Origin of the sequence: Bacillus sp. H1a, from assembly GCF_000633475.1 — a bacterium.
Taxonomy (GTDB): Bacteria; Bacillota; Bacilli; order Bacillales; family Bacillaceae_G; genus Bacillus_A; species Bacillus_A paramycoides.
This window is the reverse complement of sequence record NZ_AYMH01000018.1, coordinates 115,344-162,049: the sequence shown is the minus strand read 5'-3', so window position 1 is coordinate 162,049 and position 46,706 is coordinate 115,344. Positions and strand designations below refer to the sequence as shown.

The 46,706-nt window shown below is 35.3% G+C and carries 48 protein-coding genes and 2 pseudogenes; 13 read left to right on the top strand and 37 right to left on the bottom strand.

Annotation, left to right across the window (positions count from 1 at the left end; genetic code table 11):
* Window positions 1–18: 18 nt before the first annotated feature.
* The 5 genes from U860_RS0108210 to U860_RS0108190 form a co-directional block, all read right to left on the bottom strand.
* Window positions 19–282, bottom strand: a complete 264-nt coding sequence (locus tag U860_RS0108210; RefSeq protein ID WP_012261358.1) for a DUF4176 domain-containing protein — start codon at window positions 280–282, stop codon at window positions 19–21.
* Between the two features lie 31 nt (window positions 283–313).
* The gene (locus U860_RS0108205) at window positions 314–964 is read right to left on the bottom strand and encodes a hypothetical protein (RefSeq protein WP_025148138.1); all 651 of its coding nucleotides are present in this window, start codon (window positions 962–964) and stop codon (window positions 314–316) included.
* Between the two features lie 16 nt (window positions 965–980).
* Complete coding sequence (locus U860_RS0108200) at window positions 981–1,976, bottom strand: WXG100 family type VII secretion target (RefSeq protein ID WP_025148137.1); 996 nt, start codon at window positions 1,974–1,976, stop codon at window positions 981–983.
* Entirely contained in the window at window positions 1,973–2,776 is an 804-nt protein-coding gene (locus U860_RS0108195; RefSeq protein ID WP_025148136.1) for a hypothetical protein, read from the bottom strand. The genes U860_RS0108200 and U860_RS0108195 overlap by 4 nt, the downstream gene beginning before the upstream one ends.
* 555 nt (window positions 2,777–3,331) lie before the next feature.
* The gene (locus U860_RS0108190; protein ID WP_025148135.1) at window positions 3,332–4,951 is read right to left on the bottom strand and encodes an FAD-dependent monooxygenase; all 1,620 of its coding nucleotides are present in this window, start codon (window positions 4,949–4,951) and stop codon (window positions 3,332–3,334) included.
* Between the two features lie 578 nt (window positions 4,952–5,529).
* Here U860_RS0108190 and U860_RS0108185 point away from each other — a divergent pair.
* The 5 genes from U860_RS0108185 (at window position 5,530) to U860_RS0108165 (ending at window position 10,142) form a co-directional block, all read left to right on the top strand.
* Complete coding sequence (locus tag U860_RS0108185) at window positions 5,530–5,865, top strand: metalloregulator ArsR/SmtB family transcription factor (protein ID WP_025148134.1); 336 nt, start codon at window positions 5,530–5,532, stop codon at window positions 5,863–5,865.
* A 30-nt stretch (window positions 5,866–5,895) separates the two neighbouring features.
* The gene (locus U860_RS0108180; protein WP_025148133.1) at window positions 5,896–6,894 is read left to right on the top strand and encodes an NADP-dependent oxidoreductase; all 999 of its coding nucleotides are present in this window, start codon (window positions 5,896–5,898) and stop codon (window positions 6,892–6,894) included.
* Window positions 6,895–7,085: 191 nt separating this feature from the next.
* A complete protein-coding gene (locus U860_RS0108175; protein WP_025148132.1) occupies window positions 7,086–8,552 on the top strand; it encodes a protein adenylyltransferase SelO in 1,467 nt (488 codons plus the stop codon).
* Window positions 8,553–8,838: 286 nt separating this feature from the next.
* A complete protein-coding gene (locus U860_RS0108170) occupies window positions 8,839–9,933 on the top strand; it encodes a histidine kinase (protein WP_025148131.1) in 1,095 nt (364 codons plus the stop codon).
* Window positions 9,933–10,142: a hypothetical protein gene (locus U860_RS0108165; RefSeq protein WP_025148130.1), complete on the top strand. Its 210-nt coding sequence runs from the start codon at window positions 9,933–9,935 to the stop codon at window positions 10,140–10,142. The genes U860_RS0108170 and U860_RS0108165 overlap by 1 nt, the downstream gene beginning before the upstream one ends.
* Window positions 10,143–10,188: 46 nt before the next feature.
* Here U860_RS0108165 and U860_RS36310 read toward each other — a convergent pair whose 3' ends face one another.
* The 6 genes from U860_RS36310 to U860_RS0108140 all read right to left on the bottom strand — a co-directional run bounded on the left by U860_RS36310 (window position 10,189) and on the right by U860_RS0108140 (window position 14,232).
* On the bottom strand, window positions 10,189–10,398 hold the full coding sequence (locus tag U860_RS36310; RefSeq protein WP_081806652.1) for a hypothetical protein: 210 nt from the start codon (window positions 10,396–10,398) through the stop codon (window positions 10,189–10,191).
* 200 nt (window positions 10,399–10,598) lie between these two features.
* A complete protein-coding gene (locus U860_RS0108160) occupies window positions 10,599–11,204 on the bottom strand; it encodes an FMN-binding negative transcriptional regulator (RefSeq protein WP_025148129.1) in 606 nt (201 codons plus the stop codon).
* A 189-nt stretch (window positions 11,205–11,393) separates the two neighbouring features.
* Window positions 11,394–11,930, bottom strand: a complete 537-nt coding sequence (locus U860_RS0108155; RefSeq protein ID WP_025148128.1) for a GrpB family protein — start codon at window positions 11,928–11,930, stop codon at window positions 11,394–11,396.
* 25 nt (window positions 11,931–11,955) lie between these two features.
* Window positions 11,956–12,303: a DUF4260 domain-containing protein gene (locus U860_RS0108150; protein WP_002172810.1), complete on the bottom strand. Its 348-nt coding sequence runs from the start codon at window positions 12,301–12,303 to the stop codon at window positions 11,956–11,958.
* A gap of 6 nt (window positions 12,304–12,309) precedes the next feature.
* Window positions 12,310–13,701 carry an FAD-linked oxidase C-terminal domain-containing protein gene (locus U860_RS0108145; protein ID WP_025148127.1) on the bottom strand — a complete coding sequence of 464 codons (1,392 nt, stop codon included), beginning with the start codon at window positions 13,699–13,701 and terminating at the stop codon, window positions 12,310–12,312.
* Between the two features lie 132 nt (window positions 13,702–13,833).
* A complete protein-coding gene (locus tag U860_RS0108140; protein ID WP_025148126.1) occupies window positions 13,834–14,232 on the bottom strand; it encodes a DUF2871 family protein in 399 nt (132 codons plus the stop codon).
* A gap of 255 nt (window positions 14,233–14,487) precedes the next feature.
* Between U860_RS0108140 and U860_RS0108135 the strand changes: the two genes are divergently transcribed.
* Entirely contained in the window at window positions 14,488–14,991 is a 504-nt protein-coding gene (locus U860_RS0108135; RefSeq protein WP_025148125.1) for a GNAT family N-acetyltransferase, read from the top strand.
* Between the two features lie 32 nt (window positions 14,992–15,023).
* Here the strand turns inward: U860_RS0108135 and U860_RS32970 are convergent.
* Window positions 15,024–15,230, bottom strand: a pseudogene (locus U860_RS32970) (pre-peptidase C-terminal domain-containing protein); the annotation flags it as partial.
* Between the two features lie 24 nt (window positions 15,231–15,254).
* Window positions 15,255–15,932 (bottom strand): MgtC/SapB family protein, encoded by a 678-nt coding sequence (locus U860_RS0108130; RefSeq protein WP_025148124.1) that lies wholly within the window; start codon window positions 15,930–15,932, stop codon window positions 15,255–15,257.
* Window positions 15,933–16,247: 315 nt separating this feature from the next.
* On the opposite strand from U860_RS0108130, the gene U860_RS0108125 reads away from it, so the two are divergent.
* Entirely contained in the window at window positions 16,248–16,766 is a 519-nt protein-coding gene (locus tag U860_RS0108125; RefSeq protein WP_025148123.1) for a GNAT family N-acetyltransferase, read from the top strand.
* 52 nt (window positions 16,767–16,818) lie between these two features.
* Here the strand turns inward: U860_RS0108125 and U860_RS0108120 are convergent, their stop codons facing one another.
* The 3 genes and pseudogenes from U860_RS0108120 to U860_RS0108110 form a co-directional block, all read right to left on the bottom strand.
* Window positions 16,819–17,727 (bottom strand): VOC family protein, encoded by a 909-nt coding sequence (locus U860_RS0108120; protein ID WP_025148122.1) that lies wholly within the window; start codon window positions 17,725–17,727, stop codon window positions 16,819–16,821.
* Window positions 17,728–17,803: 76 nt separating this feature from the next.
* Window positions 17,804–18,076, bottom strand: a pseudogene (locus U860_RS0108115) (transporter substrate-binding domain-containing protein); the annotation flags it as partial.
* A gap of 107 nt (window positions 18,077–18,183) precedes the next feature.
* Window positions 18,184–19,095: a VanW family protein gene (locus U860_RS0108110; protein ID WP_025148120.1), complete on the bottom strand. Its 912-nt coding sequence runs from the start codon at window positions 19,093–19,095 to the stop codon at window positions 18,184–18,186.
* A gap of 380 nt (window positions 19,096–19,475) precedes the next feature.
* Here U860_RS0108110 and U860_RS0108105 point away from each other — a divergent pair, with 380 nt between their 5' ends.
* Both U860_RS0108105 and U860_RS0108100 read left to right on the top strand, forming a co-directional pair.
* Window positions 19,476–19,808 (top strand): hypothetical protein, encoded by a 333-nt coding sequence (locus U860_RS0108105; RefSeq protein ID WP_025148119.1) that lies wholly within the window; start codon window positions 19,476–19,478, stop codon window positions 19,806–19,808.
* Between the two features lie 115 nt (window positions 19,809–19,923).
* Window positions 19,924–21,015, top strand: a complete 1,092-nt coding sequence (locus U860_RS0108100) for a DUF3900 domain-containing protein (protein WP_025148118.1) — start codon at window positions 19,924–19,926, stop codon at window positions 21,013–21,015.
* Window positions 21,016–21,152: 137 nt separating this feature from the next.
* On the opposite strand, the gene U860_RS0108095 is transcribed toward U860_RS0108100, so the two are convergent.
* The 4 genes from U860_RS0108095 to U860_RS0108080 form a co-directional block, all read right to left on the bottom strand.
* Entirely contained in the window at window positions 21,153–22,007 is an 855-nt protein-coding gene (locus U860_RS0108095) for an exonuclease (RefSeq protein ID WP_025148117.1), read from the bottom strand.
* Between the two features lie 210 nt (window positions 22,008–22,217).
* The gene (gene cspB / locus U860_RS0108090; protein ID WP_001179148.1) at window positions 22,218–22,418 is read right to left on the bottom strand and encodes a cold shock-like protein CspB; all 201 of its coding nucleotides are present in this window, start codon (window positions 22,416–22,418) and stop codon (window positions 22,218–22,220) included.
* A 219-nt stretch (window positions 22,419–22,637) separates the two neighbouring features.
* Window positions 22,638–23,537: a hypothetical protein gene (locus U860_RS0108085; protein WP_025148116.1), complete on the bottom strand. Its 900-nt coding sequence runs from the start codon at window positions 23,535–23,537 to the stop codon at window positions 22,638–22,640.
* Between the two features lie 16 nt (window positions 23,538–23,553).
* Window positions 23,554–23,997, bottom strand: a complete 444-nt coding sequence (locus tag U860_RS0108080) for a flavodoxin (RefSeq protein ID WP_025148115.1) — start codon at window positions 23,995–23,997, stop codon at window positions 23,554–23,556.
* A 316-nt stretch (window positions 23,998–24,313) separates the two neighbouring features.
* On the opposite strand from U860_RS0108080, the gene U860_RS0108075 reads away from it, so the two are divergent.
* Entirely contained in the window at window positions 24,314–25,411 is a 1,098-nt protein-coding gene (locus U860_RS0108075; RefSeq protein WP_025148114.1) for a phosphodiester glycosidase family protein, read from the top strand.
* Between the two features lie 39 nt (window positions 25,412–25,450).
* On the opposite strand, the gene U860_RS0108070 is transcribed toward U860_RS0108075, so the two are convergent.
* The 3 genes from U860_RS0108070 to U860_RS0108060 form a co-directional block, all read right to left on the bottom strand.
* Complete coding sequence (locus tag U860_RS0108070) at window positions 25,451–26,071, bottom strand: GPR1/FUN34/YaaH family transporter (RefSeq protein WP_002172841.1); 621 nt, start codon at window positions 26,069–26,071, stop codon at window positions 25,451–25,453.
* A gap of 86 nt (window positions 26,072–26,157) precedes the next feature.
* A complete protein-coding gene (locus U860_RS0108065; protein WP_025148113.1) occupies window positions 26,158–26,553 on the bottom strand; it encodes an NUDIX domain-containing protein in 396 nt (131 codons plus the stop codon).
* Complete coding sequence (locus U860_RS0108060) at window positions 26,550–26,891, bottom strand: ASCH domain-containing protein (RefSeq protein ID WP_025148112.1); 342 nt, start codon at window positions 26,889–26,891, stop codon at window positions 26,550–26,552. The genes U860_RS0108065 and U860_RS0108060 overlap by 4 nt, the downstream gene beginning before the upstream one ends.
* Before the next feature lie 271 nt (window positions 26,892–27,162).
* Between U860_RS0108060 and U860_RS0108055 the strand changes: the two genes are divergently transcribed.
* Window positions 27,163–27,912: a (S)-benzoin forming benzil reductase gene (locus U860_RS0108055; RefSeq protein WP_025148111.1), complete on the top strand. Its 750-nt coding sequence runs from the start codon at window positions 27,163–27,165 to the stop codon at window positions 27,910–27,912.
* 28 nt (window positions 27,913–27,940) lie between these two features.
* Here U860_RS0108055 and U860_RS0108050 read toward each other — a convergent pair whose 3' ends face one another.
* The 6 genes from U860_RS0108050 to U860_RS0108025 all read right to left on the bottom strand — a co-directional run bounded on the left by U860_RS0108050 (window position 27,941) and on the right by U860_RS0108025 (window position 34,442).
* Window positions 27,941–28,777: a GNAT family N-acetyltransferase gene (locus U860_RS0108050; RefSeq protein ID WP_025148110.1), complete on the bottom strand. Its 837-nt coding sequence runs from the start codon at window positions 28,775–28,777 to the stop codon at window positions 27,941–27,943.
* Between the two features lie 60 nt (window positions 28,778–28,837).
* A complete protein-coding gene (gene argH, locus U860_RS0108045; RefSeq protein WP_025148109.1) occupies window positions 28,838–30,346 on the bottom strand; it encodes an argininosuccinate lyase in 1,509 nt (502 codons plus the stop codon).
* A gap of 101 nt (window positions 30,347–30,447) precedes the next feature.
* On the bottom strand, window positions 30,448–31,560 hold the full coding sequence (locus tag U860_RS0108040) for a serine hydrolase (protein ID WP_025148108.1): 1,113 nt from the start codon (window positions 31,558–31,560) through the stop codon (window positions 30,448–30,450).
* A 96-nt stretch (window positions 31,561–31,656) separates the two neighbouring features.
* The gene (locus U860_RS0108035; RefSeq protein WP_025148107.1) at window positions 31,657–32,589 is read right to left on the bottom strand and encodes a nucleoside hydrolase; all 933 of its coding nucleotides are present in this window, start codon (window positions 32,587–32,589) and stop codon (window positions 31,657–31,659) included.
* Between the two features lie 134 nt (window positions 32,590–32,723).
* Entirely contained in the window at window positions 32,724–34,160 is a 1,437-nt protein-coding gene (gene panF, locus U860_RS0108030; protein ID WP_025148106.1) for a sodium/pantothenate symporter, read from the bottom strand.
* 3 nt (window positions 34,161–34,163) lie between these two features.
* Window positions 34,164–34,442 carry a YhdT family protein gene (locus U860_RS0108025; RefSeq protein WP_002172851.1) on the bottom strand — a complete coding sequence of 93 codons (279 nt, stop codon included), beginning with the start codon at window positions 34,440–34,442 and terminating at the stop codon, window positions 34,164–34,166.
* 272 nt (window positions 34,443–34,714) lie between these two features.
* Here U860_RS0108025 and dhaS point away from each other — a divergent pair, with 272 nt between their 5' ends.
* A complete protein-coding gene (gene dhaS, locus U860_RS0108020) occupies window positions 34,715–36,199 on the top strand; it encodes an aldehyde dehydrogenase DhaS (RefSeq protein ID WP_002172852.1) in 1,485 nt (494 codons plus the stop codon).
* 51 nt (window positions 36,200–36,250) lie between these two features.
* Here dhaS and fabG read toward each other — a convergent pair whose 3' ends face one another.
* On the bottom strand, window positions 36,251–36,991 hold the full coding sequence (fabG, locus tag U860_RS0108015) for a 3-oxoacyl-ACP reductase FabG (RefSeq protein WP_025148105.1): 741 nt from the start codon (window positions 36,989–36,991) through the stop codon (window positions 36,251–36,253).
* 133 nt (window positions 36,992–37,124) lie between these two features.
* Here fabG and U860_RS0108010 point away from each other — a divergent pair, with 133 nt between their 5' ends.
* Entirely contained in the window at window positions 37,125–37,274 is a 150-nt protein-coding gene (locus U860_RS0108010) for a YfhD family protein (RefSeq protein ID WP_025148104.1), read from the top strand.
* Between the two features lie 73 nt (window positions 37,275–37,347).
* Here U860_RS0108010 and U860_RS0108005 read toward each other — a convergent pair whose 3' ends face one another.
* The 7 genes from U860_RS0108005 to U860_RS0107975 form a co-directional block, all read right to left on the bottom strand.
* Entirely contained in the window at window positions 37,348–39,201 is a 1,854-nt protein-coding gene (locus tag U860_RS0108005) for a prenyltransferase/squalene oxidase repeat-containing protein (RefSeq protein WP_025148103.1), read from the bottom strand.
* A 103-nt stretch (window positions 39,202–39,304) separates the two neighbouring features.
* Window positions 39,305–39,730 carry a divergent PAP2 family protein gene (locus tag U860_RS0108000; protein WP_025148102.1) on the bottom strand — a complete coding sequence of 142 codons (426 nt, stop codon included), beginning with the start codon at window positions 39,728–39,730 and terminating at the stop codon, window positions 39,305–39,307.
* A gap of 81 nt (window positions 39,731–39,811) precedes the next feature.
* Window positions 39,812–40,753 carry an EamA family transporter RarD gene (gene rarD / locus U860_RS0107995; RefSeq protein WP_025148101.1) on the bottom strand — a complete coding sequence of 314 codons (942 nt, stop codon included), beginning with the start codon at window positions 40,751–40,753 and terminating at the stop codon, window positions 39,812–39,814.
* Between the two features lie 104 nt (window positions 40,754–40,857).
* Window positions 40,858–41,106 carry a DUF1294 domain-containing protein gene (locus U860_RS0107990; RefSeq protein WP_025148100.1) on the bottom strand — a complete coding sequence of 83 codons (249 nt, stop codon included), beginning with the start codon at window positions 41,104–41,106 and terminating at the stop codon, window positions 40,858–40,860.
* Window positions 41,107–41,225: 119 nt separating this feature from the next.
* Entirely contained in the window at window positions 41,226–42,602 is a 1,377-nt protein-coding gene (locus tag U860_RS0107985) for an amino acid permease (RefSeq protein WP_002172859.1), read from the bottom strand.
* A gap of 515 nt (window positions 42,603–43,117) precedes the next feature.
* Entirely contained in the window at window positions 43,118–43,258 is a 141-nt protein-coding gene (locus U860_RS0107980; protein WP_002172860.1) for a hypothetical protein, read from the bottom strand.
* Between the two features lie 57 nt (window positions 43,259–43,315).
* Window positions 43,316–46,675 (bottom strand): tubulin-like doman-containing protein, encoded by a 3,360-nt coding sequence (locus tag U860_RS0107975; RefSeq protein ID WP_025148099.1) that lies wholly within the window; start codon window positions 46,673–46,675, stop codon window positions 43,316–43,318.
* Window positions 46,676–46,706 lie beyond the last annotated feature (31 nt).

The window sequence follows — 46,706 nt, the reverse complement described above, 5'->3', positions numbered from 1 at the left end:
TTTTTACATTATTTCTTATTATATTTTAGACAATACATTTTCTTGGAAAGTGCGTTCTTCTTGATCTTCATATCCTGTTGAAACAACTTCTTGAATATCATCATGGTTAAATAAATAAGTGAAATCTGGATTCAGATAGCCTTCTGGATAAGGACATCCCATATAATCGAATTTTCTTACCTCATCCGTTTCTACTTGTTGTTTACGTCCAAAAATCATGAGTTTCTTTGTACCTTCTTTTAAAATTACAATAGAACCTATAGGAAAAAGTTGCGAATTCATTGTATGGCCCCTCCTTATTAATTGTTTTTTGCTAAGAATTTAAGGAACCTAGCTTGGTTTTCCACTTCTTTAAATCGAAATATACGCATATATACGCCCCAGATATACTAAACACAACAGCAAATAAAGAAAAGACTAAAATTAAGACCGTCGCTAAAGCATTTTGTGATAATGAACCTATACATATCTGTCCAATAATATATCCCAATCCTGAAAAATAAACAATTGGAGAAATTTTGATATTTCCATTTTCTTCATTGTTTAATCGCTTTAAAAAACTTTTCATTCCAATAGAAATCAATTTATAAATTGTAAAAATGTAAAGCACAAAAGTAACAATAAAAAACAGAGGTGTTTCAATTTTAATAAAAGTATATGCAAGCTTTTGAATCACTATAAAGCTTCCAAAAGAAAAAGTTATTCCCATAAATCCATTATATAAAATGTGTACCAACCTTGGCTCATTTGGTTTACAAAAAAATACCCATACTCCCCATATATTAGCAGTCAAAAGAAAAGGTAAAATTATATATAAGTATATGGTAAAGGTTGGAGGAAATAAAAATGGGGTTAAAATCATAAAATTAATAACTACCCACACCATAACGACACTCGATCTTACACTGCCAGGCATCAATTTCCGAATAATTTGTTCTGTGCTTTTTCCATGGTATTTTTCCATATTAATCTCCCAAAAACTAAAAAATTTTATCTAAAGTTGCTCCGATTCCAGATTTAACTCTATCTTTTATCGAATCCTGTTTACCATCATGATTCCAATCACCTTTGTTAAACTTAATTCCATCTGTTAATATACTAGCTCCTATAGAAACACCAAAGCCAATACAAGCTCCAGCAACAGTTCCAATTGGACCTCCCAAAAAAGTTCCAACAAGTGCACCTGCTTGGGCTCCCGCAAAGGCACTTACAGCAGTAGAGCCAATCCCGATTGCTGCATCACCAATAATATCACCAGCTATCTTAGTTTTTGACGCTTTATTTTCAATATTTTCTTTTGTATCATTAATTACATCCCATCCTACAGCTGCATAGCCTAAAGCATTTGTCTTTAATTTCAATGAATCTTTAAGAATTTCTTTTGGTGATAAAACATATCTTTTTACATCGTCTATTTGCTTTACTTCGGCTAAAGGTAATTTTGTACGCCTTATCACATTAAGTCCATTTTTATCCTTTAGTACGGTGCGATTTTGAAATTTTACCATTTCTTTTCCTTTTCTATCTGTGTAGGGTGTTACACGCAAGCCTTTATTATGTAAAGATGCCAATTTATAGGCAGCTGCACCTTCCGTTACGGTACCCAGTAAAGTAAATGCAGACCCTGCAGGGTTATCTTTCCAATCACCAATATCGCCACCAAACGGTGCGAACCAATTTATATCAATTGCTTCTTCTCCAAATGAAACTTCTTGTTGATCAGCCTTCTCAAAACGATCAGCAGCTTTTCTTAATGAATCACTATGTTCTTTTAAAACGGTCGTTATAGTAGCTAACATTGATCCTGCGTATTGGGATTGATTTAACACAGCATCTCTTCCAGATATCTGGAAAGGCAGATCGAATAACTGCTTATTGATACGTTGATATGTTTCAGATAGCTCATGAGCTGTTTGTTCTATATTAGAAGCCAGTTTCCTTAAATGGGCAGGAGTAACCTTAATTTCACCGCTCACCTTGTTTCACCGCCTAATGATTTAAGATAAAGCACCATCTTTTTTATCTCTTCAGTAAGAGTAAAGGTATCAAGACAAATAAAATTTGTTTGTGTTTGTTCATTATCTAATACTTTTTGGATTAGCCAATATTGGTTTTGGCTATATAAAAACTGAATACAGTCTGTAGACCATGAATCCTTTATATAATAATGAACTTGAACCGTATTTAACTCTTCACGATTATGTATAATGTTTGCTAATTCTGAGGAGGCTTCATCATCTAAGTAAAGTGTCAAGTAGTCTACTAATTGCTTGTGTGATTGAGTTAAAATGTCTTCTTTATATGCAGAAGAAGGAATTTTAAATGTATAATTTGGACGAGAGAAAGTATTTTTAGGCTGTAATGCTTGATATATAAATTGCCAAGCTACCTCTGGTGTCCCGCACTCTTTAAATGTACATTGTTTATCACCGTTAGCATCTGTTATTACATTTTGTATAACTTTTTTTTCACTAAAATAGAAAATGTTTTTTTCTAAAGCGCTGTTTTTATCTATCTGTACTTCAATAACAAATCCTGTAGTTAAACAAATGCGAAAATATTCTAAAAGTTGTTTGTTACATAATGTTTCATCTTCTTTTATTATGAGTAGCTCTTCGTTTGTCCGCTTCTCGTGCATTACATCTAATTCTTTGTCTATTTCTTCATCTGACCAATTTTCAAAGGGGTTCTCAATTCCAATCATAGTTTCACGGTCAAACATACCAGTTAATACATATACTTCTTTATTTGATAAAATAAGAGGTTCAATAGTCAAATAGTCCCACTCCCTAGCGTAATATGTAATCCCTAAGAAATATAATACAGTAAAAAAATGATTCAATCTAGTAATAGTCAACACTTAAAACTAAAAACTAAAAAAATTCTAATAACAATAAAAAAGGAAGGAAATGAATTTAAATATATTTTTATAATAATAATGTCTCTTCACTTCATATTTCGTTAATGACTCACATTCCCGTTCATAATAATCAAATTGATTATACTTCTCTAATTTTTCATACAAGCGATTATAATTTTCTTTATTTAAGGTACCGAATTTCTATCTCTATCCAGTCTTTTTCGCTTCTTTCTTTTCAAACTCATCTAACTTCTTACGAACCCATTCCGCGGTAAGTTGTATTCGATTCGGAATGGAAATAGACGTGTCTAGTGCATAAAAATAATCCTATATCGTCCTTTCCTCAATAAGCACTTCGCCTTTAAATTTGACATCATGAAATTGTAACCCTGTTTCAACTTACAATATTTTTACTTTGTAAGCTAAAAAATAGAAGCATTGTCTTATATAAAACAATACTCCCATAATTATTTAAAAATCACATAATAAATTACCCATTACCTCTTCAAGCACTACATTTGGATTTACTACCGCTTTTTCCGAACACCATCCTATAAAGCCATCTGGTCTAATTAATACCGCTCCTCCATTCTCTATCCCATATAATTTGCTAAAAATATTTTCTTGAGCAATAAAGTCCCCATTTAAACCAACTCGATACATTTTTATATTTACTCCTAAATTAGGTGAAACGTCCTGTACCGCTTGAGTCCAAAGACTATTTTCTGCCCCAGTAAGTAACACAAAGTTGTTACCGAATAAGTCTAGTATAGAAACTTTCTTTCCTTCATATGTTCCCCAAAAATGTGGTGCTCGCGTGCCAGGTCTTCCGTTCAACTCTACTATATCCATTCTATGTGGAGTGGCTGAGTCATCTATAATCGCCTTTGAACAATACTGATACCCAGCAGTAACAGCTAAACTATCCATATTATTCAAATTGCCTTCCTCTCTATTCGCAGCACGAAATAATAAACTACTCGCATAATCTGTCGTTAATTTTGCAACAGGATATCGCTCTTCATGATATGTTTCTAACAAATTTGGTTTTGCTTGCCCTTTTATAACAGACGCTAATTTCCAAACTAAATTATGCGCATCTTGCATTCCTGTATTTGAACCAAATCCTCCTGTTGGCGGCATACTATGTGCAGAATCGCCAACTAAAAAAATGCGATTATCTTGAAATTTTGTAGCTATACTTTCAGTCGCTTCCCACGGTAAAACACTTAATATTTCTGACTCAATATTCGTGCTCCCAATTGCTGTTTGAATAATTTGTTTACAACGTTCTATAGAGAAATCCTCTGGTCGCTCTCCTTTTACTGGATCATAAGCTACATGATAAATCCACTTACTTTCGTTATCGACCGGAATAAGCGCACCAAGAACTTCTGGATGTACTATCATGGTAAAGCCGAATGCGTCTCCTTTTATAAATCCACTTAAATCCGCCTTAAAATAAATGTTCATATAATAACCACCGATTGTACCTCGCCCCTCGGTACTAATCCCTAGCTGCTCACGGATTTTACTTTTCGCCCCATCTGCTGCAATTACATAGTCACAATGGATTATACTTTCTTTTTCTGTTTTTCGATCTCGAATAGTTGCTATTACACCGTTTTCATTTTGTTCAAAAGAAGCTAGTTCATGATAAAAAGATAATTCGCCGCCCAATTTTTTCGCGTACTGTAACATCATCTCTTCTAAAGTAACTTGATAACAAGCAGTTTGTTTTGATGGGCTAATCTCTTCCACTTTACGAACTAACATTTCATTATTTTCATACTGCGCCGCCCTTATTTGTTCCAACTCTTCATTATTTACTTCAGCTATCGTTTGAACCGCAATCCTCCCGTGACAGTTCTCTAATGCTTTACCAGCTAATTTAATTCTTTTTTCTAGACCTAATTCTCGAAATAATTCCATTGTGCGAAATGTGATTCCACCTGCTTTTGGATGAATCGCAGTAGTCTGATGGCGTTCAATAAGTAAGTAATCAACGTTATGTTTTGCGAGAAATAACGCAGACGCTAATCCTGATAATCCCCCTCCAACAATTAAAACTGGTACATGTTTCGATTTCATATTTTTTCCCTCCACATATATTCTTCTGAGCTCAGTGACATAAATATAATCAAAAAAACAACAAAAATATAGACTTATATTTCATTTTGAATTATCATATAGATAGATTACGCCCCAAATTACTTTTATCCTTTAATACATATACAATTATAGAAATTATATATGTATTAAAGGATAAAACAGAAGAACCTACTTTACGTCGAACTATTTTCTGACGTAGACTTCGGAAATAATAAAAACATTATAAACGGTCGTAACCCTATAGGTCATATAGGGTTACGACCGTTTAATTGCTTCAGCAATACCTTCTCCTTTATAATTTTCACCGTCTATAGAAGACGCATTACTAGATCATTTTCTATTCTTTAAAACTTCATCCATTGTGGTATGTAAACCTTCTATTCCCTTTTCTATTCTCTTTTCTATCCCCTATAATTTTCAACACATAAAATTTGATTCGTCTCGATTTTCTTTCTCAATATTGCATCGAATACATCAATCATGTAGCATTACCGTATCGATGTAATGGTTCATCATCTTAAACCTTTCGACTCATTATTGGAGGTAAAGTGATTTAAATGAATAAACAAGAACAATTAAATGTTATTAAAGAAGATTTTATTGATTGTCAAAAAGTATTAGTGGCAATTGGTGATGAAACACGTCAAGCTATTTTGTTAGTTCTAATGGAAACGGAATGTCAAACAGGATTACGTGTAGGAGAAATCACTAAACAAACACACCTTTCTCGACCAGCAGTATCACATCACCTTAAGATTTTACGAGAAGCCGGTATTATTTTAATGCGAAAAGAAGGTACAAAAAACTTTTATTATATTGATATACGTACAAAATTAGGTTTATTAAAAAATCTTGTATTAGATATTGAGAAGCTATTGCAAAACTTTTATTGAAAAAAGATACGGTATTCGGAGGTATAAGAAATGAAAGCAATGATAATTGATAAATATGAGAAAGTCCCAATGCGTATGACAGAGCTACCTACTCCTGAAATAAATGAGTATGAGGTGCTCGCGGAAATTCATGCAGCTAGTATTAACCCAATTGATTTTAAAATACGCGATGGAAAAGTGAAGATGTTACTTAAATATAAAATGCCTCTAACCCTCGGTAATGACTTTTCCGGTGTCATCGTGAAGGTTGGAGCAAAAGTGAATCGCTTTAAAGTTGGTGATGAAATATATGCACGTCCAAGAAAAGATAAGATCGGTACTTTTGCGGAATATATAGCCATCCATGAGGATGATATAGCCTTAAAACCTAAAAATTTAAGTTTTGAAGAAGCGGCGTCGATTCCACTCGTTGGCTTAACATCATATCAAGCATTACATGACATCATGCACTTACAAAAAGGGCAAAAGATTTTGATTCATGCTGGATCCGGTGGTGTTGGTACTTTCGCAATTCAGTTAGCAAAAATAATGGGTGCCACTGTTGCAACGACTGCTAGTGAAGCTGGTGCGAATTTAGTAAAGTCTCTTGGCGCAGATAAAATTATTAATTACAAAACAGAGCAATTTGAAGATATATTAAAAAATTATGATGCGGTATTTGATACACTCGGCGGTACAACACTTGAAAAGTCATTCGATATTATAAAAAACGGAGGAAACATTGTTTCCGTTTCAGGAATGCCGAATGCTCGATTCGGTAAAGAATTTGGTTCAGGATTTTTCAAAACACTCTTATTTTCATTAGCAAGCAAAAAACTTACTACACTTGAAAAAAAGCATAATGCTCAATATTCATTTTTATTTATGAAGCCAAGTGGGGATCAATTACGTATTATTGCAAACTATATTGAATCTGGAAAAATCAAACCTGTAATCGATCGAGTTTTTCCTTTTGAAGATGCTCAAAAAGCAATGGAATATTCAGAGTCTGGAAGAGCAAAAGGAAAAATAATTGTAAAAATCAAATAATAACAAAAACTCCATTTTAATCAATCTTTTTGAAAAATGGAGTTTTTGTATTTGCTGTTAAATAGACACAATGCACTGAAGTCCTTACAATAGATTTCAAGGGGAAATATCATATTATACTTTTCGTTAACTTTACAAAGAATACATAAGTACAAATACATAATTAAAAAATAAAAAAAGGAGGAGATAAGATGACTAAAAATAATGAAGCTGGTTGGAATTTAGAAACTAGTTATGCTACATTACCACAATCATTTTATACAGAAATACCCCCAACTCCTGTAAGCTCACCGGAGTTAATTAAACTAAACAATTCATTAGCAATATCTCTTGGTTTTAATCCTGAGGAACTAAAAAAGGAAGCTGAAATTGCCATTCTCGCTGGTAATGCAATTCCAGAAGGAGCTCATCCACTAGCTCAAGCGTATGCTGGACACCAATTTGGCCATTTCAACATGTTAGGAGATGGTCGTGCTCTTTTAATCGGCGAACAAATTACTCCTTCAGGCGAACGTTTTGATATTCAGTTGAAAGGTTCTGGCCCTACTCCATATTCACGCCGTGGTGATGGCCGTGCTGCGTTCGGTCCTATGCTACGTGAGTATATTATTAGTGAAGCGATGTACGCACTTGATATTCCAACTACTCGCAGTTTAGCAGTAGTCTCAACTGGCGAACCAATCTATCGTGAAACAAAGTTACCTGGGGCGATTTTAACTAGGGTTGCAAGCAGTCATATACGCGTTGGAACATTCCAATACGCAGCAGCTCGCGGCTCAATCGAAGATCTCAAAGCTTTAGCTGATTATACGATAAAAAGACATTATCCAGAAGTTGAATCTCATGAAAATCCATACGTTTCATTATTACAAGAAGTTATTAAAAAACAAGCAAGCCTTATCGCAAAATGGCAGCTCGTCGGCTTCATTCACGGCGTAATGAACACTGACAATATAACGATTAGCGGTGAAACGATTGATTATGGTCCTTGTGCATTTATGGACAGTTATGACCAAGGAACAGTCTTTAGCTCTATTGACACACAAGGCCGCTATGCATATGGAAATCAACCATATATGGCTGCCTGGGATCTCGCTCGTTTAGCTGAATCTTTAATACCGATATTACACGAAGATGAAGAAGAAGCACTAAAAATTGCACAAGATGAAATTTCAAAATTTGGCGTGCAGTACGAAAACAATTGGTTCCTCGGCATGAAGAAGAAATTAGGACTATTTAGCAACGAGGAACAAGATCAACCACTTATTGAGAAACTTTTAAAAGCGATGGAAAAACATAAAGCAGATTATACAAATACATTCCGTGCATTAACTGACAACACATTAGAAAATGCACCTTTATTTGAAAGTCCTGAATTTAAAGAGTGGCACAAGCTATGGCAATCTCGATTAGAAAGACAAAAAGAATCAAAAGATGATGCCTACAAGCGGATGAAAAATACCAACCCAGTAATCATCCCTCGAAACCACCGAGTAGAAGAAGCACTAGAAGCAGCCGTTAAAGATGGAGACTATAGCGTAATGGAAAAACTCCTTCAAGCTTTATCAAATCCTTATGAATATTCTCCAGAACAAGCGGATTACTGCACGCCTCCAGCGCCGACAAATCGTCCTTATAGGACTTTTTGTGGGACGTGATTGTTTAATATGTAAAAAGGTGTGTTCATACAAGTTGTGTGAACACACCTTTTTTATACATTTCCCTCTCTAACGAAAACAATGAAATGCCATTCCACTAGTAGCTATTCCCCGTAAAAGTGTGTTACATATATGTCACCCTCTTTAGACCAACGAAATCCCCCTATTTAAATCAATTTAGTATATACAATTTAAAACAAATATTGAGAAATAAAAATTCCATTTCTATATATTATTATTTTTGATAGTATTATTTATAAGAATATTCAAAAAGCGAGGGGATTTCATGAACGTTCAACTACAAGGTAATGAACAAGTTACAAAACTATTTAATGACTGGTATTTAGCTATATTACAACATCAAACTATCCATGCAAAAAAACTAAAAAAAGAGATTGAGGATATAATCTCTAGTTCAGAAGAAGATACAAACCTGCAATTATATTATTCACTTTTTAACTTTAGATATACTGTTTTAACAGATGGATTAAATATCAATAAAGATTCTTTTAATAAAATTGATTCTTTCCCACTTCCAGAGAAGGGCCTACTTTCTTATTATTATCATTTTTTCAAAGCCATTCACAATACGATTATTGGAGACTATAATACAGCAAAACACCTCTTCGAGAAAGCTAAGAAGCTGTTAATCCACATATCTGACGAATTAGAGAAGGCTGAATTTAACTACCGTTTAGCTTCCTATTATTATCAAACATATCAACCACTAGTAGCAATTCAAACTGTAAATGAAGCTAAAGAGATTTTTTCAAAACATATAAACCATGAAATTAATGTAGCTTTATGTGATAACATTTTTGGTTTATCTTGTATAGATTTAAAACAATTTGAACAAGCAGAAATTAGACTCGATTCAGCATTAAATATTCTACAGAAATATTCAGAAGAGACTTTATCATTGAGAGTGAGACACAATTTAGCTTGGTTATATGCAAGTCAAAATCTTTCAGAGTTAGCAATGCGACATATTTCAGAGGTTACAACAAAAAAACCAAATCATTTTAAAGCACTTTTTATTGAAGCGCGTGAATACTACAAACTAGGAGAATATGCCCAAGCTAAAGGATTTATAGAAAAAGGATTAAGTATCTCTAATAAATTAGAAAACAAAGAATTTCAACATCGTTTCATGATTTTACAAGCATTAAATAATAAAACTCCTATTAATGATTTAGAAATGATAATTTTGGAAGGAATTTCTTACTTTAAAATAGAAAACCTTTGGGAGTGTATACAAGAATACACCGATGTTCTAGCAAATATATTTTATGAAAATGAAGACCATATAAAAGCTAGTAAATATTTTCACATGGCCAATCAAGCAAGAAAAAAACATGAAGAAAAAGGAGCTTTGCTATAATGAAAAAAATCAAATTGAGCATCATAGGCTTAGCTGTTATGGGCATCTCAACTCTTGGGTTAGGTTATACTTCCGAAATACCAATAACACAGCAAGGATATGTTGCATTGAATATTGGGGACACCCCCGCACCACAACGGCCTGATTTTTTCAAATCCGTTGACGTAAGTAAAGACTACAACTCAACAACAACTGAAAAATCACTTTAAAAAACGAAAGACCTTCAATTAAGAAGGTCTTTTTAAATACGTTCATTTAGTTAATATAATCGAATATTTTTTCATAGCCAAATGGTAGTACAAATGAAACTAAACAGCCTATCACAATTGAAGCACCGGATAAAAGAATAAATTTCCGAAAAGATATATCATTCCTCTTGTACCCGGTAAAACAAGCTTTTATTATAACAAAAACAGTCATCATTATGATAATAGCTGAAAAAGCGGCGACTAAAAAGACTTCCAGTTTGTACCCCCTTATAGAATATTCTAAACATAACTTTACCATTTATATGAATAATAAAACAGATAGATATTTTATAATATAAGGTTTTCCATATACCTCCGACAGGGTTCGAACCGGCGCTCTTAGGCATTTTTTATTTCAAATAAAATATATTTCTACAAAATAAAATCATCCCTTTATTTCATATGAAATCCACTTTCTTACTCTATTTCTTTCATCAAATCAGAAATCCCCCTACCCCCCTCATCACCAACCTTCTCAAGTTCTTCTATAACTAGTCCTCGTCTCTCTAGAGAATGATTTTGACTTAACTTCGCTTTTCCTTCTATTTTATTAATCTTTATCTTAAAACCAACTATCCCCCTACTTAATCCTTCCACATAATTCGGATCTACCTCATTCAGCGAGTAGGTGCTCTTTGGATTTTCATATTTATGTACTAAATCTTGAAGAGAATCTATTAATTCTTGTTCATCTTCAACAGTTTCTAATTCACCATATACATGCACCGCAACATAGTTCCATGTTGGTACTGCTTTATTTGTTTCATACCATGACGGAGAAATGTAGCTATGCGGCCCTTGAAATACAGCTAGCACTTGTTGATTCCCACTATCTTTCCACTGCTCATTTTGGCGTGCAAAATGCCCGTATAAAGTAAGTGTTTCCCTATTTAACAATAACGGCAAATGTGTTGCGTATGGTGTTCCGTTATGCTGAGAAAATAAAGTTGCAAAGCTATTTTGTTCAATAATTTCGTACTTCGTCTCTTCATCTTGTATAGCGAAATGCTTAGGTATGTACATAAACTCCCTCTTTTCTTATCTTCTTATTTCCCATTATATTTATGAGATTTATTATTCAACAGGGGCAGATTGTAATTGTTTTATAAGGTCAGTGCTTATAGAGCAAAACCTCTGTTTCAAAAATAATAGGTGGCATAATATGATTTCTGCCACCTTAGTCAACTTTTTTATTGATACAAACTCCTTTATTTAACTATCCTTCTTAGCTTTTTCTAATACACCTTTAATAAATTCCGTCTTACCTAAACTATAACTCGCTCGATCTTTCATAGTTGCTGCTAATTCTCTCTTTAACTGTCCATATTCGATAATAGCATTAGAATTTTCACGAAGATAATCCCGAAACGCTACATGTCTTCTTAACTCTTCACTATCCTTATCGCATACATATAAATGATGTTCCATCCAAATGGCATTCTTTCCATCCCTCGGAACATATTGATCCTTTCTCCCAAAAGCTTCTCTCCCCTTAAAACTCCACTCTTTTTGATGAAAATACCCTATCTTTTCAAGTTTCTTTATTATTTTAGGAAAAACATCATAATTTTCTATTACAACATCGATATCTAATATCGGTTTAGAAGCAAGACCTTTAACAGATGTACTCCCAACGTGCTCTATAGAAAAAATGAGTTCTCCCATTACGTTATTAAGAAACGTCTGTAATTTACAAAATTCACTTTCCCATTGTGTATTATATTTCTCAACAGTAATAAATCGTTTCAATTGCCCCATCCTTCTCAAATCACTTTTATAACCTCTGAATATGAGTGTCCTTAAAATCCGTCTCATACTTCAATCCATACCCAAGCATTCGATCCATCCCAATATGTGCTGTCCATATTAAACCGACCATTAAAATTGAATCCATCTTAAAATAGACCCCTATTAAAACAAGTAATATGGATATGATATATGTGTGAAATAGATTATACATTTGTGCACCGACACGATTGTTTATAGCGTACGCTATCATTGCTAAATCAGGCGCCAAAAGTAATACGATAAATAATAACCAACTAAATCCACATAATGCATATATATAAATAGCAGCTAATAAAACGACCAATCCTTCAAGATGTATAATTCGTTTCTCCAAATTTCATCATTCCTTATCTTTTAGCTTAAAAACTTTATTTGGATTCAAAATATTTTGCGGATCAAGAGCTTTCTTTATTTTCTCCATTACCAATAATGCCGCACCATGTTCTTCTTCTTGATACTTTAGTTTTCCTATTCCAACGCCATGCTCTCCCGTACACGTTCCACCACGTTTAAGAGCATACAGTACGATACTTTCGTTTATTTCGTCCGCCTTTTTCACTTCATCTTTATCGTTTGGATCAACCATTAAGAGCACGTGAAAATTCCCGTCTCCTACATGGCCAAGAATACCACCAACAAGACTAACTTTATCTAATGTCTCTTTCGCATGTTGTATTGCGCCAGCTAATTCAGAAATTGGTAAACAAACATCCGTACTCATTAGCTTTTTACCAGGATAACTATGAACGTACGAGTATGCTAAGTTATGTCTTGCATCCCATAATTTATTTCTCGCCGCAGTTTCAGTTTCAAAAGCAATTTCTCTACACTTATGATCAAAAACAATTTCTTTCGTAAATTCAATATCTTGTTTTAGCCCTGCTTCATTGCCATGAAACTCTATAAATAGCGTTGGTTCTTCTCTATAGTTTGTTTCGCTGTAATGGTTTACTTGTTTCATAGATAATTCATCAACAAGCTCGATTCTCGCAATTGGAATGCCAGCTTGCAATATATTTATAACAGCTTCTACTGCATCATTTATAGATGGAAACGACGCTCTCGCAGCCATAACATGTTCTGGTATACCGTATACTTTTAATGTTAACTCTGTAAAGCATCCAAGCGTACCTTCTGATCCTACAAAAATACCATTTAAATGATAACCTGATGATGACTTCGCCGCTAAATTGCCAGTATGTATCACTTGCCCATCAGCAAGAACTACTTCTAAATCACGAACTTGATCACGCATAACACCATATTTCACTGCTGTCGTTCCGCTCGCATTCGTAGCAGCCATTCCTCCTAATGTTGCATCTGCTCCAGGATCCACACTAAAAAACAGACCATGCTTTTTCAATTCTTTATTAAGCTGAGAACGAGTCACTCCCGGTTGTACTTTCACAAGAAAATCTTTCTCTCTTATTTCAAGTATTTTGTTCATTAATGAAAAATCAACCGTAATCCCCTTTTCATAAGGAATTATATGCCCCTCTAAACTGGAGCCTACTCCAAATGGAACGACAGCCTTTCCATGCTGACTCGCTACTTTCATTATCTCTCTAACCTCTTCGGTCGTTTTTGGAAACACAACTACATCAGGTAAACTACTAGTATGGTAAGATTCATCTTTACTATGTAACTCTCTTACTGTCGTATTAACAACTACTCGATCTTCTGGAAGTACATCCTTTAATTCATTTACTAAATGTTCAATTGTTATTTCCATAACAAGCTCCCCTTTTATATTATTTACTTCACAATAATTATACCATTTTTATACAAAATAATCAGAATAGTAAGTTTACGTCACTTGTACATAAAAAAGAACTTGCAGCATACGCTACAAGTTCTTTTTTAACTACATTTTAAATGACTTCTTTATTAAAAGCATAAACCAAATTAATGTGAATGCCATCATCGAATGAGAGAATCCTACAATATAAGTTAATCCTTTAAAGTCCGCTCCATTTAGCTGAAGAAGTCCTCTCGCTGCCAGCGAACCTAACATTAAAGTTAATGCGATGTTATGTAAAACAAACCATTTATTAAATCCTTTCACTTCATGAAACGCGAATACTTTTGCTAATCCTAAAGCAATTAAAAAGAAGAAAAAGCCAAGCACAAGCGTGTGTGTGTGCAAAAGATTTAATAGTGTAGATCCTAAAATCCCTTTATATTTTCCATACTCTCTAGCGAATATTCCCGATAGTAAACCTATAATTAAATAAGTAAACGATGCATTATATAATTTCTTCATTATATACCTCCTTAAGTAGAATGTGTAGTGTGTCATATTTAGTAATAATGATAGTTATATAGTAAAAACTCCTAGTTTCCTAGGAGTCATTGTATAAGCATCTCACTCTTTCCAGTTAATTTTAATTATAAAATATCCTTTTATACAAAACAATCGAACTTTATGTGAACAAGTAGAACTCAATTAAAATAACTTGCACTTTTGTTTTGCACAATCCATACTAATTGTTATAACTTTTAAAGGTGGTGCAATAGATTGATAGTTCGTGAAACTGAACGCCTCATTCTTCGCTGGTTCGATGTTAAAGATGCTCCATTTATTCTCGAGTTAGTAAACGATCCTGCATGGATTCAGTTTATCGGTGATAAAGGGGTTAGAAACTTAGAAGATGCTAAAAATTATATTTTAAACGGTCCAGTCGATATGTATAACAAAATTGGCTTTGGCCTTTACTTAGTAGAACGAAAAGAAGATCTCACTCCACTTGGTATGTGTGGCCTTATTAAAAGAGATTCACTAGAAGATGTTGATATCGGCTTTGCCTTTTTAGAAAAATTCCGCTCAAAAGGATATGGCTATGAATCAGCTGCTGCGGTAATGGAATATGGGAAAAATGAGCTGGGGCTTAAACGAATTGTAGCGATTACTTCTATAGATAATGCTGATTCAGGAAAGCTTTTAGAAAAAGTAGGATTGCGATTTGAGAAAATTATTTCAGACTCAGGAGAAGATTTAAAATTATTTGGGTATAACGCGTAATAAAAAGGTCGCCATGAATGGCGACCTTTTTACTATTTCACTTCTACCGTATTATTCCCTGATCCCCCACCATATTGATATACATGTAAATAATACTTCCCTGGATACATATAATAACTACCTACTAATTTATTCCCTTGCGGCTGAGCATACGTAACATAATTATTTAAATCCGCTTCTGAATAAAGAACCCAGTTTATTCCAATATTATTTTCATTCGTTACATTAAAATTTCTACTATTACTTATCCCTCTTTTTCACTATTATGATTTTAGCTTTATAAACGTAACTTCCGGTAACGATTGCATATGTTGAATGAATATATTCTTTTCTTCTGCTGATATATTTTTTAGTTGCATTCCTACTTTATAGATTACGCCCTCCTCTTGCTGTAATACATCAACTTCATATGAAAGGATTGGAATACCTTTCACTTGTAACGTTTCTAATATTTGTTGAACTGCTTCGTGTTTATTCATACACATTTGCACCGCTATGTTTTGCGGAAATAAAAATTGCACCTTAAAAATACGACTTACAATCTCTAAACCAATTAAAACGAGAATCGTCGCTCCAATCCCTACTACATACATACCTGCTCCAATTGCTAATCCAATTCCTGCAGTTGCCCATAAACCAGCCGCTGTCGTTAATCCTTTCACTGCCTGCTTTTGAATAATAATTGTACCTGCACCTAGAAACCCCACTCCACTAACAACTTGTGCTGCAATACGACTCGGATCAAGAGACATATGATCTTCAAACATAATATCTGAAAAAGCATATTTCGAAACAACCATTATTAAAGCACTTCCTACCGCTACTAAGAAATGCGTTTTTAACCCTGCCTCTTTTGAACGAATTTCTCTTTCAATACCAATCATTGCTCCTAACAAACCAGCAACACCGATTCGTATAATAAAATCAATATCTAAACTCACGAGCACTTCCCCCTTTTATTCATTATAGAGAGATAAAACAAAAATTATCACATGTATCTATCCATCGATATAAAAGCATTTTATTAAAATATATTTAATATCCCAGTGAATTTATGTTAATATTTTAAATATTAACATAAATTAAAAAGCAACCTACTTTCCATACGAAAAACTTTAATTTTTAAATCCAAACTAATTTTCATTTAAAAACGGAATGTGGATTGCATGAAATGAGGTTGAGAAAGTCAGACAACGCTTTCATTTCATGCCGCAATTTTTGTGAAATAAAGCATAAATAAAAGGAGCTTACTAACAATGAACGTCTCTTTAATTACACCTACTACTGATTTACAAGAAGAATACTTAGAGTTTTATAACGAATGGAAAGATAGCGGTGAAACGATGATTCCATGGGTTATTTCAAAAGACCCTTCTAACTTCCCAGCTATGATTCAAGAATTACTCGATGCACATAACGGAATAAATATTCCTGAAACTTGGGTACCAGATTCTACTTATTGGCTCGTGACAGATGAAAATAGAGTTGTAGGAGTTGTTAATATACGTCATAGTTTAACTGATCATCTATTTAACGCTGGTGGTCATATCGGTTATGGCATTCGCCCTTCTGAAAGAAGAAAAGGTTATGCTACGAAGTTACTAGAGTTATCACTAGAAAAAACGAAAGAATTAAACATCACGAAAGTACTTGTCGTTTGCGACGAAGTGAATACTGCTTCAGAGAAAACGATTTTACATAACGACGGTCTCCGTGATGAAGATTTTACTGAAAAAGATGGAAATGTTGTAAGAAGGTATTGGATTGAGCTATGAATAACTCATCAAAAAAGAAACCAGAAAGTGATTAAACACTTTCTGGTTTCTTTTATACTACTTCTATTTCAAACTGTACTGTAATACCACTCGGATCTACTACCGTAAATCCATTTGTAGTTTCATTTATTTCATGTTGTTTTTCTATTAATCTTTCTTTCACTTCATCTAAAGCTTCTTTATGTGGTAATACAATCGTATACACCTTTAATCCAGTTGCATGTGCTGGTGGGTGCGGGTTATTTACCCCATTCCACGTATTCGCACCGATATGATGATGATAACCACCTGCCGAAATAAATAAGCAATCATCTTCACGCTGTTGTACTTCAAAACCTACTGTTTCTACATAAAACTCATGTGACTTTTCTACATCAGCTATTCGTAAATGTACGTGCCCAACGACAGTGTCAGCAGGTAATCCATCAAACTCATAATTAACGAGCTTTGCTAGTTCTTTTAAATCAAGTGGCGTACTTCCTCCTGATCCCTCTCCCCATTGATCTCGAGGACGGTCTGCATAAATCTCGATACCATTGCCCTCTAAATCTTGTAAATAAAACGCCTCACTATACGTATGATCACTTGCGCTATTAAATCTTGAAATTGGCAAAATTTCATTTGAATATGTATAACGTCCTTCTTGTTCAGCTGGACTATCAATTACCTTTTTATTGCGAATAACACCAAATAGTGCCGAAGCAAAAGCTTCACGAGTCGGAACTAAAAAGGCAACGTGATATATACCCGTCGTACGCGGTTCTTGCAGCGCTGCATCTTCCAACTGCTCAAGAACAAGTAACGTATTCTTACCACCTTTTCCTGCTAAATATGCTTTATTCCCCTCTTGCTTAATTATTTCTAACCCTACTACATTCTCATAAAAAACAATTTGACGCTCTAAATCTTTTACTTTAAATTCGACATGACCAATACGTGTTTTCGGATGAATTTGTACCATGAATAACTTCCTCTCCAGTTCCCCTTTAGTTTTTTATATAAGTTGATAGGCAATAGCCGCATTTAACAAATACACCTTAATTTTGTTTTTTTGTAGCATCAACTTTTAGCCATTTTTTCGATATGTCACTTAATGTTCCATCTTGCTCTAATTCTTTTAACGCTTTATTTACATCTTCTAACTTTTCACTCTTTTTTGCAAATGGAAATGCAATCTCTCCCCATTCAAGTGGACCAAATCCAACTTTCACATTATCTAGTTTCGCCTTTGTTATTGTTGTTTCCACTTGAACTTTATCATTATAATAAGCATCGACGCGTCCAAGTCCTACTTCATTCAATTCCGCTGTACGCCATCAAAATTACTATTCTTAATAAACTGTACACAAAAAGCCGGCACTTCTAACAAACTTAGAATTACCGGCTTCAAATCTTATATTTTTATAGCTTATGATATTTATTTCATCTTATGTACTTCAGCAACTAACTTTCCACCTTGTATACCCATATAAAGCTTAACAGGAGCATCATTCGTGTTTTCAAATACTAAGTCTAAATATGGATATGCAATTGTAGCATCTCTTCCTTGTGGAACATAACCCACTGTTTTAGAATGTGTAGTTCTCTCTACCATTGTCAAACCAGCTTGATCTGCTGCATTGAATAAAGTAGATGATGTTTGACAAACGCCACCACCATAACCATCTACTAATTTACCATCTACAATTTCTTTTCCTAATTGATATCCTTTATCTGGCGTTGTATCACCGATTAATGCATTAAAAGAAAAACGGTCTCCCTTCGCTAAAACAACCCCATTTACGCTCGCCGCAGACAAACGAATATTTTCAATTCGGCCACCTGTTGAGCCACCTAAATTCGTTTCATATCTACCAATTACAGTACCATTACCTTGCGCATCACTTAGTGTTGCAGTAGGTTTTTTCTCCACAATTGGTAACTGATAAGAAGAATCCCACATACCTACATTTAATAATTTATCTACTAATTCTTTTTCCATTAATTCAGACGAAGGCTTTCCTTCTTGCCAAGTTCCATCAGGCGCTATACGTGAAGGAACCATCTTTTTATCGACGCTCTTCCCTACCTCACTAGCAACCTTCGTTACCGATTTTTTGAATTTCGCTTCATCTTCAAAATAGCCTAAGCTTGATAAATCTATTTTTTTCACTTCAGTGCCAGTACGACCATCCACTAAGCTAATGCTATCCTGTACTTCTGCCTTAGCTTCTACAACGTTTCCGCCGATATCACTTACTAATGCCACATCACTCACTTTTGTACCACAACCGCTTACTACAGCTATGCATAGCACCCCTACTAATATACCCTTTACTTTACGTAACAATATACTCTCCCCTTTTTCCCAACATCATTTCTTATGTATTATTTCATTTTTATGTATGTTTTGTTACAATCATTTTACAATATATTTAGAAAATGTTACAAGTTATTTTTACTCTATATAAATTACTCTTTTCTTTCCAAAATGTCTATACATATCTACATAAAAAATTTAAGTTCGATAGAATTGTAACCTTTATGTAACCATTATATCCAGTATATACCATTAACCAAATTAAATACAATTATAAAACCTCCATGTTCTTAATTTGCCATAAATAATGAACCACTGAAACATTTATAGGTATTTGCCGTGCCACTACTCCGCTTTCACACATACATTATGATGAATTTAACCCACCTTAAAGAAATGGAGGAGTTTATATGTATCCCTACAACCCATATGATCCATATAACCAATATGAATATGAATATCAACCTCAATACGATTTACAAGCACAATATCAACAATATATAGATCAAACAGAGCAAGTTAATCCATATGATCCAAATAGACAATTTCAACTTCCAATCTCTTTTCCTGGCACTGGAAACCGTCAACTAGGACGACGAGTAAATGAGCTTGAACAAAGAGTACGTCAACTAGAAAACACAGTTGAGCGACATACTCGTAGACTAAACCGCTTAAATCAGCGTTTACGTACAGTAGAAAACAGACTTAACATTCCATTTTCAGCATTAGAAGACGGCTTTTAATTTCGAAAATAAAAAATATATAAGGAAGGGACTCTTCCTTCCTTATATAAATTGACGAAAGTTTTTTCCATCTCTATACTGATAAGAGTTAACGAAATGAAACAAGGTGATAAATATGGATTTTGAAATAAATTTCCTTTCCTTTTATGTTGTACAAGTGGAAGGAAAAGGAGAAGCAGTTGATAAACGCTATAAGCATTTTCAAACATTAGATGCGGAAGAGTATGAAGATAGCTCTTTGAAAGAATTTTTGAATGGTGAATTATTAAAAATATCGAAGCGAAAAGTAGAACGTCATGCAAAAACAGAACAAGCTCCAACAAAGATTGGTCGCTTTATTGTAGAAGAAGGACATGAATTAGATTCAAACCCTCACTACAACCTTTTTAATCGTATTCGTTTTGCAGAAACGAAAGAAAACTTCAAAGATATGAGCGAACCTCTCGTTTATACATATCTAGACACAAGCGCTGTGCGTGGTGGTGTATTTTTAATCGCTCAAGCAAAACTACGCAAATATTTTGATGATCCATTCGTATTCGTTATGAAATGTGACTTCGAACCAAAAGTCGCTTCAATTTCTGATGAATCTACACTTATTCGTAACGTTGAAATGGCTATTACAACAAAGAATATGAAGTCTATCCAATACCCATACATGCCTGAAGAAGGTATGGTCGAAGTAGGCGAACTAAAAATACACCAAGCATCACATGCCCGCTACTTTGAAGACTTCTTAAAATTCGTCGAGTACGAACGCTCTATGCCTGAAATTATGAAAACACAAGTAATGGACATGGTATACGACCAAATTGAAGATGTATTTGAAGAAGGTACAGAAGAACGCGAACAATTCGACCAAGCGATGGAAGTATGGGCTGCCAGTCCAAAACGTGAAATTATGGAACAATTTTCAACAGAAGAAGTAATGGAAGCTACTGCTCAAATCGTCGAGCACGCCCCTGAAGTGGAATTAAAACTAAAAGCAGATCATATCTCCGTGAAAGCACTGCTTGCTGATTTCGGAGACCTGATTCATATCGCGAAGGTAAATGACAGATATGTACTCATGATCGAAGCAGACACACTTACGTTTGAAAAAGGTTTCTCTCCGATTGAGTTTCTGAAGCCGGATGAGTTGCAAGACGTGATTGAGCGGATTGAGAAGAAGCAACAGTTTGGGTATGATCCGAGCGGGATTGAATAGAACCGCGAATGATTAACTCACTTAAAAAATAAATACTAAAAAACTCCTATATCTATACATGGAATAGGAGTTTTTACATTACTTACTAATAAATTCTTCTCATAAAAAGAGGACTAGACTTAGCTACCTTAATACATTTACGTTACCTTTCCCTCTTCCTGCGCTTTCTCCATCTCAGCCAAATACTTCAACTGCCTTTCCGCTTTTCTCACCGCCGTACGAAAATGTTTTTTCAGAAGTTCTACTGCAGAGTCACTTATATAATACCTTTCCGTTATACTTTCCCACGTGTCACTACTTTCAAATGTACTCCATACAAAAAGGTGCTCTGTATTTTTTCTCATTTCTTTAAATACCCATTTTCGCATCTTTTTTCTCGCTTTTTCTGTTAGTTTTCCGTTCTTTACAAGTTCAAGCTCACCATGTCTCTTGTATCGCTTATTAATATCTCTCTCGTTATATACTTTAAGAAATATATTTGCTGTATTCTCGGCATCTGCTAAAGCACGATGTTGCCTACCTTCCCATGTTAAACCGAGCTGCTCCACTGCAAATTGTAAACTTGGTGTATGTTCAAACAATTCTTCATACGCCTGGAAAACAAATTTCTGCAAATCAAATCTGCTCTCTTTTTCCATACATGGGCATTCTACACCGTGTAATGTACAATCTTGAGATAGAAAACGATAATCTTCTTTTCCCCATGAAATAAATATAGAATCTTCTCCGATGAACTGAATAAATTTCTCTATAATTTGAGGGAATTTCTCTACACCGATTAAATCTCTCTTTGTAATGCCAGTTAATTTTGTTGTATGACGAGTTAATGGAGCACTTGGTTTTACTAACTCTGAAAATTCTCCAATAACCTTCATTGTACTCACATCTATTTTTAAAGCTCCAATATCAACTATTTCTGACGGATCCTCTGATTTATATGGCCTGAAATTCCTTTCAATATCGAACACAATGAAATGTGTAGAGTTTATCAATTTGTTTACCTCTTTCTAATTCCTTTTGATGCCAATTCTAAATTAGCAGTTTCACTTTATTTTCAGTATCTATTTATACATACAGTTTATACATTTAATACGCTTGAATACAAATTAAAAATTCAGTCTTATCTTCGAATGTACATAGGAGGACATTCATTCACCAAAAAAACGCAAAAAAAAGAAGGGCAAGCCCTTCTTTTTTCATAATTACTTCTTGTTTACGTTTGTAGCTTGAGGTCCACGGTTACCTTGTTCTACTTCGAAAGTAACTTCTTGACCTTCTTCTAAAGTTTTGAATCCGTCGCCTTGGATAGCTGAGAAATGAACGAATACGTCTTCTCCGCCTTCAACTTCGATGAAACCGAAACCTTTTTCTGAGTTAAACCATTTTACTTTACCGTTTTGCATGAAAAAAATCCTCCTACAATGTACCTATATGTACATATTCATTTTCAACCACTTTACAATAATACGTCAGACATTAAAAAACTGCAACCCCCGAAGGAGATTTAACATTGCTATCCTCCTCGGAAGTTACAGCTCATTTAAATCTCTATATTATTAAAAGTAAAATGGTTTAAAGTAACTATATCATATCAATATAATAAAAGTAAAGTTTTTTTTAAGCTATACAGTTTTTTTCTTCCACTGCATCGCTTTTGATTCACCTGATCCAGCTACAACATAGCCTTCTTTTTCATTAACAATGCGCCAGCCATGCCCTTTAACCGAATCACATACTGTAACAATTCCTTCATCAAGAAGCACACGGCAAACTGTGCTAATTCCCGCCTTATTTTGCGTTGACGTTGTATATAACACATGTTGATCTACACTTAAGTCTAAATAGCTACTAGCTTTTTGCTCATTTTGACATGTATGCCAACATATTTTATCACTCTCAACACTCTCATCTATTTTACAAAAAGAAATATTCCCGCTAATTCCCTTACAAGATCCACTTGCTGCTACTAAATAGGAATTATGTATAGTCAACGCAGAAATCACCTGATTCGTCGCTATTTTAATCCTTTTTAATTTATGTGTCTCTAAATTAAAAAGCCAAACACCACCATATTTAGCATGTATTTTTGTACCGATAAATAAGGAATGTTTATATAAAAATAATGAACGAATAGATGGTGCATCACTACCGTAATCAAGAAATGGATGAATAGTTTCCCAGGTGGAACCGAAATTTCTAGAATGGTACAGTGTTTTATCTCCATGAGCAATTACCGTTCCATTCTCATTACTACATACATTCCAGCTTGTTGCTTTCGTCGGGAAGCGCTGGACCGTCCACGTTTCTCCACCATTCGTACTACGAATAAAAACTCCTTCGTCTCCTACTCCGTAAACTACATTACCTTCGCTATGTAAATCCCGAATTCGTTTTTGAAACTCATTTAAAATCTGTTTCCATTCTCCATCTTGTTCAATGAATAAGCCATTATATGTAGTAGCTAACAAAAGTTTTCCATCTCTTAACTTTGTAATAGCAGTTGCACTTAACATTGTTTCCACGTTGACACTCCCATTCTTAGAACTTCTCTGCAAAAGAAATTGCAAAATTACTACATTTTTCAACGTCCTCTTCGTCTTCCGGAGCCAATTCAATTTTCAATCCTTCTTGTACAAGTTCTGCCCCGCATCCTACAAGACGTTCTTCAAAAATCGTTACTGCTTCACAAAATAGTTCGTACGCCGTATCACCTGATCCAAATACAGCTACTTTTTTACCCGATAAATCTATATTTTCTAGCTCATCATGGAAGTCTTCCGCTTCAAATGGTAATTCACCATCGCCCCACGTATAAGACCCTAAAATAATTCCATCATAAGCTAACAATTCTTCAGCATCCATACCTTCCATCTCTTGTATTACTACTTCGTGATCAAAGGCATCTAAACTTACTTTAATTAAATCAGCTATACTCTCTGTATTTCCTGACATACTTGCATACGCTATTAAAATTTTCGCCACTTTGGCATCCCCCTCTTACAATAAATGATTCTCATTCTCATTATATTAATAATGAGAATCAATTTCAATTATTATTTTTCATCCGATTTATATCCTTTTCATTTATGTTAAAAGAAATAGTACATCTGACTATTACCTTTTCATTTTGAGTATTAACATTCATATTCATCTATTGCCAAATCTGCTTTCTCAACTTATTGTATATACATCCTTTCACATTTAATATGTTGCATATATAATGTGAAAGGCCCTTTACACATTTCATTATTTTCAGGTAACAAACAATTTCGATCTTACAAAAAGAGGAGTCTTTATAATGAAAAAATTTTTTATTAGACTTTTAAAAATAGCGTCCCTTTTGACTGCACTATTATTAACAGTAGGTGCCATTATTCTATTCGGCACTTCATACGGCCATAATTTACGTGTCATCGCAGCGGAAAGTATTTTAACGTCTCAACATCCGCAATACGCAAAAATTACATTACTGTCTGATAATGAGTTAAATGATATTTCTCAATCCATTACAAATCCAAAATGGAAAAATAGCGATTTTGCTAATACTAAACTTTCAAAACAAGAATTAGAGCGAAAGAAAAATTTACCACTAACTGTTTCGATTGAAACAGTTAAGAAAAAATATAACGACCATTTTTTCGAAGGTAAATTAATGACTATTAGTAATCCATTAAATGTAAATCTCGTTACACAACAAGGTTCACAAGGAAAAGACGTTGGAGAAAAGATATATGTCATGGCAAAGCGAAATCATGCACTTGCTGCTGTAAATGCTAGTGGTTTTTGGGATGAAACGGGACATGGTGGTGGTAAAACAGGCATCGGTATTGTTATTGAAAACGGGAAAGTTATAAACACACCGAAAGACATTAATACCCCTACTCTCGTAAGTGGACTTACAAAATACGGACAAATGGTTTCAGGAGAGTTTTCTGCTAATCAACTGTTAAATAAAAATGTCGTTTCCGCTGCTGGCTTTATGCCTCAACTAATTGTAAATGGCGAAAAAATGATTACAAATGATGGCGGATGGGGCTATGGTCCCCGAAGTATTATGGCTCAGAAAAAAGATGGATCAATTATGTTTTTCATTATTGACGGAAGACAACCTCATAGTATCGGAGCTTCTTTAAGAGACTGCCAAGATATTCTTTATGAAAAAGGGGCCGTAAATGCAATGGCAATGGACGGAGGCTCGTCAGCGACATTGTACGCAATGGGAGATATTTTAAACATCCCTTCAACCTTATCTCATAAATCACGCTATTTACCAAACGCCTGGGTTGTTACCGCGAATCCTAAGCAACAAGTTCATGTAACAATAGACGGCAACCCAGCAAGCTCTCAAAAGATTTCCGAAATGACAGGATCTACTGCTGTAGCTATCAATAAATAAAAAAGAACGGATGACTATACAATCATCCGTTCTTTTTTATTACTTTTTAAAAATACCAAATGGTTTTCCGACTGGTAATACAACTTTTCCGAAGTGTGTATTTAACACTGCTGCTGCTGAACCATAGAAAGATAATAATGAAATACATAGTTCAGAATACGCTGCTAAATTATGCATTGCATGCGGCATAACACCTAATGTACTTAATGAAAGACCAATAAATAAGAAATCAATAAGGACGAAAATCATAAATAATACTTTATGTGTTTCCATTGCACCAATTGTCATAAAGATCGTAAAAATCAAGTATCCGATAAAGGCTACACCAAGCTGTTTTGAATCTGCAGTTTGGGCTAATTTTTCGCCAAATACTCCAAGTTGAATTAACCAAGACGTTCCAACACCTAACCAAAATAGGCCGTAAGCACCAAATGCTGTTGTACCGAACGTATTGTTATGCTTTGCATCGTGAATGCATGCAAAGAGTTGTGCAAATCCTCCTAAAAAGATTGCCCATGGTAATACAAGTGAAACGCCATCTGTTAAGCCTAACTTTTGAGATGATGCTACAAGTGTTACCATCGCTAATCCAAATAGACCAATTCCAGATGGATCTGCTGTTGTCATTTTCACATGATGTGTAGTAGTTTGATTGCTCATATAAACCTCCTGATTATAAACATACTCGAATACAATACTTAAATCAGAAGGCTATGTCAATGGTTTTTTTTGTATGTTGTCAGACCTTATATTCCATAATAATCGAATACACTTTTGGCCACATCATAAGGTTTTATATTTATATTTAGCAACTCTTTTATCGACATCCATACAGGAATATAGCTTCCTCTATCCTTCAACTCGAACTCCTCGCCGTTACCACTTCCGAACACTCCACCAGTAACATAGGCATTATAATAATACTCGGTACCTTTATACTCCACCTTTGCGATAAGGTTTTTCACTTGTATATGTATCCCTAATTCTTCGTAAACCTCTCGCTTCGTTGCTTCTTCAGGTGTTTCTCCTTCTTCAATCCCCCCGCCTGGAAAAACAAAATACATCTCACTTTCTCGAACACGTTTTATAAGTGCGATTTTACCACCCTGTATAATTATAGCTGCACCGCGATTTCTTCTCATATTATTACCTTAATACCAATTGCAACTGTTCCCCACTCTTTCTCTTGTTCTTTCGTATATATTTTGTATGTACTTTCCAACCTTTCCTCTATACTAACGTTTTCACGATCAAATAATTTTCCATCAATTTGTTCATACATTTCTTTAAAGCTCTCGTATCGCTTTATCTCCGTTACCTTTACAGCAATTATTTCTGCCGTCACAAGGTTAGTAAATACAATTTCATCACCTTGTTTTATTTGTTGACGCTTTTTATCATACAACCTAACTTCAAATACTTTTTTGCCAGAACAAATAGATTGAAAAGGTTCATTATATAGTCCCATTTGATGTCTCATATTTTTCCCTCCTTATAATTTAGTTTAGCATACAGCCTGTATTGTACGAGAACTTGTATACTTTTTCTCATGCAAGAATATCCACCCTCCTTCCCACTTGCATATACTGTTCCATATCCGTTACTGTTGTTGTAAAGCGATTCATAAAAGGCACACAATCATCTCATTTCATTTATAGTAAAAAGTGCTCTATACTATAAAATGTAGACAAACTATACAATGTACGTTGTCCAACAAAATTCCACATATATGGAGAGGAGTTTACTAAACTATGCGCTACGTTATCATAACAGGAACTTCACAAGGTTTAGGGGAGGCAATCGCCGCGCAATTGTTGGAAGAAAACACAACAATCATCTCTATTTCTAGAAGAGAGAATAAAGAGCTTACAAAACTCGCAAAGCAAAAAAACAGCCATTGTATTTTCCATTCCGTAGATCTTCAAGATGTACATAATTTAGAAACTCACTTTAACGAAATCTTTTCATCTATAAAAAAAGACACTGCCTCATCTATTCATTTAATTAATAATGCAGGCACAGTTGCACCAATGAAACCCATCGAAAAATCAGAAAGTGAACTTTTAATTACGAACGTACACATTAATTTAATTGCACCGATGATCCTTACTTCCACTTTCATGAAACATACGAAAAATTGGAAAGTAGAAAAACGTGTTATAAATATTTCATCTGGCGCAGGAAAAAATCCTTATTTCGGATGGGGAGCTTATTGCACAACGAAAGCCGGTGTCAATATGTTTACACAGTGCATAGCTACTGAAGAAGCGGAAAGAGAATTCCCTGTTAAAATCGTCGCTTTTGCACCAGGTGTTGTTGATACAAATATGCAAAAACAAATTCGCGGGGCTAACAAAGAGGATTTCACAAACTTAGATCGATTCACCGCATTAAAAGCAGAAGGAAAGCTACTGTCACCTGAATATGTTGCGAAAGCTATTCGTAATTTACTAGAAACTGAGGACTTCCCACAAGGCGAGGTTATTCGAATTGATGAATAGTAAAAAGGCACGTTCATAGCGCGCCTTTTTATTTTTCAATAAATATAAGTACAGACTCCATAATTTGCTCATAACCAATTTCTTGATAAATTTTATTAGATGTTGGATTCGCTAGATCGGTATATAATGTAGTTGTTTTGTAGCCTTCATCTAACATACGTTGACTAAGTGCGGCTACACAATTAGATGCGTACCCTTTTTTCCGTTCTTCTTTCGGCGTATAAACGAAATTGACTGTTATATTATTTGTAGTTGGTCTCGTTTTTGCAGCTATAGAGATTAGTTTACCTTCCACTTCCAGACCAAATAGACGATTGGTAGTTATTAACGTATGTGCAGTTTGTTTTGCTTCTTCTTTCGTAGTAGGAAGCTTCACGTCTTCACAAAATTGATATACCCATTTTTCTATTAATGGAAGTTCATCGCTATTTATTTCTCGAAAAATCCCATTCCCGTTCCACTTCTTCTTTACTCGTTTTAGTTCATATACACCTTGCTCCATCACAACAGTAGTTTTTTTCTGTTCTAATATCGCAATCTCTTCAGCTAATTTCTGTACGATTTTTTTATTACCGATCAATCCAGGAATATTTGGATATACTTTCGTTAACTCCTTTGCAAGTTCCACTATATCCTCTTCCGAAATTTCAGACGTAGCAACGATCATTTGTTTCTCCACTGTTTGAAGAAATACAATCGCCACTTCTTCTCCTTGTTTCGCTGCCGCCATAAATATCGGTTCTTTAATAACTTGTAATACGCCTAATATTAAATTATTTTCCTGCTCATTCTTTTCTAAAAATGGTATAACATCTTCTTTAAAACGAATAACCTCTTCATATACGTGCAATTGAATCATCGACAATCTCTTCCCTCAATTTTTATTTTAATTAAATATTGGCGATTAATTCATCAAATCCTTCTTTTACGATTCAATAATATTGGAAACTAATGTGTTTAAATCATTTTCAGCTCGTAAAATTCTCCGTTTTTCCTTTTCAAATATCTCTTCTTCACTCTGAAATGACTCTTTACGATTTTTAATCATACGCTCCATTTCTTTTTTACTCGGTCCACCGTATACATTTCTTTTTTGAATAAAAGCTTCTGGCGATATAATTTCTTTCCACTCTTCTTCTAATAAATTCACTTTCAAGTTTTCTTGTAAGTATACATTTACGTCTTTGAAATTTAATTCATGCAGCTCCTTTTTCTGCCCCAATGACATATTCGCTATAGTACTTGCTGCATGATGTGCATGCCGAAATGGAACTTCATAGTTTTTTGTTAAAATATCTGCGAAATCTGTTATCGTAATTGCATGTTTATAGGAACGATTTTTTAACGTTTCCTCTTCTACTTTCATCGTTCGAATGACTGCATTCATAATACGAAAAACACGAATCGCCTTTTCGATTCCGTTATATAAATACGGCTGTAAGTCATCCTCTGTATCGACAATATCACCAAATGGTGTATTATGAATCATTTGAAATACAGTAAATGCTTCACCTAAAGCGCTACTCGTAATAGCACGGGCATGTTCAATTGAAACTGGATTTCGTTTTTGCGGCATAATACTACTAATTTGCACATATGACTTTGCAACAGTAATACCGTCATACTCTTTCGTTGCCAATAATAAGAAGTCATGAATCCACCTACTCGTATTCGTCATAATTACCATAAGTAACGAGCTAACTTCTAATAAATAATCCGCTCCAGCAACAGCGTCATATGAGTTTTCAATTACATTTGTAAATCCAAGCAACTGCGCCACTCGTTCTCTCTTAATCGGAAAACTTGTTGTAGAAAGGGCCGCAGCTCCCATTGGAGACTGATTTAAAAGATGGTACGTTCTTTTCATTCGTTCTAAGTCTCTTTGCATCGTATCGTAAATTGCTAAAGAATAATGACCAAATGTTGTCGGTTGCGCTGGTTGTGTATGTGTATATGCAGGCATTATTGTTTCCATATGTTCCTCAGCGAGTTGGAGCATGCTTTCTTGCAGTAATAAATGGTGCTCCATTAACCGCAATACATATTGCCGCAAACTCATACGATACATCGTTACGCCCATATCATTTCTACTTCTACCGATATGCATATTACTTACAAATTCACACTTTGCTTCTTGAACTATTAAATGTTCAACTAAGAAAAAAAGATCTTCATGTTGCTCCGTATATAGCAATTGATCCTTCGGAATTGCCTCTACCTTTTTTAGTGCTGTTAGTATAACTTTAGCTTCTTCTCTTTTCATTAACTTTTCTTCAGTTAACATAGTAATATGTGCCCTATGCACTTGAAACATATCTTTCAATAAATAATTGCGTTGAAAATCAAATACATGCTGTAATACACAATCCACATATGATTTCCCAGGGAAATCAGCGCCTTCACTCTTTATAAACTCTTCTTTACTCTGTTTCATCACCTTTTCCCCTTTCGCCTAAGTATTACTACCCATCATACCCAGCGATAGCGAAAAAGTGCTTGTACACAAAAATAAACTCGGCGCTTATAGCACCGAGTTTATTTAATAACAGTCGCATCATACTTATCACTTTGCAACACTTGGAAATGTAAATTTGCCAAGTGTTTACGTATTTCAGCACTGTCATCTTCATTTAAATTATTTGCTAAGAAAACAATTTCTGTACAGTTTCCGCGTTTATCCATTGCATAAACTGCTTTAGTTACCGTCCATGGTGTATAGCCATTCTTTTGTCCAGCATGCCTGAATGTTTTACGATATTTCTTTGCACTCATATCTGTTTCAACGATATTCGCCCACACTTTTTCTTCAGCTTCTGTAAGGCCACCTTTATGATTTGCCTTTTGAAGCAATACCATATAATCATTTGCCGATGCGGCAGGTAATCTATCCGACCAAATTTTATCATATCGTTCCTCTAAATACAGAGGAATTTCCTGCTGTAATAATAATGGTCCCTTCTTTTTTAAGCGTTCATGAATAATCATGGCATACTCTCGATATTGCTCTTGAGACATTTCTTTTAACTTCTTCTCTATTTTATATTTCGGAACATGTAATTCTTTATGCAAATATCCTGGAATATATAAAGATGAAACAATCGGAAACAGTGGTTGGTGTGCAGGGAGCGCTAAGCTTTGTAAATTTCGATTAATATTATCTAACCCTAACACTTCCATTAAATATTCAGTATTTGCATTTGAACTGAACTTAACCATTCCTTTTGCAACTTCTTCTAAAGAAACCGCTCCTTCAGTTATCTTCCCTGTTTTCTGCAAATAATTTTGCCACCTGTCCTGTGCACCACCATCTGTATTTGGTACATAATAACGATTCACATCATTAATTGAGACGAAACTAGACGAATCAATTTTCCCCTCTGTAACTTGTTTCGTATATTCAAGCGCCACAATTAACTTCATCGTACTAGCAACTGGCAATACAACATTTGGATTTACAGAATAAACAACTTTATCATTTCTTTTTATTAGAAGTGCACTATTTTTTTCATCTTTATGTTCTTCAATAAAGGATGCTATATATTGCGCATCATCATTATTTGAACTCCAAACTTTTTTCACTAAAAAGTTACCTGATATTAGCAAAACAAAAATACCCACAATCACTGCGCATACTATAGTTTTTTTCAAGTAAAATTCCTCTCCTATTGTGTAGCTCTTCTCTATTTATCTCTTAATAACAAAATAATCATCTCCATTATTTTAACTTGTATTCGACTATTATGTCTACGTCATAATTTTCACAAAATCCTCAAGAAACTTTTTATAATGTAAAGACCAACCAATTTTCACCCAATTTTTCAATGCTTTCGAATCAGGCTGAGGACGAAAATCAGCGATACTTTCTCCTTTTGCAACTCCAATCGTATCTACATCAACACGGCGATAAACGTAATCTAAAAGAGATGGATTTGATGCTACCATCATCGTTACTACATCGTGCACTGGGCTCCCTGTTATTTTAGGATTGAGGTTTTTATAAGCTTTATAATAATACGTGAAAATCGGTTCTATTAATTTCTTAAAATTCGTTTTAGAATGTTTCGTAATGTATTTCACCATTTCCGGTGTAATAATCGCTTCTGATGTAACGTTAAGCGGTATTAATGTCACATTTTTTGCATTTTGCATAACTAATTGTGATGCAATTGGGTCCCCATGAAAATTCGCCTCCGCGACTGGTGTAACATTTCCGGGCATTAAAAAAGCACCGCCCATTATATAATATTCCTTCACATACTTCATCATCGGTTTCTCCAAAATAAATGCCGTCGCCAACGTTGTTGACCGGCCGGCATCAACAATAATTAGTTCACCCTTATATTTTTCAATGATATCAAAAAACTCACAAAAAGGTTTTATATTTGGAGAAAAGGCTTTAGGGGGACGAATCGGACCTAAGCCGTCTGCTCCATGAATTTCTGGGTAATACGTTACAAACTCCCCAGACAAAGGTATTTTAGCCCCATTAATAACAGGTATATCTTCCCGGCCCGCTATTTGCAATAAATACGCCGCATTACTCGTCGCCTTTTCCTGCGTTACATTCCCATATCCCGTTACTACTCCAACAATATCTATATCAGGATGCAACAATCCATACATAATTGCTAAAGAGTCGTCAATTCCCGGGTCTCCTAAAAATAATATTTTTTTCATAGACCTCAACTCCATCCCATCAATTGTTATTACTTTATGAATACATGACAGCATACAGAATGAAAAAGAAAAATTTTGTTATATACAAAAAAACGTAGAAACTTCATAGTAGAAGTCCCTACGTTTTTTCAATTTTATCCCGCTACTTTTTTCATCGTAACCATACTACCAATTATATAAGCAATAAAAGCAAAGCATATCGGGAAAACAACTGTATGTATACCAAATGGATTAGGAAAACAAAGATGAATAAACATATAGGAACCTACTCCAACTAAAATAGAAGCGAGAGCTCCAGTTGCATTTCCCTTTCTCCAATATAAACCTAACACAATCGGCCAAATGAACGCCGCTTCTAAACCACCGAAGGAAAATAAATTTAACCAAATTAAAAAATCTGGTGGCTTAATAGCTGCAGCATATACGAGTAATCCTACGATACCAGTAATCCATAGACTACCTTTCTTTATCGTACTATCCGCTGCCTCTTTATTTATGTAATTCACATATATATCCTTAATAATTGACGAACTTACAAGTAATAATAATGAGTTTACAGTAGACATTATTGCTGCCATTGGTGCAGCTAAGAAAACTCCAGCTAACCAAGGTGGCAACACTTCCATCGCTAATAGCGGCATTACTTTATCTGGTACCGTTATACCTGGAAGTACTACTCGTGCAAATACACCCGTTAAATGCATACCAATCATAATTGTACCAACGACAACCGTTCCAATGATTAGCGCCTGATGCATAGCTTTTGAATTTTTATAAGACATAGCACGCACACTAATTTGTGGTAATCCAACGACACCAATTCCAATTAAAATCCAAAATGATGTGACATATGCTTTTGTTAAACTACCGTCCGCACCGAATGGTGTTATTAGCTTTGGATTAATTTGAACGAGTTCATGCATTATCTTTTCAACCCCACCACCAGCAATGACAGTAGCAATTAAAATGATTGTTGTTCCGACTAACATAATGATTCCTAATAATGTATCTGATAAAGCGACTGCACGAAATCCACCAATTAACACGTACACAAGTACAGAAAATGTAAATAAAAATAGTGCCGTTGTATAGGAAAGTCCTGTTAGTGACTCAATTAATCGTCCGCCACCAACCCACTGAGCTACTGTTGCTGAAAACAAAAAGATTATAATACATAATGCAGAAAGAACAACTACCGCCTTATTATTGTATCTTCCCTTTAAATAATCAATAAGCGTAATTGCCTCCATCTTCCTAGCGATAATAGCAAACTTTTTACCAATAACCGTTAAAACAATATATCCTGTTACAACTTGAATCGCCGATAACAACACCCATCCAAGTCCCATATTGTAAGCAATACCAGGCCCACCAATAAAGCTACTTGCACTACCGTACGTAGCTATCATCGTCATAGCTAATAATAAGCCGCCAAGCTCACGCCCACCAAGAAAATATTCTTGCAAAAATTTATTATTAGCAGTTGCTTGTACACGTCTTGATGCAAATACACCAATTAAAAACACAACGATAAAAGAAATTATCATTGGAATTATTACATACCAATTCATCTATCATTCCTCACTTTTTTCTTCCTCATCGAGTGAAATATCTTGAAATAAAAAACGAACAACTAAAATAAGCAAAATAACTATTACGATAAATCCAACGATACAGCTATAAAAAAACCATGCTGGAAAACCTAATACATATGTATATTCACTCGGATCCTTACTGCCAAGCCCATAAGCAAATCCATACCATATTATAAAATTAATAATAGCTAGTCCAAGACCAATTAACGCTTCTCTATGGGCAATTCGAAAGCGTGGATCATCATGATAATCCTTCATTTTCTCCCTCCTCTCACGATGTATAATTGTACCACTGTTCTTCTAGTTTTTCCTACTAGAAAACAAAAACGCGCAGGATTTTTTGTAATTATATAGAATACAATATTTCATTACATATTTTTTACATTTGTAACACAAATGAAATTTGAATTTTCTGTATTTGTTATTTATGATTTTAAGTAGAGGTTTTTCATCTAGTTCCCACATCCTTGATTTCGGAATAAACGCCGTCTCGTACTGCGTTTACATTATATTTTCAAGGGGGTTATGCAATGAGTCAACTAGCTGTAAATCTTCATGAAAAAGTAGAGAAATTTCTTCAAGGTACAAAGAAATTATATGTGAATGGAACGTTTATCGAAAGCGCTTCCGGAAAAACTTTTAAAACTCCTAACCCAGCAACTGGTGAAACTCTAGCTGTCGTTTCTGAAGCTGGTCGCGAAGATATTCATAAAGCTGTCGTAGCAGCTCGAATGGCTTTCGACGAAGGTCCTTGGTCACGTATGAGCGCCTCTGAACGAAGTCGTCTTATGTACAAGCTTGCTGATTTAATGGAAGAACATAAAGAAGAGCTTGCACAGCTCGAAACGTTAGATAACGGAAAACCAATCCGTGAAACAATGACAGCAGACGTCCCGCTTGCAATTGAACATATGCGTTACTATGCTGGTTGGGCTACAAAAATCGTCGGGCAAACAATCCCTGTTTCCGGTGAGTACTTTAACTATACACGCCATGAAGCAGTTGGTGTTGTCGGCCAAATTATCCCATGGAACTTCCCACTTCTTATGGCAATGTGGAAAATGGGAGCCGCTCTTGCAACAGGATGTACAATCGTCCTAAAACCTGCTGAACAAACTCCACTATCTGCTCTATACTTAGCTGAATTATTTGAAGAAGCTGGATTCCCGAAAGGCGTTGTCAACATCGTTCCTGGATTCGGAGAAACAGCTGGACAAGCTCTCGTTAATCATCCACTCGTTGATAAAATTGCATTTACAGGCTCCACTCCAGTCGGAAAACAAATTATGAGACAAGCATCTGAATCATTGAAACGCGTTACATTAGAGCTTGGTGGTAAATCACCAAACATTATTTTACCAGACGCTGACTTATCTCGAGCAATTCCAGCTGCACTTTCTGGTGTTATGTTTAACCAAGGACAAGTGTGCTGTGCTGGGTCACGCTTATTTATTCCGAAGAAAATGTACGATAATGTCATGGCTGATCTCGTTCTGTATTCTAAAAAATTGAATCAAGGCACCGGTCTAAATCCAGAAACTACAATCGGTCCTCTCGTTTCTGAAGAACAACAAAAACGCGTAATGGGCTATATTGAAAAAGGAATTGAAGAAGGTGCTGAAGTACTTTGCGGAGGAAACAAACCATTCGACCAAGGATATTTCGTTTCTCCAACAATATTTGCGGACGTAAATGATGAGATGACAATCGCTAAAGAAGAAATTTTTGGTCCAGTTATTTCTGCATTACCATTCAATGATATTGACGAGGTAATTGAGCGTGCGAACAAATCACAATTCGGCTTAGCGGCTGGTGTATGGACAGAAAACGTAAAAACTGCACATTATATCGCAAGTAAAGTTCGTGCAGGTACAGTATGGGTAAACTGTTATAACGTCTTTGATGCAGCATCTCCATTTGGAGGATTTAAACAATCTGGCCTTGGTCGCGAAATGGGATCTTATGCACTAAACAACTATACAGAAGTGAAGAGCGTTTGGATCAACTTAAACTAACGAGAAAGAACCTGACCTAATAGGTCGGGTTCTTTCTCGTTATGTATTCATTTAAACTTGCAACCCGCCACTAACATGTAAAACCTCTCCTGTAATATAAGATGCATACTCTGATGCTAGAAAGGCTGCTGCGTTTGCAATATCCTCCGGTGTTCCGATTCTTCCAACTGGAATCGCTCCAACCATTTTCTCTTTTACTTTATCCGGTATTGTTTTGGTCATATTTGTATCCATAAATCCTGGACAAATCGCATTACACGTAATACCAAAACTTCCAACCTCTTTCGCTGCTGTTTTTGTTAAACCTACAACCCCTGCTTTTGTAGCCGCATAATTTGCTTGTCCAATATTTCCTTCCCTACTAATAGAAGAAATATTAATAACCCGTCCATACTGTTGTTGTCTCATATAAAGAAGCGCTGGCTGCATACAATAAAAAACGCCAGTTAAATTAACTTGTAATACTTGTTCCCAAGCAGACTTCTCCATTTTATGTAACATTGCATCTTTTGTAATTCCAGCATTATTCACTAAAATATGTAATGCACCAAATTTTTGAACTGCATACTCAATTAATGATTTCGCTTCATTTTGATTACTCACATCACATCGATATAAGCTCACTTCATACCCTTCATCCGATAACTCACGTGTCGTTTCTTGTAACTTCTCTTCATTTACATCACTAATTAATACTTTAGCCCCAAGCTTCGCATAAACTCTTGCGATTTCTTTTCCAATCCCCTGCGCAGCACCTGTTACAACAGCTGTTTTCCCATTTAAAAAGTCCATCCCTATCCCCCATTTCTATTCGTTATACTGTATATTTCGGCTCTTTGCTTTCCAAATCCTCTTTGTATAAAAAAGTCTATTTGTGTCAAACTAACTTTGCAACACCGCATAAAACACAAGGAGATTGTGTCAAATGAAAAAAAAGAATGTAGATCGAAACAAAGCTGCTGACGGCATTGATGTTGAGTTCTCACGAGAACTCGCTGACCACAATGACTTAGAAGCAAACGCACGTGCAAATGCCGCTGATGCACGTCAAAAACGCCAGTCAACTGAAAAATAAGGCATTACAATGTTCCTTATTCTTTTCAACAGGGACCTACTACCCCAAAAATAAACCGAGGGCTACTCTCGGTTTATTTTTTATATTTTTTTATATAATGTGCCAAAGCAAGCAACGGGTATATGTGTCCGTAACTATGATAACGAATATAAAATCCCCCTGGTAACCCTGTACCAGTAGGATATTTTTCATTCATAGTAGGCTGCGCGAGCAAATATGAAATTCCCTTTCGAATAACCGGTGTTTCTTTATCATTGTAAGAAATGAGTGCATCAAGTGCCCACGCTGTTTGTGACGGCGTACTAAAGGGCAAAGAAATAAATCTTTTATCTACACTACTTTGACATGATTCTCCCCAACCTCCATCTGCATGCTGCAAATGCTCGAGCCATGATGCTGCTTTTTTTAATGACGAATGAGTCGAAGAAATTCCTAATGCACGTAAGCCTGTCATCGCTGCCCATGTACCATATATATAGCATATCCCCCATTTCCCATACCAGGATCCATTCTGTTCCTGTACATCCATTAGCCATTTTACAGCTTTCTTTTTTTGCTCCTCTGGCAATTCATTCGGCGCGTATGTGCCGAAAAATTCTAACACCCTACCTGTAATATCTGGTGTAGACGGATCTGTTATCATATCACTCGCGTTTTCAATCGGCAAATTTGCTAATATACGGCTCGTTACCCCTCGTTCAAAAGCTCCCCAGCCTCCATCACTGTTTTGTAATCCTTTTACCCATTCTACGCCTCTTCCCCATGCATCATCTACTCTCTTATTCCCTCTACTTCGTGCTAACACTCTAAGAGCAGCAGTTGTATCGTCTACATCAGGAATCGTCGTATTAACATCTGAAAAGCCCCAACCACCAGCCATAAGTGACGGTGCGTGTACGCTCCAATCTACCTTTTTAGTTTGTTGTCTTTGCAATAAATACTCTGTCGCCCTTTGAATCATCTTATTTTCTTTTGTAACATTAGCCTCTTGTAATGAATAACTGAGTAAAGCGGTATCCCATATGGTAGAGGGAGAATTTTGCAAGTGACTTCCTCTTCCTATCTTACATGCATAAGGTTTCAATCCCGTTACAGCCTTCTCAATAACAGGAGACTGAATAGAGTGTCCTAATGCAAGCAAAGCATAAATCATATAAAACGTAGCACTCGCGTAACTATATAATGTTCCATTTTCATCAATACGCTCTTTCATAAAGCGCTCTACTTCTTCGTATCCTTTATGATGCAAAGAAAGCGGATAAGATATTACCTTTTTCACATCGCCCAATAATGTTTGAAACAGCGGTGACCGCTCCTCTCGAAACCATTGTCCACCCCCGCCTGCAATATGATTTAAATTTGGCAATAACTTTTTCTCTATACGAAATCTCTTATTCATACAAATCATCATCGGAATTAAATGTATCCGTGCTGAGCTGCTTAGCTCAAATATACTGAGGGGGGAGTCATCTTGTAAAAATAAGATCGGCGTTGGAAAGTGAAAAAGAGCAGGATAATCATATTCCCCGTGAATCGCTAATAAAAATTTCGTCATAAAATGAGCACGAGAAACTCCACCGCGTTCCTTAATAAACATTTCAGCTCGCTTCATATTCACATCTTCTTTCGAATACTTTCTTGAAGCAAGTAAAGCAACATATGCTTGAATCGTTGCGGATAAATTCCCTCCAGGCTCATCTTCATATAATTTCCATGTTCCTTCATTTGTTTGGAGAGATGCTACCCTTTTCACGAATGGTTCTATTTCATCATCTCGCCCTAACAATTTAAGTAAAAAAATCATATGACAATCCGTTAACGGAGCCCCTTCAAAACAAAATCTCCACGTTCCATCTTGCCTTTGCATCGTTTGAAGTGCAGTCGTTCTCCGCTCAATTTCGTCACGCACTTTGTCATATAGTAGCACTCTATTCACCCACCCTTTCTAAGTCCGTATACGATATTCGAAAAGCCAGCTAAATATGTATGAAAACAAAGAGAAGCAGAACGTGTATAGCTTCACGTTCTGCTTATAAACAATATCCAACTCCAACGAAAATACCTAATAAAGCACCAACAACAACCTGATACGGCGTATGTCCAACGAGCTCATTTAACTTTTTATAATCTGTTTGCCTGCCGTGAAAAAAATCATTCAATATTTTCGCTTGCTTACTTACCGCAAGTCTTACTCCTGAAGCATCATACATAACAATAATGGCAAAAATAGCAGCAACCGCGAACATTGAACTTTCCACCCCTTCCACAACTCCGACACCTGTAGCAAGTGCCGTAACAGTCGAGGCATGTGAACTTGGCATTCCACCTGAAGCGAAAAACTTTGCAAAATCAAACTCGCCAGTTTTTACTAATTTAAAAACAACTTTCGTTAACTGCGCTAAAAACCAAGAAATTACAGCTGCCATAAGCGGATCATTATGTAAAATTGTTTCCATGTTTTTCAGCTCCTCACTGACTATAATGGAACTTCTATATAATTATAAGTATAAAGAAAAATGCGTAGAAAATACTACGCATTATGATACTTTTGCTGATTTATTTTTAATAAATTTCGGTTGTTTCTGTAGTAAAAACTTTGTTTTCGCTATCGAAAAGACAAATAAAGCAACCCATATACAGAAAAATGCAATCATATGAGTAGATGTGAAATGTTCACCAAAAACGAATACACCTAAAATTAAACTAATAGTCGGTGCAATATATTGTAAAAACCCTACCATATAGAGCGGAATAAGCTGTGCCCCTTTAGCGAAATAAAAGAGTGGTAACGCTGTGACAATACCTGCTCCTATCAAAAGAAACGTTGATGTAGCCGAAATGGAACCGAACGAACCAAAGCCATGCACTCCTGTCATAAACAAATAGATAAGCGCAAATGGCGTCACTATCATCGTTTCCATCGTAAGCCCAATTGTCGCGTCGTAATTTAATAATTTTTTTGTTAATCCATATAATCCAAATGAAAAAGCAAGTGAAAGAGAAACCCATGGAATAGATCCGAAACGTACTGTTAAAATAACAACGCCTACTCCGGCTAAACCAACCGCAACATATTGCCAAAAATTAAGCTTCTCTTTTAAAACAACTGTACCAAGTAAAATACTTATAAGTGGATTAATATAATAACCAAGACTTGCTTCGATTACATGGTTATGATTTACGGCCCATATGTATACAAACCAGTTTCCACTAATGAGTACCGAAGCAATTGTTAATGACATTAATAATTTAGGTCGTTTAAAAAGGGTCACTAACTCCCCACCAAACTGACGAAACCGCTTCGTTACTCCTAAAACTAACAACATAAAAACAAATGCCCAAACAATGCGGTGCGCTAAAATTTCGTCTGCCGGAACTTCCTCCACCCATTTCCAATAAATCGGAAGGATTCCCCACATCGTATACGCACCCGCCGCATATATAATCCCCTGCTTTTGTTGTGCTGTTTGACTCCCCATCTTCCTTGTTCTCCTCTTCTCTTTTTTCTTCATTATAAGGTCTTACATGCTTACTTTACCAATATCCAATCTGCATTTCTTTCGACATTCCTCTTGCCAATCCCTTATATGTATAAAAACATGCCAACTGTTACAATAACGAGCACTGGAATACCGAAGACAAATTTACTTTTATGTGTCTTATGATGAAACATATACATACCAATCCAAGCTCCAACCGCTCCTCCAGCTGCAGCTGATAAAAATAACGTACTTTCTGGCGTTCTCCGCTGTTTTTCCTTTGCTTTTCGCTTATCAAGTCCCATCATACTAAATGCTATAACGTTGATAATAATAAAATAAATCCATTTCATTTCTTTCTCTCCCTAAAAAAATTCGCTTTATGTTAACACGAAAATAAGGTGCACACAATTAAAAAATGGCTATAGGTTAAAAATAACCCTTTTTTAACCTACAACCATAATTTTAATGCTTACACTCTATTTCTAATATGACTATGTTTTTTTGCGTATATAAAATAGATAAAAATACCTACAATAACCCAAATTGCAAAACTGATTAAAGTGGTTTTAGAGAGATTTAATGCTAAATATAAACAACTTACTATCGCAAGTATAGGTAAGAATGGAACGAAAGGAGCACGGAACGGTCTTTTCAGATTAGGATGTGTCTTCCTTAATACAATTACAGCTATAGATACAAATATAAACGCTGTTATCGTTCCCACATTCACTAAATTTGCCAACAAATTCAAGTCCAATAAACCTGCTAATAAAGCCGCAAGAATACCCGTAATCCATGTATTAAAAAATGGTGTTTGATAACGTCTATGAACGCTTGAAAATCTTTTTGGTAGCAAGCCATCTCGGCTCATCGAGTAAGATACTCGAACAAATGCAAACATAGCAACTAACAGCACTGTCGTTAAACCAGCTATCGCTCCAACTGATAATAGACCAGCAATTCTATCCTCTCCCACAATACGCAAAGCATATGCAACTGGATCAGCTACATTCAGATCCGTAAACGGAACCATTCCAGTTAACACGAATGAAACACCAACATAAAGAATTGTACAAATACATAAAGAGACAAGTAATCCAATTGGAACGTTACGTTGTGGGCGTTTCACTTCCTCTGCTGCTGTTGCAACTGCATCGAAACCTAAAAAGGCAAAAAATACAGTAGCGGCCCCTCCAATAACACCATGATATCCAAAAGGAAGAAACGGCTGCCAATTCTCTGGCTTTACATATTTCGCTCCTACAATAATAAATACTAAAATAACAGCCAGTTTAATAATAACCATTATATTATTTATACGTGCACTTTCTTTCACACCACGACTTAACAAAAATGTAACAACTAAAATAATAATAACCGCTGGCAAGTCAATAATTCCGCCATTCCCCATCCCTGGTGCTGAAGCAACGATTGCCGGAATATGAATATTAAACCCTAGTAGCAATGATTGGAAATAGGCTGACCATCCCGCCGCCACTGCAGAAGTAGCTAATAAGTACTCTAGCATTACACACCAGCCAACTATAAAAGCAAAAATCTCACCTAATGTCATATACGTATACGAATACACACTTCCTGAGACCGGGACTGTAGATGCAAATTCAGCATAACAAAAGGCTACACATGCACATACAATTGCAGCTAACATAAAAGATAATACAATTGCTGGACCAGCATGTTTCGCTGCTACAATACCTGTTAAAACGAAAATTCCTGTACCGATAATTGCTCCAATTCCTAAAAGAGTTAGGTCAATTGCTCCTAAAGTTTGATTCAATACTTTTTTCTTTTCTTCATCCATTGCTTTCTTTATTAATAAACTCATTTGTAGAAACCTCTTTTTCAAAATTATCCCTTACTCATTACAATCTTTATTACTGTTGCTATTACACATTAATAATATTCATGCTTTACTATCACTCCCTATATAAACTCCACAAATTACACGCTTTAAAATCAGAAAAATCAATCTTCTAAAAACGCGCTTGTTAACAGGCATGTTTTTAGAAGATTGATTGAATTTATCACACGATTAATTATATTGTCAACAATATAATTAATTCACTTAAATTGAATAATTATAAACGTGACGATATTTCGAAATATAAAATACAATTTATAAACAGTGTTATTTTCCATTTTTACACACTTTAAATTATTTGAGGATTAATTTTTATACATCAAATTTAATGGAGATATTGCATACAACTACAATTAAACCAGATAATTCGTTATATTGAAATAATCATTTGGGTTTATAGACTGATCAACTTCCCACGCATTACACACAGTATTTTCACTAAAAAAAAATAAAAAAGCGCAGATTTTCATCTGCACTTTTCATTCTTCCACTTTATTTTCTGCATTGTTATTTTCGATGTGTTCCTTTTGAGCTTCTTCTTGCATCTCTGCTGAAATCATTCCATAATAAATTTCTGGATATAATCCAAATATTTGATATACACTTCCTAAAAACGGCATTGGAATCCCTCTTTTCTAAAGTTGTATTGCCATTCTTAAGGATTCCCTTTTCATTCATTATACATTCGTTTTTGGCACTTCTTCATCGTGAACGTGTAATAAATTTTGCCATTTTTTATAAGGTGCACTATTTGGATCCACATACCCTTTCGCATACGAACGATCCCACAATTGTTTAATAAACATCTCTTTCTCTTTCTTCGCAACCATATCTGCACCCGTTCCATAATAATTTTGGAAATACAGCTCAATTTCATCAAGGAATAGCCTTAACAACTCGTCGGATGTTTCTTCTAGCGTCGGGTCATATTTTGCCTCACGGTCATACATTAAAATCATATCTAAAATATTATGGACGTGCTCTTTACGAAGCCATCTTATATCTTGGGCGCCTAATACAAATGCATGTGTATATAAATGTCCACCTTGTATCATAGCTTTTTCTTGTTCTTCTTCAAATCGTGACAAGATGTTTTCATAAATAAACGGATTATGGAGCAATGCTCTGTGCAATTTATAACTTTCGCTTGATATATTTTTCCCCATCGACTGGATTAAAAAGCTACGCCCGACACCGTTATATTGATACACGAACTGTCCATCAACAGCAACTAAACTAATCCAACGATACATATACGCGTATAGAAGAGCACGATTACACTTATCGTAGTCTAACTTCGTTTGTGTTGCATTCAAGTCTGGCATAAATGCTGGTAAGTGCCAATACTTATCTAAATGCGGCGTCAAACTAGACTTTTTACTATTTAATTTGTTCACACGGCGATAATACGATTGAAAGTAGTCACCTTTATCATTCATAAAACCATTTGCAATATGCCCAGATGAAAGCTTTGGAAAATCTTGTAACGATAATCCGTAATGGGCACGATAACAAATCACTTCAAATGGTGAAAATGCCTCGTTTACCGTATCTTTTTCTTTAAACATTTCTTGCAATAACTCTTCTTGCAATTCTTGTTTTAAAGAAGGGTGTACGCCCCAATATTGTAACTCTCTATGATGAGAAACTTTCGGAACGAACGGACTTGCTAAATGGAAAAGATCTTCAATTTTTTCACGAACGTATTCATCACGATCACGTTTCTTGAAATCTGCTTCTTTTCGCAATGCTTCAACGATATTAAGCTCTAATTTGTCACGATAGCGCACTTGAAGTTCGTCATAACAATAACTCAATATATGTTCACGATAGAAATCTTCAACCTTTTTCGACTGAATTTCTTCAGTTTTTGCATCACGACAATATTCCCCGTACAAACTCATATAAATTTCTGCTGATATATCTTTCGGTAATACACCTAAATTTAAATGTTGCTGCATATCTTGCCAAATCTTTTCTTGCAATTTCTCTTCAGCTAACACATATACATTCGTCGGATTCGTTTTCCCTTCAAATTCTTTACTTCGCTTTTGAATTTCAAACAATAAATTTTCACGTGTTTCTTGTAAATTATCAAAGAATCTTTCCCAATATTGAATCATTTTATCAACCGCCTGATATAGCGATTGGTACACGAGTTCTAACAACATTTCTTTGCGATACTCACTTAATTTGTGTACATATTGCGTTACGATATCTTCAAATTCTTTTTTGAACAAACGCTGCTGATTATAAAACGTTTTCCCAAACCAACCTTGTTGCTGGGCAATTTCAACGCGGCGAACAGCCGTTACAGTTCCATCAATATTACTCACATTAAATTTCTTATCGTAGTTTTGAATTAAATTACGCTTTTGTTCATTATTTTCATGTAGTCGATTCATCTTCTCTACTAACTGCTTACGAATTTCATACAGCATGAAACGTGCTGCTACTGGATGAACAGGATCCGTTTTCTTTAAAAACCATGTATTTAATTGGTAAGACTGTCCCTCTGAGCCACTTGGTGTAAAGCGGTCTGATTCGATCATATCATATAAAAGGGTAGTAACATGCTCATGTACACGGCTCGGAATCGCATAAGCATATAAACGAACCGCATGATCAACTCTCGCTACTTCACCCTTCATTTGTTCCATCATTTTAAGCTTCGCAGCCGATATTTTGCACTCATGCTGCAGGCGGTTTAATTCCTCATCTTTTTGCACTGTACGGTGTACATAACTCTCTACAGCGTCTAAAAACAATTTTGATTTTGCAACACCGAGCTTTCCGCCCTCTGCCCCTTCACGCGTTTCATTGTACATTTGTCTATAAAAAATATGAGCTTGTTCTGGACGAGTAGCAAGATGTTCTAAATCTTCTAAATAACTTTTACCACGCTCCGGCTTTTCGCGCTGCATACCACGTTTTACATCTTGATCGTATCTTTGCTTCTTCTCTTGAAACAGTTGATCTAAATGAAGCCACGATTCATCTAAACCTTGCACCGCCCATTTTAATGCACAATATTTCAAAACATGCTCATACGGATAAATAAGTTTTGCCGTTCCTGCCCCGCAATATCTACCTTTTCCACTTGATTCTGCTAATTGCTGGATTTGATTATCTTCTTGTGCAAAATGACTTGTGGACATCGGACTAAATAACTGTAAATAAATCGTGTTTGCCATTTGCTCCATATAATCCGATAAATTGTGCAAATGGTGCCCATGTAAATTTTCATAATCATATAAGAAACAATAATTATACGGTAAATGATGCTGCTTAATCGTATGATTCGTTCTTCCATCTTCATCCACTTGATCAGGACGATATTCTAATTCGATCGTTACACCGCCGCGTTTTGATAATTCCCCAGTAGACCCGAGCGTAATAGCGTGCAGCTCTTTTAAAGATGCATAGCCGTTCGCTTGCACAGTTTCAAATTCTTTCGCACTAACCGTTCTCGTCTTAACTAAAACATCTGGCATTAAAAATGCACCACGTATTAAAATGTTATGATGCTGCAATTTTTTCCGAAGCATTTCACGTAAATATAATGCGATTTGTAAAAACATCCCTGAACCTGTTCCACCAGCTAGTGACGTTACAATAATAACTCGCACACCATATTCCGTCTGATCGCTTGTAACCGGAAAAATCTTCTCAATTTCTTGCCAAAAAGATGTCAGCTTATCTTCTTTCATCGCTGCACGTAGCGCTAACCGAGAGATAACCCGTAACTGTCCTGCTCCTTCTGTTAACGGTTTATCAAGTATAGTCGGGTCCATCGGGAACCATTCCGGAATCGTTGGATCTCCCGCAATATACTCTCTCGGTGTTTTACTCGAACTCGTTTGCGTCTTAAACTTCCGAATATGATCAAATTTACTCAATGTATTCACATCTGTATCAAATACATGCATCGCTACCTTTTTACGACGCTCCTCAGGTAACTTTTCATAAATTTGATGTGTGACAGTACTACCGATTCCACCTAAGCCAATTAAAATTGTTGGAACTTGTAATGTCATGTGAACCACCTTCCTATTCGTGCTTGTTTGA

Bases quoted from the DNA above. Each gene is read 5' to 3' on its own strand.
- U860_RS0108210 (WP_012261358.1), bottom strand. From the start codon at position 282: ATGAATTCGCAACTTTTTCCTATAGGTTCTATTGTAATTTTAAAAGAA.
- U860_RS0108205 (WP_025148138.1), bottom strand. From the start codon at position 964: ATGGAAAAATACCATGGAAAAAGCACAGAACAAATTATTCGGAAATTG.
- U860_RS0108190 (WP_025148135.1), bottom strand. From the start codon at position 4,951: ATGAAATCGAAACATGTACCAGTTTTAATTGTTGGAGGGGGATTATCA.
- U860_RS0108185 (WP_025148134.1), top strand. From the start codon at position 5,530: ATGAATAAACAAGAACAATTAAATGTTATTAAAGAAGATTTTATTGAT.
- U860_RS0108180 (WP_025148133.1), top strand. From the start codon at position 5,896: ATGAAAGCAATGATAATTGATAAATATGAGAAAGTCCCAATGCGTATG.
- U860_RS0108175 (WP_025148132.1), top strand. From the start codon at position 7,086: ATGACTAAAAATAATGAAGCTGGTTGGAATTTAGAAACTAGTTATGCT.
- U860_RS0108170 (WP_025148131.1), top strand. From the start codon at position 8,839: ATGAACGTTCAACTACAAGGTAATGAACAAGTTACAAAACTATTTAAT.
- U860_RS0108165 (WP_025148130.1), top strand. From the start codon at position 9,933: ATGAAAAAAATCAAATTGAGCATCATAGGCTTAGCTGTTATGGGCATC.
- U860_RS0108160 (WP_025148129.1), bottom strand. From the start codon at position 11,204: ATGTACATACCTAAGCATTTCGCTATACAAGATGAAGAGACGAAGTAC.
- U860_RS0108145 (WP_025148127.1), bottom strand. From the start codon at position 13,701: ATGGAAATAACAATTGAACATTTAGTAAATGAATTAAAGGATGTACTT.
- U860_RS0108140 (WP_025148126.1), bottom strand. From the start codon at position 14,232: ATGAAGAAATTATATAATGCATCGTTTACTTATTTAATTATAGGTTTA.
- U860_RS0108125 (WP_025148123.1), top strand. From the start codon at position 16,248: ATGAACGTCTCTTTAATTACACCTACTACTGATTTACAAGAAGAATAC.
- U860_RS0108120 (WP_025148122.1), bottom strand. From the start codon at position 17,727: ATGGTACAAATTCATCCGAAAACACGTATTGGTCATGTCGAATTTAAA.
- U860_RS0108105 (WP_025148119.1), top strand. From the start codon at position 19,476: ATGTATCCCTACAACCCATATGATCCATATAACCAATATGAATATGAA.
- U860_RS0108100 (WP_025148118.1), top strand. From the start codon at position 19,924: ATGGATTTTGAAATAAATTTCCTTTCCTTTTATGTTGTACAAGTGGAA.
- cspB (WP_001179148.1), bottom strand. From the start codon at position 22,418: ATGCAAAACGGTAAAGTAAAATGGTTTAACTCAGAAAAAGGTTTCGGT.
- U860_RS0108075 (WP_025148114.1), top strand. From the start codon at position 24,314: ATGAAAAAATTTTTTATTAGACTTTTAAAAATAGCGTCCCTTTTGACT.
- U860_RS0108070 (WP_002172841.1), bottom strand. From the start codon at position 26,071: ATGAGCAATCAAACTACTACACATCATGTGAAAATGACAACAGCAGAT.
- U860_RS0108065 (WP_025148113.1), bottom strand. From the start codon at position 26,553: ATGAGAAGAAATCGCGGTGCAGCTATAATTATACAGGGTGGTAAAATC.
- U860_RS0108060 (WP_025148112.1), bottom strand. From the start codon at position 26,891: ATGAGACATCAAATGGGACTATATAATGAACCTTTTCAATCTATTTGT.
- U860_RS0108055 (WP_025148111.1), top strand. From the start codon at position 27,163: ATGCGCTACGTTATCATAACAGGAACTTCACAAGGTTTAGGGGAGGCA.
- argH (WP_025148109.1), bottom strand. From the start codon at position 30,346: ATGAAACAGAGTAAAGAAGAGTTTATAAAGAGTGAAGGCGCTGATTTC.
- U860_RS0108035 (WP_025148107.1), bottom strand. From the start codon at position 32,589: ATGAAAAAAATATTATTTTTAGGAGACCCGGGAATTGACGACTCTTTA.
- panF (WP_025148106.1), bottom strand. From the start codon at position 34,160: ATGAATTGGTATGTAATAATTCCAATGATAATTTCTTTTATCGTTGTG.
- U860_RS0108025 (WP_002172851.1), bottom strand. From the start codon at position 34,442: ATGAAGGATTATCATGATGATCCACGCTTTCGAATTGCCCATAGAGAA.
- dhaS (WP_002172852.1), top strand. From the start codon at position 34,715: ATGAGTCAACTAGCTGTAAATCTTCATGAAAAAGTAGAGAAATTTCTT.
- fabG (WP_025148105.1), bottom strand. From the start codon at position 36,991: ATGGACTTTTTAAATGGGAAAACAGCTGTTGTAACAGGTGCTGCGCAG.
- U860_RS0108010 (WP_025148104.1), top strand. From the start codon at position 37,125: ATGAAAAAAAAGAATGTAGATCGAAACAAAGCTGCTGACGGCATTGAT.
- U860_RS0108000 (WP_025148102.1), bottom strand. From the start codon at position 39,730: ATGGAAACAATTTTACATAATGATCCGCTTATGGCAGCTGTAATTTCT.
- rarD (WP_025148101.1), bottom strand. From the start codon at position 40,753: ATGGGGAGTCAAACAGCACAACAAAAGCAGGGGATTATATATGCGGCG.
- U860_RS0107990 (WP_025148100.1), bottom strand. From the start codon at position 41,106: ATGAAATGGATTTATTTTATTATTATCAACGTTATAGCATTTAGTATG.
- U860_RS0107985 (WP_002172859.1), bottom strand. From the start codon at position 42,602: ATGAGTTTATTAATAAAGAAAGCAATGGATGAAGAAAAGAAAAAAGTA.
- U860_RS0107980 (WP_002172860.1), bottom strand. From the start codon at position 43,258: ATGCCGTTTTTAGGAAGTGTATATCAAATATTTGGATTATATCCAGAA.
- U860_RS0107975 (WP_025148099.1), bottom strand. From the start codon at position 46,675: ATGACATTACAAGTTCCAACAATTTTAATTGGCTTAGGTGGAATCGGT.